This window comes from Paraburkholderia sp. Ac-20340, assembly GCF_017104965.1.
Lineage (GTDB): Bacteria > Pseudomonadota > Gammaproteobacteria > Burkholderiales > Burkholderiaceae > Paraburkholderia.
Genome location: NZ_JAAGPR010000004.1, coordinates 402,904 through 452,533, shown reverse-complemented (window position 1 = coordinate 452,533; position 49,630 = coordinate 402,904). Strand labels below are relative to the sequence as shown.

Below are 49,630 nucleotides of genomic sequence, written 5' to 3'. Positions count from 1 at the left end.
GCAGTAGACGAGCGTCTTGTTCGGGATGCTGCCGGCGTGCGCGAGCGGCGCGCCTGCAATCGATGCCGCTGCGAGCGCCACGAGCGAGGTCATTCGTGCTGCACGCAACAGGTTGTTTTCTTTCATGGTTATTCCGGGTCGATGCCAGTCAGGACAGCCGAGGTTCAATCGCGCAGAGCTTCTGTGCCGGAGTCATGCAAACATGACTCCGGCATCCTGCACTAGCGATTAGATTAGAAGGCGTGATACATGCCGATATTGGCTTGAATCTGGTTGCCACCCGATGCGGTGTTACCAAAGTCAGCAACCGATGCCTGAGCGCCCAATGCGTGAACATAGGCACCCATCACATAGACCGAGGTGCTCTTCGACAGCGCATACGTAGCGCCCAGCGACACCTGGTTGATCGAGGCCATCGTGCGGCCCTGGGTCGATTGATCAGGCGTGGCCGCCGAACCGTAGACGTACGTGTATTCGGTCGCCAGCGAAAGCGCCGGGGTGACCTGATACTGCAGAAGACCTGCGAACACGTTGAAGTGAATCGACGGTTGACCGTTGAAACCCTCGTACTGTGCGTTCGAGTAACGCAGGCCAGCCGTGTACGGACCGAACTGGTATTGACCCGCGACTTGCGCAATGCCCGCGCTCTTGAACGCATTGCCGCCGTAGTAGCCCGAGCTCGGATAGCCCAGCGCGCCGCCGAACGACGGCTGTGCCGTTGCGTTTTCCCAGCCGCTCTCGCCTTGATTCACGGCACGGAAGTAGCCGCCAGCCGCGGTCAGGCCGCCTTGAACGTAATCCGCTGCCACCGACCACGATTGGCCCGAGCCCATTGCGCCGGCAACGCCACCGAACGAGTACGCGCCTTCAACCTGCAAGCCGTGGAAAACCGGCGAAATGTACTTGACGGCGTTGTTCTGGTTCGTCGTGTTGTCGTTGTTGTCGACATCGCCCGGGGTCGAGAATGCCGCTGCCGAAATGCCGTCGCCCGTGAGGCCTTGAATCATTTCCGTCACAGCGTCGATCTGGCGACCCAGACGCACCGTACCGTATTCGTCCGATGCGAGGCCTACGTAAGCCTGACGGTTGAACAGCGAACGCGTGGAGCCAATAGGACCCTGGCCGTTAATTTTGCCGGTGCCGATGTTGAAACCATTTTCGAGCTTGAAGACTGCCTTGAGGCCGCCACCGAGATCTTCCTGTCCTTTGAGGCCCCACTTGTTCGAACCTGCCGCACCGCCGTCCTGGCTCACCTTGCTGTGACCGCCGACGTTCGAGGTATAGCCGATACCTGCGTCGAGCATGCCGTACAACGTGACCGACGACTGCGCCATGGCTGCCGAGGATGCTGCGAAAGCAGCCACAGCGATAACGCTGAGTTTGATGTTGTTGTTCTTCATCTGTGTTCCACTGCCTGATGTAATTATTTGATTGAAATGGTTTTTTAATGCAGATGACGGCGCACAGAGTGCACGTCGCCTCAAGTCGCAATGGCCAGCGTCATATTGACGACCGCAGCCGATGCAACTTATTCACTTCGCCATCCTTACAATTTTATGCAGGCAAGCGCCACGCGTCGCTACCTGTGTCTCCCAACTGGAACAGCCGCGTCATTCGCTGAATGACAACCGCTTGTTTACCCACGTTGTTACCGCACCGTGGACTGATCATGAGCCGGATCTTCTGCTCCCGGCGCACTCGCCCTGCCTGCCAGTTCCAGCGACATTTCACCGTCGATCACGTAGAAAAACGTCTCTTCTGCGTGCGTGGCGACCTGCCCCCTTCCCACGTAAAGAAACGATATCAGGAACAAAATTTGGCGTCAAAATTTGTTTGATAGAAGTAAATCTCGTTTGATGCAAGGACATTTTGGCGAAATTTCCGCTATAGGAGAAAACACCAAGAGAGAGCGTCAGCAAGATCTGCGCAGTCGGTCAAAGACACCCGATCGGGTCGGACCGCGATTGAAATGGGGCATCGACGAACAGGCAGGCCGCGCGTGGCGGCGTCGGTCGCTTTTCAGGCAGTCAACCGGCCATTTTGAGGGTGCTAGACTCGACCCAGCCGCGCGTGATGCGGCCCATTGGCCGGGACGATCCTGCGCCAGCAAGGTTGCGCACGACCGCGTTGAGCCCCTCAGCAGACTCGAAATAAAGGAACCACGCCCTGTATGAATATCCGCCCGGCAGTCGAATCCGATTTTGAAGCCATCTGGCCGATTTTCCAGCAAGTGATCAGCGCCGGGGACACGTATGTATTTGCCCCCGATACATCGTACGAGGACGCTTTTGCCTACTGGTTCGGACCCGGCGTTGTCTCTTATGTAGCGCAGGAGGATGGCCAGATCGTCGGCTTCTATAAGCTGATTCCCAATACGCGTGACCTGGGCAACCACGTCGCCAACGCGTCGTTCATGGTCTCGCCTGGTCACAGCGGCAAAGGCATTGGTCAGCGATTGGGATTGCACTGCCTGCAGGAGGCCCGCAAGGCCGGCTATGAGGCGATGCAATTCAACTTTGTGGTCAGCACCAATACGGCTGCGGTCGCTCTCTGGCAGAAACTGGGCTTTTCGATTGTGGGAACACTGCCCAGCGTTTTTCGCCACCCCAAATTGGGCTATGTCGACGCCTACGTCATGCATCGCTTCCTGGCTGATTAGACACAACGCGCGACGGCCCGCAGGCCGGCAGGAAAGACAAAGTAAGGAACGCCTCGATAAATACCGCTATATCGATCGATTTCGCAGCGGAAGAATCCCCGATCCTTTTATCTGGATGCGCTTCTCAAGATATTCCAGACGCTGAAGCGCTTTGGGTAGGTGGAATATCCGATCATCAGCGATAAGTCAGGTTTTCTGGGGCTGAATGAATGATTCTTCTTGTGTAGAATCGCGCGATTCGTTGCATGCTCAATTAATATTGCGCCGCTGCAGCCGGATTTCCGGCTGCATGCAACATTGAATCGTCATTGTTGACATCGACAATTCGAATATCGCGCGAAAAATAGCGTCGCGCCCATCGAAAGCCGGCATTCGCCGCAGCGATGAGCGCGCTAACAAAAATAGCGTATTTATCATCCCGTTTCCCGTTTGTCAGGAGAGATTCCCGTGAATCGCTTGCGTTGTGCGGCGGCTGTGTCAGCCGTCATGCCCGCCGTCCCTCATACGTCCGCGACCACGCGGGCCGCGGCGCAGATCGCCGTGCTGGTCGCCGTGCTGGTATCGGGCAGCGTGTTCTGCGCCGGCGCCCATGCCGCGCTCGGCGGTCAGCCGACATTGCCGATGACCAGCGTGCGGACCTCCGAAGCCGTCGCGCTGAAGGCCACGAGCAGCACGTCTACGGCCTCGTCCACCAGCACCTCCACCACGTACACGGTGCGCGAATCGACGCTCGACAACGGCGTGACCGAACGCGAATACCTGAATGTCGACGGCACGGTGTTCGCGCTGGCGTGGGACGGTCCCTTCATTCCCGATCTGCGCACCTTCATGGGTAGCACGATCTTCTCCGAATACGTGGCCGCGCTGCAAAGCCAGACCAACCGGCAGCGCAACGGTGGCGTGAATATCAGCACCGATGATTTCGTCGTGCAGGTGCAAGGCCATCAACGGCACTTCCACGGCCGCGCCTGGCTGCCGTCACTGTTGCCGACCGACCTCAGCACGTCGGTCATCCAGTAACTGACGCATCGGTAACGCGCTGCCTTTGCGCGGCCGGTGTCCTCTTCCGCTTTCGTTTTTCTCGCCATAGTCCAGTCATGACGACAATGTCTTTCCTCGCGGTATTCGCCTGCGCTATCGCGCTGCTGGCGAGTCCTTTTCCTGCCAGCCGCGCCTCGTTCCAACGCGCGTTCGTACTGGCGCCGCGTCGCACTGTCGCCCGGATCGCAGCGTGTGGTCTGGTGCTTGCACTGGCGGCCTGCGGCGGTGGCGGATCGTCGGACGGCTCAAGCAGTTCCTCCAGTTCGAGCGACTCGTCGAGTTCATCGAGTTCGTCAAGCTCATCGACCTCGACGGGGACGACGGCATCCGCGAGCGTGAGCAACTCGATGACGGTGACGGTGGAGAAAAGCCTCAGCAACTACCCGAACCTGCCCTTCGTCACGGTGACCGTCTGCGCGCCCGGCACCAGTACCTGCGACACGATCGATCACGTGCTGCTGGATACCGGTTCCACCGGCCTGCGCGTGCTGGCGTCGAAGCTGAGTTCGACGACGCTGGCCGGCATGAGCCGCGAGCAATTGTCGTCGTCGGGCTATTACATCGATGAATGCAGCCAGTTCGTCAGCGGCTATACCTGGGGCTCGGTGCGTCTGGCCGATGTGGAACTGGGCAGCGAGACGGCGTCGAGCGTGCCGATCGAGGTGATCGCCGATTCGGCGGCTGGTTCGGCGCCGTCGTCATGCGCGAGCGCCGGTACGAACATGGGCACCGTCAGCCAGTTGGGCGCGTACGGCATTCTGGGCGTGCAAGGGCAGATCCGCGACTGCGGGCAATCGTGCGCGAGCAGCGCGCTGCCGCTCTACTACGCCTGTTCGGGCGGCTCGGGTTGCTCGACGGAGAGCGCCGTGCCTTTGACCCAGCAGGTGACCAATCCGGTCAGCATGCTCACCAACGACAATAACGGCATCGTCCTTTCGATGCCGAGCGTGTCGGACAGCGGCCAGGCAAGCGCGACCGGAACGCTCTATCTCGGCGTCGGCACGCAGTCGGACAATACGCTGACGTCGCTGAGCACGATTGCGCTCGACGCGAACTTCGAGTTCACCGCAACCTACGGCGGCACCGCCAACCAGTACAGCTTCATCGACTCCGGCACGAACTTCCTGTACTTCCAGGACAGCTCGCTGACGCAGTGCACGGGCACCTATAGCGGCTATTACTGTCCGTCGTCGGTGCAGACCGAATCCGTGACGTTCGCGCCCAACAGCGGCGCCAGCAGTTCCAGCGGCTCCTATACCGGCACGTTCAAGGTCGGCAATGTGAATACGCTGCTGAGCAGCAGCGGCGTCTATGCGTTCAACGATATCGGCGTGTACGGTCTCGTCGAGGACGGCCTCGATTTCGGCATGCCGTTCTTTTATGGCCGCTATGTGGTGATCACGAATGAAAGTTCGTCGGGTGCCGGCGATGCATCCGCTGCTTTCGGATCGAACGGCGCGTAACGATGGATGGCGGTTGGGGTGCCAGGGTCCGGGACGTCGCGCCCTGGCGGCCTTACTGCCGGCGATTAGCCGGTTTTATGGGCGGATTTAATGGGCATGCTTTAAACGACGCCATGCCCGACTATGAAAAGCCGCGCTGGTTAAAGGATTTACTGCGCTTTCTGCCTTTGAAAAGTCAGTTCGTCCTGTCCAGGAATGTTCGCGATCTGCAGGCCTGCGAGGTGGCGCCGAGGGCGACAAGCTACTCATCGAACGCGCGATGGGGCGATGGGTATTGGCGAGGTGCCGCTCAAGGTGACAGGCGACTCACACGCTGAGTCCATTTCCACGCAGAATCGGCGTTCGCTGCACTGAACGCCTCTGCGCCTGGCACCTTGCCGGCTCCGGTTTTGCGGTCAGACCGCCCGATCTACATGCGGCACGACGATTGCCCCGTGAGGACCGGGACCATCACCGGGGCCGCCTGGACCTCCTCCACCGGGGCCACCCTGGCCGCCTCCGGGTCCGCCAGGACCGCCGGGTCCTCCGCCAGGTGGCGGGCCCCAGAAACACCCACTCAATGAACTGGCTACTGCGACCGTGATCGCAAGCGTCACAAGCTTCCTCATAGCCTCTCCTTCGCCGGTTGACTGGACGTCGTCGCGTGCGACCGCGCTCTGGTTTGCCGACGCGACACGTTTAACCTTAGCAGCATCAAACGCCTCGCGTCCGTGCCCTTGTTTCAGAACGAACGAGGTGGCCGGCGATTCCTTACTGACGCGGATAAGACCGCAGAATATCCCGCCAGCTCACAATGCCGATCGGAACGAATTCAGCGTTCACGATGGGAATACACGAAATCGAATTCTCGAGAAATAACTCGATCGCTTCTTCCACCCCGGCGTCCGCGCCGAGTGTCAGCGGCTTTCGGCTCATGATCTGATGAACGCGCCTCGCCAGTGTCCCCAGATCCCGCTTCGTCTCCACCACGCTGTCAATGAACGGGCTCAACGCGCGCAGGAGGTCTCGATCGGACACCACACCTTGCAGCTTTCTGTCCTCGACCACCAGCAGGTGATGAAACCCGGTCTGCTCAAAGATCTCCTTGACGGTTTCAAGCGTGTCGTCGAAACCCACCGTGACCAGGCGCGTGGTCATGAGGTCTGCCATTTTCATTGCCCGTCTTCTCCGCTGCTGTTTATCCGCTATAAATTGAACGTACCGCCGACGTCGGCCACCGGAACGCGGTGCCGGCGCGATCCCTGCCATCGAGGTTTTGGACCCATTTTAAGGCCCCGCACCCGCGCCGAACGCCACATCCGGTCGATTACTCCACGCGAAAGCAGCAACAATTGCTACACTTGCGGCGCTGCGAGGTGCAAGCACCAGCGTCTCTGCTGCTCACCACGATCCGCCTGATCGCTGCCAGTCAGGGAAAATGGCATCAACATCGCCCTTTTCCCTGCTGCCGGATCTCAACAAAGGAATGAGTTGACTACCGTAATTCTGAAACCCGACGAACCCGTGGACGTCGCACTGCGCCGCTTCCGTCGCGCAATCGAGCGCACTGGCCTGATTCAGGAACTGCGTTCCCGCACGGCCTATGAAAAGCCTACGACCGAACGCAAGCGCAAGAAGGCGGCTGCGGTCGCACGCGTGCGCAAGCTGGCCAAGCGGTCGATGCCGCCGAAAAAGCGCTACTGATCGAAGCGATGGAGCGCGGCCCTGATAAAGCGGCCGCCCATCGCGCAAGCAGGGTTGCACACATGCCGCGCCCGATGAGGCGCGCGGGCAATGGGGGCCGCATCGCTCATTGACCCGAACGAACGCTCGGCGGAACAGTTACAAGATAATTCTTGACGCTGATACGCTCATGCGGTTAGTGTGTCGTTCGAAGGTCAAGAAGTTCGATTGCTGTTCATCAATTGCTCGCTCCTCAGCGGTATTCGTGGTCACCTCCCTCCTTGTCGCTTCACACGCTCTCTTTTATTGAGCGAACTTTCGTATTTTTTACCTCAAGGATTTTCCATGGAAACCGGTACCGTTAAGTGGTTCAACGACAGCAAGGGCTTTGGCTTCATCACCCCGGACAAGGGTGGCGACGACCTGTTCGCTCATTTCTCGGAAATCAAGACCGACGGCTTCAAGACGCTCGCTGAAAACCAGAAAGTGAGCTTCGAAACGAAGCAAGGCCCGAAGGGTCTGCAAGCGGCTAACATCAAGCCGCTGTAAAGTTTGAAGGACCCGGCTTCCGACAACGGACGCCGGGTTGCAGCGACACCCTCGCGGAGCATAAGTCTCCCAAAGTTGGCGCGATCGCCCTCGGCTGCCATGTATCGAGCAGCTTGGCCCGACGCCATACGCCTCGTTGCACCTCATTCTCCCCTTCGGCTCTCACGCCTTTTTGTTTTCCGATTACTCCAGATTCGGCTCGCAGTGGCTTTGAATCGGCTCGCCTGTGCTCGTATCGCACGACACACGCGCATTCGGATACTAATAAAATTAAAATGCAAACCAATCAAATTCACCAATACAACGGCTATGCCGTTACACCGTCCGCGCATCGTTTGGCCGACGGATGCTTTTCATCCAACCTGATGCTCGAACGCACCAATAGTGCGCACGCCGACGGTTGCTATCAGTTCTATTCGCTCGACTACTTCGCAACGGAAGAACAGGCGCTGCAGCACTCGACACGCTGGGCGCGCAACTGGGTCGATACGCGCGGATAACGCGATTTCCGCCTGACTTCAAACTCACTCGCCATGTGTGGTGAAAATACCAAAGTCAGGTCATCGTATTTTTGAAACGGATTTTTCGCGAGCCATCATCAAGCAACGAACTTTAAATCAGGTTTGTCGCCGAATGGGGGCTCGTCATGGGCAGCGCGCTGGTTTGGGCTGCAATCCCTCACAACAGTGATGGGGTGGTGTTTCAGGTCCGCGTCATTCGCGGACTTCAGCGTTTTCATCTCTCACGCCGGGCGCTCGAGGAAGTTTTTGGCCTCGCGCCTCGCGCATCGGATGCGCGGCAACTCGAACTCTTCTATCAGCACGCGCCTTATATCCTGAGCCAGGCCATGCGAAAACGTCCGCTCGCGAGTGCCGATACCGCGGCACTGCAGGCAGCCGATTTCACGGCTTTCATCGAAGCGGAACAAAGCGAAACCCAGTACCTTCCGGAAACGCCTGGGTATCTCGCTGCCGACTGAAGCGCTTCCGGTGAGGCCTGCCTTGTCGCCGATAATCATGGCCAATAAGCACGACCAATAAACGCGGCCAAAACGGCCGTCAAGCGCAGGCGGCTCAGAAAAGAGACCGCCCCGCGCGCCCGGTCGGCTATCATGCCATTCCTCTCCGAAGTAGCTTCTTATGATTTCCGTCCGTAATGTCACGCTGCGCCGCGGCGTCAAGGTCGTGCTCGACAGCGCCTCCGTCACCTTTACCCCTGGCGAAAAGATCGGTCTGGTCGGCCGCAATGGCGCCGGCAAATCGTCATTCTTCGCGCTTCTCAACGGCACGCTGCACGAAGACAGCGGCGAGTTCTCGATCCCGGCTGCCTGGAAAATGGGCCAGGTCGCGCAGGATATGCCGGAGACCGAGCAAGGCGCGACGGACTTCGTGGTCGAGGGTGACACCGTCCTGCTGGCCGCGCAGGCCGAAGTCGCCGCCGCCGAGGCCAGCGACGACGGCATGCGCATGGCGCACGCCTACATGGCCCTGCACGACGCCGGCGCGCACGATGCGTCCGCACGCGCCCAGGCGCTGATTCAGGGACTCGGCTTTACGGCCGCGCAGCTTGACCAGCCGGTCAGCAGTTTCTCCGGCGGCTGGCGCATGCGACTGCAACTGGCGCGCGCGCTGATGTGCCCGTCCGACCTGCTGCTGCTCGACGAACCGACCAACCACCTGGACCTCGATGCACTGGTCTGGCTGGAAGCCTGGCTCAAACGCTATCAGGGCACGCTCGTGGTGATCAGCCACGACCGCGAATTCCTCGACGCGGTCACGCAGGTGACCGTGCACGTCGACAACGCCAAGCTCGTGCGCTACGGCGGCAACTACAGCAAGTTCGAAGACATGCGCGCCGAGCAGCTGGAGTTGCAGCAGGCCGCGCTCGCCAGACAGGCGGACAAGATCGCGCATCTGCAGAAGTTCATCGACCGTTTCAAGGCCAAGGCCTCGAAGGCGAAGCAGGCGCAGAGCCGCGTCAAGGCGCTCGAACGCATGGAGAAGATCGCGCCGGTGCTTGCGGAAGCCGAGTTCAACTTCGAGTTCAAGGAGCCGCTCAACGTCCCGAACCCGCTGTTGTCGATGCTCGACGCGAGTTTCGGTTATCCCGCGCCGGAAGACGCAGCGCCGGGCACGCCGCCTACGGTCATCGTGCGGGGCATCAATCGCTCCGTGCTGGCCGGGCAGCGCATCGGCATTCTCGGTGCCAACGGCCAGGGCAAGTCGACGCTGGTGAAAACGGTCGCGCATGCGCTGAAGCCGATTGCCGGTGAAATCAGCGAGGGCAAGGGCCTGAACATCGGCTATTTCGCGCAGCAGGAACTCGACGTCCTGCGCCCGCAAGACACGCCGATGGAGCACATGATCCGCCTTGCCAGGGACACGCCGCCGAGCATGCGCGCGCCGGGTCAGAGCGGCACGGAACAATCGCTGCGCACCTTCCTCGGCACCTTCAATTTCAGCGGCGACACGGTGCACCAGGCCGTTCACACGATGAGCGGCGGCGAAAAGGCGCGCCTCGTGCTGTGCATGATCGTGTGGCAGCGCCCCAACCTGCTGCTGCTCGACGAACCGACCAACCACCTCGACCTCGCTACGCGCGAAGCGCTCGCCATGGCGCTCAATGAATTCGAGGGCACGGTGATGCTGGTCAGTCACGACCGGGCGCTGCTGCGCGCGGTCTGCGACGAGTTCTGGCTGGTCACCAAGGGCGGCGTCGAACCCTTCGATGGCGATCTGGACGATTACCAGCAATTCCTGCGCGACGAAGCCCGTCGTATGCGCGAGCAGGCTGACGCGGCGTAAAGGGCGGTGTAAGCAGTTCAGCGCAGGATTTCGTCAGAGGCGTTCGATCGATTCGAACGCCCTCTCGCGTCTGTCTCAACGCCATTGGGCTGAGGGACCAGAAAGTCGTTATAGCTTTTGTTCCGTATCCACGACGGCGCGCGTCCGCGGCCGGTCCATGTCGCGCCGGTGACGGGGTCCTGATACTTCATCTGAAGCGGTCGGGTGTTATAGCGGCCGCGCCGGTCGACACGCAACTGATTCGGCACAAGGTTGAAGAAGTTCATGACCTGGCGGATGTGCTCGATCGCAGCTTTCTGCTCCTGTTGCCAGGCGACTGAAATTCGCTCATCGAGTCGCACGAGTTGCTGCTTCAACACGCTCACCTTGCTGTTCATGCTCGCTTTCCGTAATTCATGGCACTGGTTAGTGCATTGCACACCCTGCATCGCACACCCAGTCTTTTGCCGATACCCGCGCCCTGCCTCACAGGGACGCAACCCTTACATTCACGTATCAATTGATATGTGAATGTAATAATATCCATTTGAAATTTAAATATCAACTGATATCCTTGCGGCCATGAAAGCGGCGTCCTCCCCACCGCGGTTGAGCCGCGAAGCCAGTCGATTGCAGACTCGAACCCATTTGCTTGCTGCTGCAAAGCGCTTATTCGTCGAGCGAGGATTCGGCGCAACATCGCTCAGGGACATTGCGTCCGAGGCTGGTTATACGCAAGGTGCTTTCTATTCGAATTTCGCCAGCAAAGAAGAGCTGTTCGTGGAATTGATGCGAGAGCGCTCAACGACGCAAGTCACCGATATTGCGCGGGCGCTCAGTGACCCATCGGCCTCGGCAGAAGACATATTGAACGCGCTGGAGATCTGGGCGCAGACGCTTGACGCTGAACCCGAGTGGTCGGTGCTGGGCGTGGAGTTCAAGCTTCAAGGCCGGCGCAGCCCCGTGTTTGCTGCGGCCTCGGAAGAACTCCTGAACGCTCACCGCGATGGCCTTGCCTGGTGCATCACGCAGATTTTCGCCAGAATGAAAAAGGTGCCGCCAGAATCGCCCGCTGTGCTGGCTGCGTCCTTCATGGGGCTCTCGCAAGGACTCGCATTGCAGCGAACGCTGCTCGCCGAAGCGCCCATTGGACGCATGATCATGATGTTCTTGCGCGGCCTGCTGGCTGCTGCGCCGCCGGTGCGCTGAGTTCGATTTTTATTGCGTATCTTCCAGATAGTCCTCGAGTATCTTGACTCGGGCAGTCGTCAATTCCGTCAGGCACTCTTTACGATTGACCGCGAGCCACTGAGGCGCCGCGTCACTCAGGCTCGCGCGGAAATCGCATTCCGTATTCCTGTAAACAAGCCATGCGTGTTGCGCCGCCAGCAATGAGTCTGTCATGGACGTCTGCGCTTCCCGATTATTGTTTAGTTGTGCACGCAATTTTTTATACGTGTCGTTAAGTGCACGGTCGGCTATTGCACGATCCTGTTCCGCACATTGCAGACCGGCTTGCGCGGCGTCGGGCCCGATTCCCCCGGGCAAGTTGTGACAGTCGATCGCAAATACCGTGGTCGAAAAACACAACGACGAAAACAATCTGCTTCACAGGCTCTGGAATCCGACGAAGGCGATAATCGCAGCGGGCAGCTGATTCCCCCTCACTCCAGCAAACTCACTGCCAGCATGCGTTGATCGACACGCCCATGATCGTCGATTGCCCGCACGGTGTAGCTGCCCGCCGTGCGCGGCTGCCAGTACAGCGCGGCGCCGGGGTCGCTGCGGCCCACATAGGCGTCGTTGACGAACCAGTACAGCGTGTGCGCGTCGGCATCGGTGATGGCGCTAAACGCAATGCGCTGCTGACCGATCTGTTTCAGGCGCAACGCATACGTGCTGCCGCGCACCGGTGAGGTGATCTGCGGCGGCGCGCCGTCGGGTGTGCCCGCATCGCGGCACTGCGGATTTTGCGGCGGTTTGCGGCGCGGAATACCCGCTTGCGCAAACACCTGCTGCAGATCGGAAGACCAGTATTCGAACACTTCCTCATGCACATGCTTGTCCGTATAAGGCGGACAGGCCGGCAGTCCCGTCGCATCGTCGATCACCACCGGACGATGCACGTTGCTCACGCGTATCGGCGATTTGCCCGGAATGAACCAGGTCCAGCCACGTTGCGGGCACCACTGGTTGGGCAGATCGCCGCTCGCCAGACAGATCTGCACGCGTTTGAGATTGGCCGGCCTGGGGCGAAACGGTTCAGCCAGTTGCGGCCGCTCGGCTTCCAGACCATCGACGATCTGGAAAAACAGCGGCGCAGCCGCATCCACGCCGACGAACGCCGGATTGCCGGTGCTATCGAAATTACCCACCCAGACCACCAGCACATAGGGGCCGAAGATGCCCGCAGTCCACGCGTCGCGAAACGCCCATGACGTGCCGGTTTTCCAGTAGACCGGCAGATGCGACGGTTGCGCCCCAGTGGTCTCGTCAGGCCGCAGATGCTGGCGCAGCATGTCCATGACCATGAAGCTCGCCTCGTCGCTGAGCATGCGCGTGCCGGCCACCTGAGGATCGCCGGCGCGCAGTCGCAAGGGCTTCAGTTCGCCGCGATTGGCGAGCATCGCGTACAGGCCGGCCAGTTCCTGCATCGTCACTTCGCCGCCGCCGAGCACCAGTGCAAGCCCGTAGTGCTGCTCGCTCGCCATGTGGCCAATGCCCGCTTGCTGCAGGAACTGATACAGATCGGGCTGATGCAATTGCGAGGCCACCCACACGGCCGGAATATTGCGGCTGCGGTTCAGTGCGTCGGTGGCCGTGATCGGTCCGAGAAAATGGCCGTCGAAATTCTCCGGCGTGTACGGGCCGAACGAAGTCGGCACATCGCGCAACACGGTCTGCGGATGCAGCACGCCCTGATCGAATCCCAATGCGTAAATAAACGGTTTGAGCGCCGAACCCGGCGAGCGCCGCGCCTGCGTGCCGTTGACCTGCCCCTGGATCGAGCGGTTGAAGAAGTCCGCCGAGCCGACCAGTGCCTTGATGCCCATATCGCGCGTATCGACCAGCATCGCCGACGCATTGCGAATCCCGATACCGTTATTGCGCGCCACGTAGCGGGTGATCTGCCGTTCGAGAATATGCTGCAGATCCAGATCGAGCGTCGTCCGCACACGCGATTCGCGGTCGTCGCCGTCCATGCGGCGAGCCGCCAGCACCTGCTCTACCGCATGCGGCGCTTCGAACGGCAAACGTGACAACGGCCGGATATTCAGCGGCAGATCGAACAGCGGCTTGAGCGCCGCGTCCTGCGGATGCCCCTTGAGCCAGCGGGCGTAAAGACGATTGCGCGATGTCGCGAGTTGCCGGTTGATCACTTGCGCGCCGCCGTCGGCCGTCTGCGTCGGCACGCTCGGCAGACGACGGGCGGGGTCCTGCGGAATCACCGCAAGCGTCAAGGCCTCCGGCAAGCTCAAATCGCCTACCGGTTTGTTGAAGTACGCGATGCTCGCGGCCCCCGCGCCTTCGACATTGCGCCCATAGGGCGCATCGTTCAGATAAGCCTCGAGAATCTGCGCTTTCGAATAGAACAGTTCGAGCTCGATCGCACGTCCCACCTGCCCGAGTTTGCCCCAGGGCGTGCGCGTGTTGAGTTGCCAGAGCGAACGCGCCAGTTGCATGGTGACGGTCGAGCCACCCTGGCGGTTGCCGTGCCGCACGTAGGTGACCCACGCCCCGCGCGCGAGACCATACAGATTGAAGCCGGGATGCCAGCGGAACCAGCGGTCCTCATGCAGCAGCACGCCGTCCACCAGTTGCGGCGACATGTCCTTGAGCGGCACCCACAGGCGAAAACGGTCATCGCTTGCCAGCGTCAGGCGCAGCAAGCGGCCGCGATCGTCGTAGACCGCGGTGGAACTGGGCTTCCAGCCCTGCAACGAAGGATGCGGCCACAACCGGCAACCCAGCAGCACGCCCGCGACAAGCAGCACAGCAACCAGCCAGTTCTGCCAGCGATCAATCCAGCGGCCGCACGCACGCAACGAGGAACGAAGCAAAGACACAATGGGGAAATTCAAGGAAAACAGGAATGACTTCAGCGCGGCTGCCACACGTCGTCAGCTTTCGCTTCGGACGTGTGGCAGCACGGTTCAGGGTTGGCGCACGACCGTGAGCACAGCGCCGCCCGGCGAGCGCGCCTGAATCCGGCGATCGTACATCGACTCACCGAATGCCGGCGGCACGATGAACTTGCCGGCGTTGCTGGCCTTGATGCGATAGACGAATTCCTTGACGTCCTTCGTCGCCGTGCCGTAGATCACGACGCGGTCTTCGCGGATATCGGCGTACTCGGGTTGCCACGTCGAACTCGCGAGGCCGATCGGCGAGCGCCACGGTGCGGGTTGCGAACCATCGGCGTCGGCGTTGCCGTTGTTGCCTGTATCGCCGCCTTGATCGCCTTGCTCCGCCTGAGCGCTATTGCTGTCGTCCTGCGGCGCGGGCGCGGGCGGCGGCTCGATCACCGGGTCGAAGCCGCCCGGCAGCAAATCGACGATCGCCACGTTATCGACTTCATCGTCTTCGGTCGCACGGATCTTCACGTGGACTTCGATCTCCTGCCCAGGCTTGATGCTGTCGAGCGGTTTGCCATTGGCATCGGTGTAGTCGCGCACGATTTCGAGCCCGTCCTTGATCGCCTTGTCCGGTGCGCCGCGGTCGTAACCGGCCTGACTGGTCACACGCCACGCCGGCATGCCGCTGCCGTTGATGAAGCGCAGCCGGGTTGCGCCCGCGCTCCAGCTACCGGCCTGCAAGACGTTGGCCTGCAAGCTCGAAAACGCTTTGAGCGTGCCGTCGGCGCGTACTTCGTCGATGGCGAGTTTATCCAGCCCGGCGGCATTGACGCTCGCATAGGCATCGAGCGCGAGCACCGTCATGGCCGCCGATAGCGTGTTGAACTCGTTGCGCGCCAGCGGCCCGGCGATGTTCTCCATGACCTGCGGCGAAAGCGCCTTCGCCCTGTCGGGGAAGTACTTCGACAACAGATAGAGCGTGCTCGCGTCGCGCGTGAGCGGATCGGTGTAGTAGCCGTAGGCGAACTTCGACGCATCCGCCTTGCCCTCGAGTTCGCGCTGCGGCCCCGCGATCAGCTTGCTGGCCTCCTTGTCCTGCTTGAGCAGTTCGTACGAAGCCGCCAGCCACGCCGCCGCCAGATCGTTCTTCCAGTCGTTCGGGAACGCTTCCTGGAGGCGCTTTTGCACGGCGGCCAGATCGTTGGTCGTCACATTACCCTGACGCGTCAGCAGATAGACGGCATAGGCACGCTGACGCAGCAAATCGAGCGAATCCAGGCTGTCGTCGCTGGCGAGCTTGTGCAGATACTGATTGCCCGCGTCCAGCATGTCGCCCGGCACCGCTACGCCGCGCTCGCGCGCTTCCAGCAGGAAATGCATCGTATAGGCCGAAACAAAAGGCTCGGCATCCGGCGTGGCCGACCACAGGCCGAAACCGCCCTGGCTGTTCTGCCGCGAACGCAGCACATCGAGCGTTTGCGCCAGCGCCTGGTCGCTGGTCTGCGGCGTGCCGCCATTGATCGCATTGGCTGGCTGCAGCGCGCGGGTCAGCGCAGGCACCGTCGGCCATTTCGATGCGATCAGGCGCGGCATGGTCGCACTGACGATCTGCTCGCTGCAGTAGTTCTGCACGTTCACGAGCCAGGACGTCAAGCCTTGCGAGAGCACCAGCGGCAAGGTCGAAATACTCGCGTCGCGCGAAGCGTACGCGTCGTACATCTTGCGCAGGCCGGACACGTCCGCCTTGCTGTTCGGATCGACTCGCGCAATATCGACCTGGGCCCGATACGCAGCGGCTGGCCGCACCGAAAGATCGAGACTCTGCGCCGCCGACTTCGCGCCGTAACTCGCGCTGAAGGTCAGATTGCCCGAGCCGAGCGTCTGCGTTGCCTTGACGCGGAAAATCGCGACGCCTTCATGCATGGATGCGAGATTTACACTCTGCGCCGCATTGCCGAGCACCTGAAGCTGCGGCCCGGTCTTGAGCGCCACGGTCACCGGCACCGGTTTGTCGCCGACACCGGTGAGATTGTTGGCGACACCCACGCTGACTTCGGCTTCGTCGCCGGGCGCGAGCGTGGTCGGCACATTCGGCGACAGCACGAAGTCGCCGCGCACCGTGGTGGCCGACTCGACCGTGCCCACCAGATCGGGCGATACCGACACCGCCATGACCCGCAGCTTGCCGTTGAAATAATCGGGCACGGTGTAGCTCACGTCCTTCTCGCCGTCCACATCGACAATGCCGGACCAATACACCACGGGCTTGTCGCGCTTGCGCCTGAACGGATTGAGCTGGCTGCCGATGGCGTCGTCCGCATCGCCGCCGGGCGCCGCCATGGCCATCAGCTTTTCGAAGTCGGGCAAGATCAGATCGAGAATCTGCGACGTGCCCACTTCCAGCATGCGCTTGCGGAAGAAGAACTTGAGCGGATCGCCCAGCTTGTAGCGGCCGACCTGCAGGATGCCTTCGTCCACCGCGAACACGACGGCTTTGGTCGGGCGTCCCGCATGCAGTTTGAACGTGACCGTCTGTCCCGGCTTGACCAGCGGCGGCGCGTCGAGCGTCAGGCGATTGCGGCGCGCATCCATATTGACCGAGAACGGCACGACGCCATAGCTCAGCGGGCTCATGAACACTTCGTCCGACGACGGATCACGCACGTACTGTACGTTGATATAGCCGTTGCCTTCGAAATCCGGCGGCACGGTGATGTGCTGGACCGAACTGGTGGTATCGGAATGAAACCATGCGTGTGCGTAGACCTTGTCTCGCTCGATGGTGATCAGGCCGCTGCCCGCATACGGCGCGCGAATTGCGATTTCGACGGGTTCGCCCTGGGCGTAATCGTGCTTGCTCAGATTGATCTGCAATTCGGCATTGCGGTCGAGCGAACGGGACACGTTGGCATCGCCTGCTACGGAATACTCGACCCGATTGACTTCAGTATTATCTGCACTCCGAATGATCAGCGCATAGTTACCCGGCTTGTCGGTCGGCAGCTTGAAGTCCAGACCGGCGGCCGGAATCGTCAGCGGGTTTTCGCTCACCGGCACTTCCTTCAGGCGCGAATCGTACTTGTAGACGCCCGAATCCTGTTTGGTCAGCACCGACACATAGCGTCGCTCCACCAGTTGCGCCTTCAGGTCTTTCAGTTCGATGGCTTTCGCCTGCGGATTGATCGCGACCAGACGCACGGCGCGCGGACTGCCACGCTTCACGTAGTCGAGATCGTCAACCGATTTATAGCCCACCAGCCAGTCGTCGCTGGAAACCAGCGTCTGCGCATTGGCGGCCACATTGCGGCCGCCCTCGGCCTCGTACGCCTTGCTCAGGAAATAGAGCTGATAGGTAGCGTCCGCATATTTCTTGAGGTCGAGATCGAATTCGGCATGGCCCTTGTCGTCGGTCTTGCCGTCCTGCAGGTTGGTCGTGTAGCCCTCTTTCGCGCGCCGCACGTCGAAAAAGTGATAGTCCTGCCAGCTACGGAATTGCGGCCAGACCGGTCGCAGCGTCAAGGACGCTTCGACGCGCCGGTTCGCCGCCGGCGTGCCGAACAGATTCTGCGCATCCACTACGCCCTTGAGCTGATCGGGCTTGACCCAGCCTTCGGCCACCTGCTGCGAGAGCTTTGCCTGCACTTTCATGCGGTCCGGCAGAAACTCTTTTACCTGCACGGTCGTCGAGCCGATCGGTTCATCCGTCTTGCCGTTCTTCACGATGTAGAGATTCACCGCCCACGTGCCCGTGGGTGCGGTTTCCGACGGCGTGTATGACAGTTCGCTAAAGCCGGAATTATCGACGGCAAGCGGCATGCGTTTGACCGTCATGCCACGCGGATCGACGATTTCCGCCTGCAGCGGCACGCCGGACGGGCTATGCGTCCAGTTCGACGCGCGCACGATCACGCCGATATGAAACAGATCGCCGGGCCGGTAAATGCCGCGATCCGAAAACAGATACGCCGACAACTGGCCTTCGCTGACCGGATTGCGCTCGCCGCCCACATCGAAACGCGAAAAATCGAGCTGGCGATCCTGGCCGCCCACCGGCAGGAACGACAGGTCGTCGGCCTTTTTCACGACGTACAGCATCGGCCGCTTGTCGCGGTCGAGACCCTTGAAGGTGGGGAAATGCACGACGCCGTCTGCCGTGGTGTCCTGCGTGTACAGGGTCTGGCCATTGAGCGCGAGGACCGATACCGTCGCGCCGCCAACCGGCTGGCCGGTGCGGATCGACTGCACGAACACGTCCTGGCTGCCGTCGAGCGCACGCTTGACCAGCATGCCCAGATCCGTGATGACGATCATGCGGGTGTCGGTGGGCGAGGCTTCGTCGCCGCCGTTATCGCCGCTGTCATCCGTGCTGTTATCGTCGCTGGAGCCGCCGTCGCTGTTGCCATTGCCCGAGCCTTGATCCGCGGCTTGCGCGGCCTTTTCGGCCTTCTTCTTTTCGGCTACCGGGTCGTAAGCCGACAGATGCAGCAGGAACACGCCGCGCTTGCCGCTCGTCAGATACTGGCCAAGATCGATACCCTCGTAATGCGCCTGACCGGGGCCTGCCTTCGGAAACACCCGCTTCTGCTCGAAGCGCTCGACGATGTGGTCCTCACTGAAGCTATAGCCAAGGTCAGGATGCGTATAGCTGCCTTGATTGAAACTCACCAGATGCTGCAATTGATCCGGCAATACGCGGCCAATCTCCAGTCGCATACCCGGCAGATTGCGCGACACCACCGAGATACGCTTGCTGCCACTCAAGGAAAGCAGCGAGCCATCGGCCATGAAGTGCAGGAGCTTCGGATAGTCGGGCACGGTAAACGTCTGCAGCGCAGACTGGCCGAGCATATAGCCGCCAAACGATTTCAGCCCGGGAGCTATGCGCACGTAGACACGTTGCCCCGGTTCCGCGTGAAATTTGAAACTCTGCAGTTCTGCGTAGTCGCTTTCGGTGGGAACGAGTTCGAGCGGCAGCGCCTGCGAATGCTGCAAGACGTCTTCGCTCACATCTTCTGCGTTCCATTCATACGGCGGGTCGTCGTCTTTCTGGTCGACGCCTTTCCTGCGTTTTGGCAACACCCACGCCTTGATCAGGCCATTGAGATCAGTGCCGCGCACCGCCCCGCTGATTTCGGTGACGAGCACCTGCTCCGGCTCATACCGGTCGTTATCGACCAGAGTCGGGCTCACGCTATTTACCGCGAGGCTATACAGACCCGGTACGCGCACAATCGACGTCAGCGGATCTTTGATGCCGGCGCCGCCACGCGAGCTTCGTGCGCCGCTATCCACGGTCAGCTTCACCGCGCCGTCGTCACGCGGCAGATCGAGCGGCTGCGAGTGAACCCATGCATTCAGCTTGTAGGCGTCGTAGGTCACCGTGAATTTAAGCGGCGTATTGAATTTGCCGTCGCTGCCCGCCAGGGCGAGCGAGATGCGCTTTTCGAATTGCGCGGTATCGACCGGGTAATTGAAGCTCACCGGCATGATGGTCTTCTTCGCCGTGGCGTTCTGCGGGTCCTGATAGAACTCCGCATTACCGGCTTTGGCGACGAACGGCGCGAGATCGAAAGCCAGATGATCGTCAGCCATGAGTACGTGCGGAGCAAACGCCTGGCGCACATCGAAGTCGAGTTCGATATGGCCGCCTACCGGCCAGTCGGCGGCTGGCACGAAACGCAGCGTGTGATCGTCCGTCCAGCTCCACTCGCCCTTCAGGGCGGGTTTCATGGCGATGCCTTTGGTAACGGTCTTGCCCACGAGTTCGATCGGCGCGGCCGAACCGGAAAAGACCACTTCGAGCGGATGAACGGTGATCTTCGGCGTGCCGTCCGCTGAAACGTAATCCGTCACCGCCGGCACCCGGGCCTGGAACGTAATGCGCTGCGGCTCGGCGGGCTTTGGGCGATGCACATACCAGTGCCACGCGCCCCAGGCCGCAATGGCCAACGCAACGGCGCCAAACGCACGAACCGCAAAGTATCGGGGGCGCTCGCGAAGCGCCGCGCTCGTGCTAATCGCCCAGCCCGGTGCCGACCATGAGACGCTGCCGAACACCGGCCGCAATATCTTCACGATCAAATGGAACAGGCCACGCAGCACACGCAGGGGCAGTACGAAGAGCAATCGCAGGATATCCATGCTTACCTTTTTCGGGGGCAAGCACGAATTCTTATCCCCGTTTCATTGACTTTTACTACTATTGAATCGCCGCTCCAGATATCGAACGTGAGTCATTCCACATCGATTCAGGCGCGCGCTCTGTTGTATAGGCGATATGCGACCGCTTATGCGATTCATTGCATAAGCGGCCTGTTTTACGAAGACGCGAACGCCACGTGCATCTTTTCACATCATTGGCACAGTGACATGACAGTCAATCAAGCTTTCTTGATCGACAATAATATTATGCAAAATGGGAGATTGCGGATGATTCACATCGCGCAGATATTCAATACGAATAACAGCGCGCATCATCCTGATTTGCAACAAATCGCCATTCTAACTTTTCGGCGGAATTTTACGACACTTTAAATCCTGACGTGGCGCGCAGAGTTATTGTTTTCATTACCGCGCCTTGACGAAAAGTCATGCGATGTACAGCACATAAACATCGTGCTATTGCCGCTGGAATCACGCAACAACTCACGCCCGCGCGCTCTCGCAGGACGACACAGCATTCCATTGTTGCTGGTGCTGCCGAAAAGCCTGAGGCGCCATCTGATGCCGGCTGCGGAAGAACCGCGTGAAAGCGCTCTGCGAAGAAAAGCCCAGCATTTCGCTGATCTCCGAAAGGCTGCGCTGGGTCTCGCCTAGCAGACGACAGGCTTGATCGAGTTTGACGCGCGCCTCCAGATCGCCGAAATTCAATCCTTCGATTCTTAAACGCCTGTGCAGCGTCCAGCGCGACGTCTCGAGCCGTTCGCACACTCTCGCCAGCAACGAGGCTGTGCCGGGCATATCGTTATCCGGGTCGGTCACGAGCGCGGTAATGAGTTGCTCCACACTCGCGGAAAAACGATACCCGCGCTGCGATTGCTGCAATTTCTGCTGGGCCTGCTGGAGCAGATGAGGCGCGAGCGGCGCGTTGTAATGCGAAAAAGGTCGATCGAGCAGCGAAGCCGCGAAACGCATGCAATTCGCACTCGCTTCGAATTGAATGGGCGCACCGAAATAATCGGCAAGCAGCCGTGCGTTGCGAGGCGCGCGACCGGTCAGAGACACGTGAAACAGCGTGGTGCCCGTCATATCGTATGCGCGTATCAGCGTTGCCAGCACCTGAAAATTGGCGAGCGCCTGCAGGCAATGTTGCGGCATGAATTCCGCCACATATTCGATCTGAACCCAGTCCGCGGTTTCCCTGAAAAATAGAAAATCGAATTCGCCGACGATCGGCCTGAATCGCATGAAAGCATCGATGGCATCACGCAATGTCCGCGCGTTGAAACACAGATTGCCGAGCGCGGGAAAATGCGGAAAGAGCGCACAGCGCCGCTCGACCAGCCACTCTATCGACGGTGACAGCGAACACATGAATTCGACGAACCGTGCATGTCTGACGCCATCGATACGGCCATCGACATCCGTGAGATCGCGCGCCGAAATGCCGGTACGTTGCGCAAACAGATCAGGCCCGACGCCAGCGGCGACTGCCGCATCCAGTACATCGGCGGCAAGGCGATTCGATACGGTACGGGAGCGCAGTGCGGCGCCCGACAAAGGTTGCGCAGACATCGATCGCATCGATCACAGTGAATAGTTCCTGAATGGCCGATCATGCTTGCGCGTGCTGGCCTGCACCATAGGGTCTTGCCATGACGCCTTACATTGCGTTACATCTGCTGCTCCACGCGGTCAAATCCTGCACCCTGCGGTCAAACCCGCCAGGGCGGCTGACGCTAGCATTCCTCCTGCTTCTCGCAACAATAAAACGAGCGTATTTCGCTCGATATATGGAGGAAACAATGCGTATCGCTTCACGACCCGTACTGCGCCTGTCTGTACCGGTCACTATCGCTTCGGCACTGATTGGCGGCCTGTATGCTTGCGGGGGCAACCATCTGGATTCGACCGTTACCCAGCGCGATCTCGGCTACACCACCTTACCGCTCATCAAAGCCGAGGGCTTTCAGTTCAAGGACATGAATCGCAATGGCCAGCTCGATCCCTATGAAGACTGGCGATTGCCCGCCGAAACGCGCGCGCGGGATTTGACGAACCGCCTGACGATAGCCGAAAAGGCGGGCTTGATGCTGCACGGCACGGCCCCGGTGCTCGACGACACGACCGGCGCCGGCACCGGCTCCGCCTACGATCTCGCCAGCCTGAAAACGCAGATCAACGATCTGGCGATCAACACCTTCATCACGCGGATGAGCGCCGACGCACACACCATGGCGCAACAATACAACCAGATCCAGACGCTGGCCGAGCAGTCGCGATTGGCAATTCCGGTCTCGATCAGCTCAGACCCGCGCAGTCATTTCCAGTATGTACTCGGGGCCAGCGCGGGCGGCGGCGGCTTCTCCCAATGGCCTGAAACGCTAGGCTTTGCCGCCATCGGCGATGCGACGCTGACACGCACATTCGGCGATATCGTCCGCCAGGAGTATCGCGCGGTGGGTATCACCGAAGCGCTGTCCCCGCAGGCCGATCTGGCGACGGAGCCGCGCTGGGCGCGTATCAACGGCACCTTCGGCGAAGATGCCGATCTCGCCAAAGCCCAGGTGCAGGCCTATATCGAAGGCTTTCAGGGCGGCGCGACCGGCATCAACGATCGCAGCGTGATTGCGGTGGTCAAGCATTGGGCCGGTTATGGCGCGCAAAAGGACGGCTACGACAGCCACAATTACTACGGGCGCTATGCAACCTATCCCGGCAATAACTTTGCGTATCATCTGAAACCGTTCGAAGGCGCCTTCGCGGCTCAGGTCGGCTCGGTCATGCCAACTTATTCCGAACCCGATTCAGCGGTGACGATCGACGGCATCACACTAGAACAGGTGGGCGGCGCCTTCGACAAACCGTTGCTGACCGATCTGCTGCGCGGCAAATATGGCTTTCAGGGCGTGATCGTCTCGGACTGGGGCATCGCCTCGGATTGCGATTCGAACTGCCTCAATGGGGTTTCCTCCGGTGCGCCTTCGTTCGTCGGATTCGGGACGCCGTGGGGTATGGAAACCGCCACGCGGCTGCAACGTTTCGTGAGAGCCACGAATGCCGGCATCGACCAGTTCGGCGGCGAAGGCGATCCGTCATTTCTCATCGAGGCCGTCAAAGAAGGCTTGCTTAGCGAAAGCCGTTTGAGCGAATCGGCTTATCGCGTGCTGCTGCAGAAGTTCCAGCAAGGACTATTCGATCATCCTTATGTGGATGCAGACGCCGCCAGCTCGATCGTGGGCAATGCTTCGTTCCAGGCGCAGGCACTCGACGCGCAACGGCGCTCGCTGGTGCTGCTGCAAAACACCGGCAATTATCTGCCGATGAGCGCAACCGGCAAAAAGGTCTGGTTATACGGCATCGATTCGACTGTCGCGCAGCAATACGGCTACACCGTGGTCAGTAATCCGCAGGACGCCGATGTCGCAATTGTCCGCGTGAGTACGCCTTATGAAACGCTGCATCCGACCTATCTGTTCGGCTCGATGCAGCACGAAGGCAGTCTCGCGTTCAAGGACGGCAGCGCCGATTACGAAGCCATCAAACAGGCCGCGCTGGCGCCGAAGTCCATCGTCAGCGTGTATATGGATCGACCGGCGATTCTCACGAACGTGCAGGACAAGGCGACCGCCATTCTCGCCAACTTCGGTATTAGCGATACGGCATTGTTCGATGTACTAACCGGCAAGGCGAAACCCGAAGGGCATTTGCCATTCGAACTGCCTTCGTCGATGGATGAAGTCGTCGCGCAACGCGAGGATGTTCCTCACGATACGCAGCATCCTTTGTACGCGTTCGGGTACGGATTGTCGTACTGATCGCAGTGTTACCTTCGCCCGTTCCCGCGCAGTGCACGGCAACGGGCTTTCGACAGGCGCTGGCGACGGACGGCACCGCCGTGACCAGCGCCGCCACTCAAAACGTGTGCACCATGCCGATACGAACCAGTCCCTGCGAAGTCGTCGAAGAGCGCCCGATCTGATAGATCGAAGCCACAGCGCCCTGCCCGCTGGCTTTCTGGAAAGCAAGGTCGGTATAAACGCGCGTGCGCTTCGAAAGCAGATACGTCGCGCTGGCATACGAGGAATACCAGCGATCGTCGTCGAGGCGATCGAAGGTTTCCATCACCGAAAACAACACGTCGGGCCGCGCGAGCCACGTCACGCCCGCCCGCACGACCTGGTCCGTTGCATGCTGGGACTGCAAGGTGAAGTGCGTGTTGGTGTACATCGCCATTGCAGTCAACGCGCCGAATCGATACGAAGCGCCCGCGCCAAAAATACGGCGTTGATCGGCATAGATCGTGGACGTTTTCGTGGTGTCCACGCCCAGAAATTCCGCAGCGCCAATCGTTGCGGTCGACACCGGCGAGCCGTTAATGTTGGTGGTGATCAGCGCGCTGCTGAACGGACCGTTTTCGTACTGCGCGAGCAGACTGTACGAGCGGCCGAGATTGCTCGACCCCGTCGCGTTCTGGCCGAATCCATACATTGCGCCCAACGTAAAGCCCGCAAAATTCGGGCTCTTGTACTGGATCGTGTTGCTCAGATGATCGCCGGCAGCGCGATCGAGATCCGCGTTCTGCACGCTATACACGCCGCACTCGAGACAGGCAATATAGCGCACGAGATTCGAGCCGAAATCATATTGCCGGCCAAAACTCAATTGTCCGAGGCGTTTGTCGCGCAAACCCACATAGGTATCGGTGAAGAACGCGCTGCCCGCAATTGCGCCTGTATTCAGCGCGAAATAATTCTCCAGCCGGAAAATCGCCTGTGTGCCGCCGCCCAGATCTTCCGCTCCCTGAATGCCCCAGAAATTGTTGCGCTGAATGCCGTCCGTCGCCGCGACTTTCGAATGACCGCCAACATTCGTCACGTAGGTCAATCCAGAATCGATAATGCCAAACATCTGTATCGACGATTGTGCGAATGCGGCATGACACCCGGACGATGCCAGCACACCTGCCGTTGCCAGCCTGAAGAGTTGCTTTTTGTCCACGATTCGATCTCCATTGCCTCTTTAATTTTTATTCGCAATCCTTAGTTAAAGATTGGCGATTGATTGGACTTCGGGCTGGAGGTGCATCTGCACCGCCAGCTTTTACAGCATTTAGAGGAAATTGCCGATCATGTTTTCTGCGCAGAGAAAACGTAGTGCATCGAGACGCGGAATCGAATCCATGTGGGGTACAGCGCCAAGGCGCATCGTGGCGTCCCCATCCGCATCGAAACACGGCCATGCGGGCAGGCCATCGACATGCGGATGGCCGCTTCGCGCGAAACTGACCCAGTAGCGCTGCATCACGTCGCGCACCACCTCATCAGCCGGCGTCCACGCCCGCGTGAGCTCTTTGAGCGTTCCGAATACATAGGGATAATCGGCACTGTGAAAGACCCCGAGCGCCGCTGCAGGGTCGCTCTCCGCATAGGCCTGACCGCCGTGGAACGGCTGCTCGTGTTCGAAGTGATAGAGCCAAACCGGATTGCCGCCCTGCGCGTGCGCGCACGCGGCCTTCCATACGCCCGCACCCGCGAGCGCATCGCCATTGATGCGCTTTGCGGAATCGCGCGCCTGCGTAGCGTCGGCGGCGGGGTAATGGTGCAAGGCTTCGGCCAGCCGCGAACCAAAGCGTGCACGCAACGCCTCGCGCAATGCGCCCGCTTCCTCGTAGGCGGGAAACACCGTGCCTTCGTCACGCGTCCAGCCAGTCAGCACGGGCATGCGCATCTGCCGCTGGGCCGCGAAAGAAGCTTCGGCGGATTCAGGCATCACGTATCCGTCGACCGAAGGCCAGATCAACGGCAATGTCGCCTTCGCAAGTCCGACGATCTGACTGGCGGGCCGGGCGCGCAATTCGGCAATCGACGCGGCGCCCGCGCGCTTCATGAAGTCGACGCCCTGCTGCTCGGCCTGCGCAAGCGGCATCATCGGCATGAAGGCGACGCTTTGAATAATCGCCCGATGAAACAGACCGTTTGCCAGCGGCGACGCCATCAGATTCGCAATACTCGCGCCTCCTGCCGACTGACCAAAAACCGTCACCGCGTCTGCATCGCCGCCGAATGCTGCGATAGTCCTGCGTACCCACGCAAGCGCCGCGATCTGATCCATCAGTCCGTAATTGCCCGAGGCTTTATGCTCCGATTCGGCGGTCAATTCGGGATGTGAGAGAAAGCCAAAGGCATTCACGCGGTAATTGACCGTGACGAGGATCACGCCATGCCGCGTAAGATCGCCGCGCACGAAGGTGGCATTCGTACTCGAGCCCACCTGAAACGCACCGCCGTGAATCCAGACCATCACGGGCAATTTTTCTGCGGGCCGGTCGAGCGGCGCAAACACGTTGAGGTAAAGACAATCCTCGCTGGTTCGCTGCTCGCCTGCGTATTCGAGGAAGACCGAGCGCGCGGGGCGTTCGGGCTGCGCGCACATCGGCGCAAAGCGATCGCACACGCGCACACCGTCCCACGGCACGACCGGTTGCGGGGCGCGCCAGCGCAATTCACCGACGGGCGGCGCAGCAAAAGGAATGGCGCGATATTCGATCAGCGAGCGATCCTTATCGACGATTCCCGCAATCGTGCCGCCATCGACCGTAATGGGATACGCGCCGCTCGATTGCGCACACATGGAGTCAGGCATGGAGAGAGTCAATTGGCAATGTCCTCGTTTGAATAGATTTAAAAGGCGGCCAGAAGCCTGCGCTGGTCCGGTTCAGGAAGCGCATCTCGCGTACTGCAATGGGTTGTGTGCCGCTGGGAAAGAGGTATTTGCAACTCGGCGCGACTAAGCGCGCTGCGTCGGTCAGGTCGGTGCGGAATGCACCTGCGTGCTGCGGTTTTCTCCCAGCCGATCGAGCGGAACGTCGAAGGTTTCGCGCGCACTCCATGCGGCGGCCGCGGCAATCAGGCCCGCGACGCTCACCAGTGTCGCCACGGGCATCCAGCCGTCCGGGCCATCCTTCAGCAACGCAGCGCTGAGCGCGGGAGCTGCGCCGCCAAGCGTGATGCCAATCTGCGAGCCGATCGCGACACCCGAAAGCCGCACGCGCGTCGCAAACATTTCGCCTGAAAAAGAAGGCCACACGGCGTTCGACGCGCTATAAAACACGCTGAGCACGATAAAGCCGAATACGCAGATCAGCGTCACATCGGCGCGCGAAATCGCCCATAAGGTGGGCCAGATAAAGATCGCGCCGCCTACCGCGCCCGTGATGAACACCGGCCGCCGGCCAATGCGATCGGAGAGCCAGCCCCACATGGGTACGAGCGCGAGGCTGACGACATTGATCGCCACGAGCAGCGTCAGCATGCGGGTGCGCGGCACGTGCATCGTGTTGACCGCATACGAGAGCACGAAGATGCTGAAAATGCTCGCCGTCACCGAATAGAGCGCGGCCAGCACGAGGCGAAATACATCCGTGCCCTGGGTTCGGAAGAGTTCGGCCACCGGCGCACCGGCAGTTCCGCCGTGGCTCGTTTCCTCGGTGAATACCGGTGTTTCCGGCAAGCCACGGCGCACCCACAGACCCACGCCGATGACCACCACGCTCAGCAGAAACGGAATGCGCCAGCCCCATGCGTAAAGCTGCTCGTCGGGCAATGCGGCGATCGGCAGAAACACGAGCGTGGCCAGCACGAAGCCCATCGATGCTCCGCTCAAGGCGAAGCTGCTTACGAAACCACGGCGGTTGGCGGGCGCATGTTCGAGCGTGAGCGACGCGGCGCCGGCCTGCTCGCCCGACGCCGAAAGTCCCTGCAACAGTCGCAGGCACACGAGCAGGACCGGCGCGACGATGCCAGCCTGTGCGTAAGTCGGCAGCACGCCGATCAGGAAAGTCGACACGCCCATCATGAGCAGCGTCAGCATGAGGATCTGCTTGCGGCCGAAGCGGTCGCCGATATGGCCCATGAAGAACGCCCCGACGGGCCGCGCGATATAGCCGACGCCGAAGGTCGCGAACGCCGCGACAGCCGATACTTTCGGGTCGGCGACCGGAAAGAACAGCTTGCCGAAAACCAGCGCCGCCGCCGTGCCGTAGATAAAGAAATCGTAGTATTCGAGCGCGCTGCCCAGCCAGCTTGAAAAAGCCGCGATCCTTGGTGTTCGTCCCACTGCATCCGCGTTCCGGCGCTCATCCCGATGATGGTCCACGTGCTGTCTCCATGATGTCCTGATTGGGTTCAGCGAAATGTACTATCTAGTACGTTTACTTTCCATTGAGGGTTTACGCTCAGCGTTTCTCCTGCGTCCTGTCCCGTTTATTAACCCGATGGACCAAACCAGTCGACCCGATCGTGCCCTTGTACAATGGGGCCCATCGCCTTCTTCGATCCATTTGTCAGAACTGATGAAGCCACGCACCAAAACATCGCCCGCAACGCCTGAAGTCCAATCGACAACACAGGCAACGCAGGCAATAAAGGCCAGAGAGTCCAAAACGGAAACGCGCCCCTACGATGCGGCGCAGTCGCTTGCCGACATTCTGGAAGTGGCCACGGTGGAGTTTGCGGAGAAGGGACTGAGCGGCGCGCGCGTGGATGAGATTGCCCGGCTCACGCGCGCGAGCAAGCGGATGATTTACTACCACTTCGACAGCAAGGAAGCGCTCTATCTGGCAGTGCTCGAACGCGCCTTCCAGTCGCAGGCGCGCAGCGAAGCGCAATTGCAGCTCGACGAACTGAAGCCCGACGAAGCTTTACGCAAGCTCGTGGGCTTCAGCTTCGATTATCACCAGCGCAATGCGATGTTCGTGCGCCTGATCATGAATGAAAACGCACGCAATGGAGAGGTTTTCGCGCAGAGCGACTTTATCCGCCGCATGAATCTGTCCGTGAAGGACCGCGTGCGCGGCATTTACGACGACGGTGTCAAAGCGGGGCTGTTTCGCCCCGGCATCAATCCCGTCGATTTGCGTATGTCGATCGCGGCGCTCTGTTTTTATCCTGTCTCGAACCGCCATACCTTTTCGTTGCTGTTCGAAAACGATATGGAATCGCCCGCGGCTATCGATGCACGGCGCGAATTTGTGATCGAGATGATCATGCGCTTTGTCGCGAAGTAACGCGCACGCGCTGAACCCGCGCTGAAACTATCGCATCTATTGCATCAACGCATCGGCGCGAAGATTCGTTGCACCGGCCGCCCCTTCTCGCTGCCGGTCGCGGTCCTCAAGAATCAGTTCCGCCGCCCGATAACCCAGCATCATGGCGGGACCGTTCGTATTGCCCGACGGCAGCGTGGGCATGGACGAACAATCCACCACACGCAAGCCGCTTAGCCCATGCACGCGCAGCCGCGAGTCGAGCACGGAATCGGCGGGCGAACCCATCCGGCACGTACCCGTGGCGTGAACGCCGGGACTCACAAGCCACTTGAGCGCCTCGAAGATTTCATCGTCGCTCTGATGTTGCGCGCCTGGCACCACCTCGCGAACGATATAAGGCGCAAGCGCGGGCTGCGCCGCAAACTCGCGCATGAGTCGCAGCATGTCGACAAGCAGCTTGCGATCTTCAGGATCGCCCCACCAGTTTGCATCGACGAGAACCGGCTGCGTAACGTCGGCCGACAGGATCGCGACGCTGCCGCGACTCTTCGGCCGCAGATAGTAGCCGTTGAGCGTGAGGCCCGGTTGATCTTCGAGCGCGCCGCGCCCCGGATCGGCCTTGATTTCCTCGCTGGAACGCATCGAGAACGGTCCCACGCCAAACTGCACGTCGGGCCAATTCGGCGCGGAACGCATCGATACCAGCGCCGTCAATTCCGGCGACGTATAGGCCATCAGACCGGTGCGCGTCGTGTAGTACTGAAGCACGTGACGCATGAGGCGCCAGCCGTGGAATTCGCGATTGAAACCCGCATCGTTGCGCATGCGAAACGAAATCGAGAACATCGCGTGATCGGCGAGATGGCGGCCCACTGCGGGTAAATCTTTGACCACCGCCACGCCCGCTTGCGTCAGCACATCGGCGGGCCCCACGCCTGAGAGTTGCAGGAGCTTGGGGCTTTGCAGCACGCCCGCGCACAGAATGACTTCGTGCCGCGCGCGGGCGACGCGCGTTGCGCCGTTCACGCGATAACGCACGCCCGCAGCACGCGTGCCTTCAAATACGATGCGCTCCACGAGCGCGCCGGTCATTACCGTGAGATTGCTTCGGCGCATCGCCGGTTTAAGAAACGCGCGATACGCCGAAGCACGGCGGCCGCGTCGATCCACCGTGGCCTGCGTATAGCCGATCCCCTGCGTATCCGGTGTATTGATGTCGTCGAGCACGGGCAAGCCCATCTGCCTGCCCGCCTCGCGCGCCGCGCGAATCACGGGCGAGCGAAACGGCAGTTCCGTCACCTGCAGCGGTCCGTTACGCCCGCGCGAACGATGCGCGTGACGATAGCGATAGCTTTCCATTTCGTTGAAGCAGCGCTCGACTTCGCGCCACGACCATTCGTGCAAACCCATATCGCGCCAGGCGTCGTAATCCGCGGGCATCCCGCGCAGATACCACGTGCCGTTGGTCGAACTCGATCCGCCCAGACCCCGGCCATAGACCCACGTTTCATTGGCCGGGCGATCCTTTTGCGCCTTCACGGGAAACTGCCAGAAATACTGCGGATTGCCCCACATTTTCATGAAGGCGCGCGGCATGCGCACCAGCTCGGATTCATTGTCGCCGCCCGCTTCGAGCAGCAACACGCGGCTCTTGCCATCGCGCGTGAGCCGGTCGGCCAGCACGCTGCCCGACGAACCCGCGCCCACAATCACATAGTCAAACGTATCGTCCAGATTGCTCATTAAACTCCCCTGCTAATCGATATTCGTGAATTCGTCGCCGCGCACGTCAAGGGCGCAACGGCAGCCATACGCCGCCTTCTCGCGACGAAGCCAGTGCCGTGTGAACGAAGCGCATGCCGTCCAGGCCGTCTTCGATGGTCGGAAACGTGCTCGCTCCCGCACCATTCGCACCGCGCTCGCCTGCGCGATACGCATGAACGGCCGCGGCGAAATCGGCGTATAGATTCGCGAACGCTTCCAGATAGCCTTCGGGATGTCCCATCGGCACGCGCGTTGCTTTCACGGCCGCAGGACTGAGGCTTTTATCGCCGCGCCGGATCACGCGCGTGTTGTCGCCGAGCGGCGCGAACCAGAGTTCATCGGGCGTTTCCTGGCGCCAGCTCAAACCGCCGCGCGAGCCGTATATCGCCAGTTCCAGATTGTTAGCATTACCAGGCGATGTCTGGCTCGCCCACAGCATGCCGCGTGCGCCGTTGGCGTAACGCAGCAGCACGTGAGCGTTGTCGTCGACGCGGCGGCCGGGCACAGCGTTCGTGAGATCCGCCAGCAAAGCTTGCGCGTCCAGCCCGCTCACATAGCGCGCAAGGTGATACGCGTGCGTGCCGATATCGGCGATCGCACCGCCCTCGCCCGCGAGCGCCGGGTCGCTACGCCACGCCGCCTGCTTGTTGCCCGATGTCTCGATCGCTTCGCTCAGCCAATCCTGCGCGTAGCGCACCTGCACCGAGCGGATCTCGCCAATCTCGCCCGCCGCCACCAGCGCGCGCGCGTGGCGCACGAGCGGGTAACCGCTATACGTGTACGTCACGCCGAACAAACATGCCGATGCGCGGGCGATACGCGCGAGTTCGCGGGCTTCGTCGAGCGTCGTCGCCAGCGGTTTGTCGCAGAGCACATGCACGCCAGCGGCCAGGCAATCGCGCGCGACCCGCGCATGCAGATGATTGGGCGTGACGATGACGACGGCTTCGATGCCATCGGCGCGCTGCGCTTCGGCTGAGAGCATGGCTTGCCAGTCCGCATAGGCGCGTGCGGGCTCGATACCCAACGCGGCGCCCGATGCCCGCGAGCGTTCTGCATCGGCGGAAAAGGCGCCCGCCACCAGCTGAAATTCGCCGTCGAGCCGTGCCGCCATGCGATGAACCGCGCCGATAAACGCCCCGTCGCCGCCGCCCACCATGCCGATCCGTATACGGTCTTTCATCATTCGCTATCCTGAGTACATTGACTTACGCGAGACCGAGCAGCCGCCGGTTGGCCGCTTCGTCTACGCCCGACGCCGCGAAGTCGTCGAATGCGCGCGCAGTGACTTCGATGATGTGATCGGCGATAAAGCGCGCCCCTTCGCGTGCGCCCACTGCTGCGTCCTTGAGCGCGCATTCCCATTCGAGCACCGCCCAGCCTTCGAAGTCGTACTGCGCGAGCTTCGAAAAAATCGCGCGAAAATCGATCTGGCCGTCGCCCAGCGAGCGGAAGCGCCCCGCGCGTTCGAGCCACGATCCATAGCCGCCATACACGCCGCTGCGTCCATCGGGACGGAATTCGGCATCCTTGATATGCACGGCCTTGATGCGCTCGTGATAGAGATCGATAAACGCGAGGTAATCCATCTGTTGAAGATGCAGATGGCTCGGGTCATACAGAATGTTGGCGCGCGCGTGGCCGCCAAGCGCATCGAGAAAGCGCTCGAAACTCGCGCCGTCGTGCAGATCCTCGCCGGGATGGATTTCGAAACACACATCCACGCCCGCTTCGTCGAATGCGTCGAGAATCGGCCGCCAGCGGCGCGCCAGTTCCTCGAACGCCATCTCCACGAGCCCGGCCGGGCGCTGCGGCCACGGATACAGAAACGGCCACGCCAGCGCACCCGAAAACGTTGCGTGCGCACGCAGTCCTAGACGGCGGCTCGCCTGCGCGGCCAGCATCAATTGCTCGACCGCCCACTGCTGGCGCGCCTGCGGATTGCCGCGCAGCGCGGGCGGACAAAAACCGTCGAACGCTGCGTCATAGGCCGGATGCACGGCAACCAGCTGCCCCTGCAGATGCGTGGACAACTCGGTCACAGCCATGCCGTGCTCATCCAGCGTGCCGCGAACTTCGTCCGCATAAGTCTGGCTTCTCGCGGCGAGCGACAGGTCGATCAGGCGTGCGTCCCAGGCCGGAATCTGCACGCCCCGATAGCCAAGGCCAGCCGCCCAGCGTGCGATCGCCGCGAGCGAATTAAATGGCGCTTCGTCGCTGGCGAACTGCGCGAGAAAAATGGCGGGACCCGCTATCGTTTTCATGAAGTGCGTTTCTCCTGATGAATTCAATTCGACGCCGGGCGCTTCACGCTCACGGGCTGCACGTCCTTCGGCTCTTTCGGTTGATGCGGATGCTTGAGCGGGCCGCTTTGCGGGCCGTCTTTCTTCGAATTGGGCGGCGGCGGCGGTGCGTCGATGCGTGGCGCGGGCGGCGGCGCGCGCCGGACCGTGTGACACTTTTCTTCGTAGTGGTCGTGTTTCCAGACGTTGCGGCAGACTCGCCTGACTTCCTCGGCTGCGCTCGCGCGGCCCATCGCCGCGACGATCAGCAGCAGCGCGAGCAGAATGCGTGTGGTCATGATGTTCCCCTGTTGGCGTTGAATTGAGCGGTGCAGCACGTCGCGTCAAAAGCGATGCGTGATGCCGATACGCGCCACGGTCTGCGAAGCCGTGGACGAGCGCGCCATCGTGTAATCCACCATCGCGGTGGCGCCGTTACCGCTCGCGCGTTGAAAAGTCACCGTGGCATAGACATCGGTGCGCCGCGAAAAACCGTAGAACAGCCCTGCCGAAATCTGATGCGCGTGATAGCTGTCCGCCGCTGCATTCGCCCAGTCGTAGTGATAGTTCAGCGACATCACCGTATTGCGCGTCACCGGGAACTGCCCGCCCGCGCTGACCACCTGCACGCCGGTGCCAAGGCTGGTATTGCGCGTGTTCGTATAGAGCGCGTCGAGCCATGCGCCGCCCACCGCAAGCCGCCCGCCGAAGCCCCAATTGCGCAGCGCGGCGCCGTTCTCGACCATATCGGTGGAACGCGAGAGCGTGTAGGCAGCGTCCAGTTGCACGGGCCCGATGCTGTAATCGACGCCATAACTCTGCGTATCGCCTCGCCCGACATGACCGGCTACATTGCCGAACGCATACATCGCGCCGACGGTGAAACCGTCGATCGTCGGCGAGCGATAACTCACGGCGTTGTTGAACACGTACCAGCCCGCCGTGCCGTTGAAGTCGGTCGAGCCGGAGCTCAGGCCGAGCGACGTGAACGGCCCCGCCGAGGTGTTGTACGGCGGCATCGAATAGAGTTCGGGGCCCCAACGCTGCACGGTCAGCGAAAGAAACATGAAGTCGTTGAGCTGACCCATCGTGAGCGTGCCCCAGCGGTCGTCGCTCAGGCCCATCGAAGGGCCGAAACCATAATCCGCGCCGGTGGACGTATTGAATGTCTTGCTGACATCGAAGAACGCCTTGGTGCCGCCGCCGAGATCCTCGCTGCCGCGCATGCCGAAGGCGCTTTTCCACATGATGTTCGGCTGCATTTCGATGAGCTTGCTGCCGCCGCTGTTCGAAATGTAGGTGAAGCCCGTGTCCATCGTGCCGTACAGCGTGACCTGCTGTGCGCTCGCGGCGTTGCCGCCCAGACACAGCCCGAGCGGGATGCCCACACGGCACAGCATGCTCCATCGGCGTGGGCGCGCGCGCCCGTCGCATTGGCGATTCATCGTTGTCGTCTCCTGACCGTTCCTGCGGCTTTGTTTTTTGCGTAACGTCTTTTTTGTTCGCGCTGTCTGCGGCGCGTGGAATGGATTATTTCCGGGCGCTGGCATGCCGAAAAATGAAAAATATCGCCTGCCATGTATTGATTTTCATGATGGCTGGCGAAATCGTTGCGAGGCGCTGGAATACGGGCTTTTCGTGCGTGCCCGGGCTTTGCGTGCCTGGGGAAATCACTAGCAGCGCAAGCAAACTATTGTTTCGGACAATCCCTCTCATCGCGCGTGCACGCCGTCGTGGCCCAAGCGCTTTACGTCCGCACAACGTCCCCACAAACACCGCCCATGCGCCTCAAAGGTCTCGATCTGAATCTGCTCGTCGTGCTCGACGCCCTGCTCACCGAGCGCAGCGTCTCGCGCGCGGCGCTGCGCATTGGCCTGAAACAGTCGGCGGTCAGCTCGGCGCTCGGGCGTCTGCGCGAGCATTTCGACGATGTGCTGCTCGAATGGCGCAACCGGCAGATGACGCCCACCACGCTCGGCTACGAATTGCAGCCGGTTCTGCGCACGCTGCTGCAACGCGCCGATGTGATCGCCAACGCCAATCACGCCTTCGTGCCCGAAGAAGCGCAGCAGGAATTCGTCGTGCTTTGCTCGGACTATGTGGCGCAGGTGTTCATGCCGCGCGTGATTGCGCGGCTGATGCAGGAAGCGCCGGGAGTGTCGCTATCCATGAGGCCGCTGATCAGCCTGCTGCCGCGTTCGCGCAATCTGATGGGCGACGAACTGGAGCGGCGCGGCGCGCATCTGGCGATTGCGCCCAAGGAATTCACGTCCGCCGATCAACCCTCGGTCGATCTCTTTCACGAGACCTTTACCTGCATCGTCGCGGACGATAATCCGCAGGTGGGCGAGCGGCTCAGCACGAAACTCTATTCGGCGCTGCCGCATGTGATCGCCACGTTTATGGATTCGGCGGCCAATACCGTCGAAGGACGTCGCCTCGATCGGGCAGGCGTCGCGCGCAAGGTCGAAGTCATCGTGCCGAACTTTCTGCTCGTGCCGGAATTCGTGGTGGGCACCGAGCGGATCGGCACGGTGCCCGCACGGCTCGCGCAGGCCTCGGCGCGCTCGATGCCGCTGCGCGTCGTGCCCGCGCCGTTCGCGGCTATCGACGTATGGGAAACGCTGCAGGTCAGCGCCGCGCACGCGGGCGACCCGGCGGTCGAATGGCTCGCACGCGTGATCGTTGATTGCGCGCGCAACTTTTAATGGAGCATTCGCCATGCGCTATCGCTCGATCGATCTGAATCTGCTCGTGGTGCTGGACGCGCTGCTCGACGACCCCAGCGTCACGCGCGTGGCCGACCGTCTCAACGTAGGGCAACCCGCTATCAGCGCGATGCTGGCGCGTCTGCGCGAGCATTTTGGCGATCCGCTGCTGATTCAGGCGGGCCGCAAACTGGTCCTGAGCCCCGTCGCGCTCGAATTGAAACCGGCCGTGCAGGCATGGCTCGAACGCGCGCGCGTGCTGACATCGGCGAAACCGGGATTCGATCCGTCGCGCGCCGAACGGCGGTTTGCGATTGCCTGCTCGGAGATCGTGGCGGGCTTTCTGCTACCGCTCGTGAGCGCGCGCCTCGCGAAAGAAGCGCCGGGCATCAGCCTCAATGTGCGCACATTCAGCGCGTTTCGCGAAGCACGCGCGCCGGCCGTCGAAGCGCTGGAGCGGCAAGGACTGGATTTCGTGGTGCTGCCGGGGCTGTTCACGTCGGCGGATCATCCGCGCCGGCAGTTGCTGAGCGCGCCGTATCAATGTCTGGTGTGGCGCGGCAATCGCGCTGTGTCCGGCACGCGCGCGAAGCAAAAGCCGCTCGACGAAGCCGCTTTCTACGCGCTGCCGCATATCGTGCCGACCTTGCTGGACGGCAGCGTCATGACGATCGAATCCGACGATGCCTTGATTCATCGCGCGCAACGCGAGCGCGCCGTGCGCACCGAACATCTGCTGGCGATTCCCTTCGCCATCGTAGGCACGCCGTTGATTGCAACGCTGCCGTCTTTTGTTGCCGCGCGCTTCGCGGCGCGCGAACCGGAATTGCGCGTGATCGATTGCCCGATTGCCTTGCCGCCGCTCACCGAAGTCGTGCAATGGCAGCAGACGCGCGAAAACGACCCGGCGTATGCGTGGTTTCGCGACGTGCTGCTCGATTGCGCGAGTGAAATCGCGCCGGACGTCGTCGCCTGACATCACGATTCTCACGCTACGTACCGCACAAAACAAAACGCCATGCCGGCATAAGCGGCATGGCGTTTTCGTATCGGCGAATCGTTATTGACCAGGCGTCGTATTCGGCAATACGCCCCAGCCTTCGCGGCGCGCACGCGGCACAGCAGCCACCACGAGCACCGCGCACACGACAAGACTCATGACGCCCAGCCAGCCCAGCGATACACCGATGCTACCCGCCGCTTTCATCGCCCCAATCGCCACGGGCGCGCTGATGAACTGACCGAGAAAGAACGCGCACATCCAGATGCCGGTGCCGCGTCCGCGCAATTCGAACGGCAGACGTTGCAGCGCCATCGTCAGCAATACCGGCAGGACGAAACCGCCGCCGAGTTGATGGACCGAAGCGGCGATCACGTCCATCGTCGCGTCGCCGGTGCGGCCAAGCGCGATGAGACCCGCGCCCATCAGCAGAAACGGCAGACACACGATCGCATCGAGACGAATCCGCAGCGCCGCGCGGCGAAACAGAAACGCGCCGATCGGAATAAGAATGCTGGCGATCGAAATCAGAATGCCGATGGTGGCGGGCGAAGTGACGCCGTGCCCGGCCAGCACCGCGCCCATCTGCACGGGAATCAGATAGAACAGCAGCGAGCCGATCACCGTCAGCACGCCGTTGCTCAACAGGTTGCCCCAGGGAAAGCGCTGCGCCTGCGTGGTCTCGCGTGCGCGCGGCGCGGGCTCCCAGGTCAGCAGCAGCGTGAAGGCAAACAGCACGAGGCTCAGTGCGTACATGGCGAACGGAATGCGCCAGTTGTCGCGCCCGAGCACGCCGCCAAGCATGATGAAAGCGATACCCGATACCGACGCAATACCGGATTGCGCCGAAAGCCATTTCACACGCTCCGGGCCGGTGAAATAATCGCCCAGCAGCGTCGTGCTGCAGACCATGATGACGGCCTCGGCGAAACCCACGCCCACGCGGCTGGCGAGAATCTGCGGCAAGGTCTGGAGATAAAGCGGCGCGGTGCCAAAGAGCACGTACAGCAGCAGCGCGAAGAGATACGCGCGGCGACGGCCGATGCGGTCGGCCGCCACGCCAATCACGGGCGCGAGCAAAGCCACACACAACGAAGGCGCGGTAAGCGCCATCGGCACGAGGAAATCGACGCCGGGTGTGGTGGCGAATTGCGCGTGAAGGCTCGGCAGCAACGGGGCCATGACCACCGCGCCCATCACCGACATCGTCGATGCCACGCTCAGCACGAGGCCTTGCGCCGCGCCTGCAGTTCTGTTCGTCATACGTGTCTCCTTGAGGCCGCCTCGCGGCCTCTGACTTTTCTCATGAGTCTTTTCACGACTCTTTTCATGATCGATTCAAATCGACCGGACGGGCGAGTGTTCTTCGCACCCTTGCCCGCTCACCATCCTGTTCCAGCTTGCGCTTGCGTTCGCATGCGCGCGAATGCTACCAGCTTTGCATGTCGCGCCAAATCACGCCAGCGCCGCCTCCAGCGCAAGGCATTTTCGATCCTTGCCGACCAGCGTGAACGGCAGATAGCTGATACGCAGATGCTGTTCGACCTGGACGTCGTGACCGCCCTCGGGCGTCGCCTTGAGCGTCACGCCCGCCACATCGAGACGCGCGACTTCGCCGAAACCCCAGCGCGCGTCGTCCACCTTGCCGAGATCGGCGACGGCGAACGCGCCGTCCTCGACGTTCAGCGTCATGCGCTCGACCGGCACGGTTTCGCCGTCGATCGTCAGCGCGATCTTTTCCACCATCGAAAGACCGAGCGCGCGGTAATACGGCAAACGTAATTCCAGCGAAAAACCCGCTGCGGCTTCGTTTCCAGCGCGCGGACGCAAGCCGTTTTCGCAGATGATGTATTTGTCGAACATAATGAGTTGTCTCCTTACCTGAATGCCGAAGCCGGCCAAAACGGTTTAAGCCGCGACCGCAGCGATTGCAGCGTGCTGATCGAGCAGCGTTTCGAACATGCGATGCTGCCTGCGCACCTGTTCGATGCTGTCCACGTCGAACGCGTCCTGCACGTGGCGATTGCCTTCGTATTCGCTCGACAGATAGCCGTTGTAGCCGCCTTCGATCAGCACCGGAAGGATTTCGTCATAGGGAATGCTCGGCTCGATGCACTCGGGCGTCATCTCGTAGAACTTCGCGTGAATATGATGAATGCGCGGCATGAATTCGAGCAGGCGCCGCGGGTTCGACCAGATCGTGTGGCGCACGGTTTCGGCCATGGCCAGTTCAACCGGCGTACCGCCCATCTGGCGCACATCCTGCACGAGGTATTCGGAGAGAATGCGATCGTCGTAAGCGGCGCAGATGAAATCGGCGATCGTTGCGCGCGCACCCATCCGCACGAATCGGTCGCGCATGACACGCGGGTAACGCTTGACGAAGATCCCCATGTCGGGCATGAAGCCGATGTGCTGCGTGCCCAGACGCTCCATCGATTCCGCGTGACGCATGATCCACGGATGATCGAAATGCAGCGGCGAGTGCACTTCCAGCAGCATTTTCACGTCGTAGCGTTCGGCGGCGCTCACGCAGCGCGCGAGAATATGCGGTGAGACGCTCACGAGCACGCGCACGAAACGGCAACCCAGACGATGCGCATGGCGCAGGTCGGCTTCGATCGATGCCACGCATTCGTCATCGCTCAGGCGGCGATCGGGATAGCGTTTCGTGTCGAGAAAGAGATCGTGGCACACGGGCGTGAGGCCGTATTGCGCCATCCACTCGTGCCATTGCGCGTAGAACGCGTCGGCGGCGTGCGGTGCACGCGGAATCATCTGTTCACTGACGATCTCGATTCCATGAGCGCCGATTTTCGCCGCTTCGGCGAGGCAGCCTTCGAGGTCGAGCTTGAGCAGGAAAAACTCTTCCTGATAGCTGTAAAGGCTGATGCCGCGCTTGATCTGTGCGGGTGATGACATGCTGTCTCCGTCATTGTGTGAGCTGGTGACGGATTATTTAGTCATCGGCACGGCATTGAAAAATGATAATTTTCGCGCGTGAACTATTGAATTTCGTGATCGGTTTTGGGGACGCGATCCATGGCCGCGCGAGGCGGCGGCCATGCGGTTCTGCAATCAGTGCCAGCATGGAAAGCTGCGCGCCAATCCTTTCTGATCCGTTGCGGAAAGAAACCTTCCGTAAGGTTCAGTGAGGACTTCAGGCGCGCCATTCGCCGACTTTCCGCCCCGGTTCCCGCACCTCAGGGATGCGGCACGCCCGGCTTTTGCCCGCCTTCTGCGCGCGGCGGCTTGTTGGCGCGATCGAGATCTTCTTCGAGGCTGGCGTGGATCGTTGCGATGGCCGCTGCGGGGTCCGCCGGCTTCAGCTGTTCGCGAGCCAGGGCGTCATAGGCGAAGCGGCGCACCGCCGGATTGTGCGACTTGTCCAGCACCTCGTGATAGACCGCCACGATGTCGCCAGGACGCCCAGACAGGCTATACAGGCGGCGCAATTGCTCGAGATCGTTGATGACGTCGAAATCCGGGCCATGGAACGGAGGGACCTGCCCCATATCGCCGGCGAACATGGGCGCGTGATGGTCGGGCATCGGCGGAACCGGTTCGTCGGCGCGAACTTGCAGCGAGACGGCAGCCGAAGCGGCAATAGCGGCGATAACGATCTGTATTTTCTTCATGGCTGAATTCTCCTTGGCAAAGCACTGAAGCTCGTCGAGCGCTCGTACGATAAGCCCCGGTACTCACTCAAATCCAGCCTTGAAAATCCCGTCGCGTTACGGCCCGTTTCACAGGAAAGAATTAGCGGATGGCCTGCACCCGCCCCTTTTTTGCCAATTTACCGATTTGCCGCCCTTAAAACCCACGCGCAGTGAATTCATCTTCCTTTGGCACACCACGCCAGCGCATGACGTAACTCCAGAGTCCGCACGACCACGTTGCCGACAGCAGATAAAGCAGTTTCCACGCTAATGTGAATTAGTTCGTCACTGCCCGCATAGAAACGGCGCGTGACGGGAGAATCGTAGTGAATCCACGTGAGCATGCCCGGGCGATTCGCCGTAGAAACCCGGCTTAACCAAGGCAAGAAAACGAATCGTTCGAATCCAGACTGGCCGAATGCTCGAAGAACGACCAGGCAGTGACTTTTGCAGACGCGCCAGGCTTCGGTGCATCCCACATCACTTCGGTTCCGGCGGGCCAGGTCTTGTTTTTCCACTTGAGCGGATTCACCAGCAGCCCGGTATTCATATCCTGGGGCATGCGGCTGTTGCGGTCGATCACCAGACAATTGGTTTTCAACAGCGCACCGCCCGGCCCAATCGGCAAGGGATCGGCCACTTTGACGTTGAAAAACTCCGCGTGCAGCGTGCCTTCAGCGATCGTAGCGTTCGCGGGCAGCAAAAGACGGCCCGCAATCCTGTTGCCGTGCCCCAGCGTGCAACCGCTAAAGTGAAAAGGCGATTTCATGTCCAGATCGAAATGCTTGTCGGTGCTTCGGCTGAATTCGATTTCGTCCGTTGCATCGCAGGTCCAGCCCGCGATCGTCTGTTCGCCCGTCCCCGTGAAGGCAACCGAATAAGGCAAGACCGAATTCATTCCGGTCGCTGTCACGTCGAGCATGTTGACTGGATGGGGAAAACGGGCGTGCTTGAATGAATCGATTTCATAAGCCTCGATCAGATCCAGATGCGTACCGGCGGGCAACGTAAAGCCGTCGATTGTCTGATCGTGCTCCAGCGTAATATGACGCTCCGATTCCGGCGCGGTGACCGAGCGCCACGCACCGAACGCCGCCATGGCCATCACCAGTGTGGGCAGCGAGGCCAGCAACAGCAATGGCGTCGATACCAGCAGGCCGATGCGCAGTTTAGGCCTCAGCCCTACCCAGCGACGCACAGGCGGAATCACCGCGAGCAGCAGGCCGCCGACGATGAGTGCAAAAGTCGATAAAACCGAAAGCAGGATAATCGTGAACTGCGCGTTCGACCACACCGGAACTGCAATCAATTCATTCCCCTGCGTTCTGATTATCGATTGGGGAAGTGTATACCGGCGACCTTCAAGAGGAAGCGCTGTTTGAATTGAATGGCGCTCCCTTTGCGAAAACTATTCGCCGTGAATCAAGATTATTTATTTTGAATCGAATAGCGCCATTCTTTTTCGAGCGCGAGCCCGCCCGATCACTCAGGTTTTTTGCCGCGCAACTCAAGGCATCCTGTCACGAATCGCCAGCAACAGGTCGATATGCTTTTCGACCAGCAAGGGCACAGGTGACTCGCCATTCATCCAGCGTCCGACTGTGCGGCGGTCGTATCCGGCGTATTCGGCGAACGTCACCTGGGTCCAGCCAAGGCGTGCCAGTGCATAAGAAAGGTCTGCAGTCTTCATAGATTTGCGCAAAATGTCTCGTTGACTCCTTATAAGTCGGGACATTTTGTCATAACAGCAGAAAACACGCGATCACCGATCGAAACCGCAGCGCGCCAGCCGCTCAACCCGGTAGCACCGCAAGATCCAGCACCGATCCGCCATCCTTCACCGTCGCCAGCACGATATTCGAGTTGATGGCCATGACGCCGGGCGCGCGATGCAGGCGGTGAATCACGAAATCGGAATAGTGATCGAGGTCGCGCGCGCGCACGCGCAACACGTAATTGGACGTGCCCGTGACGATCTGCGCCGACACCACTTCGGGCCACGCCTGAATCGCCTCCGAAAAGCGCGCGTGCCAGTCGTCCTCCTCCGGCCGCATCGACACCTGCACCAGCGCCTCGAAACCCACGCCGATCGCCTTGGGCGCAATCACCGACCGATAGCCGACGATCACGCCCCGCTCCTCCAGGATCTTCACGCGCCGCAAACAGGCCGAAGGCGAGAGTTTCACCGCGTCTGCGAGATCCTGATTGCTGATGCGGCCATCCTTCTCCAAAACGCGCAAAATGCGCATGTCTGTACGGTCCATAGGTGGTCAGCAGACTCATTCAAGAATTGTGGAAATATTCGCAGACTCTACCACGCCACAAGCAAAAGACGCACGATAAACGAAGCATATTTTATTTCCTCCTCTATAACATGCTCGCAATAATTCGACGAAAACCACAAGGATTCGAGCATGTTTCACCACGTCAACGCCTACCCCGGCGACCCGATCCTGTCCCTGTTCCAGGACTTCCAGCGCGACCCGCAAGCGCGCAAGGTCAATCTGAGCATCGGCCTGTTCTACGACGAAAACGGCGCCATTCCCGTGCTGGAAAGCGTGCGCAACGCCGCCGCGCGCATCGCCGCGCAGGGCGCGCCCCACACCTACTTGCCGATGGAAGGCTCGGCGCCGTTTCGCGAGGCCGTGCAGCGCGTGGTGTTCGGCGAGGCCTGCGCGGCCGTGCGCGAGCGCCGCGTCGCGACCTTGCAGACGCTTGGCGGTTCGGGCGCGCTGCGTCTGGGCGCGGAGTTCATCAAGCGCTATTTCCCCGATAGCGCGATCTGGATCAGCGATCCGAGCTGGGACAATCACCGCGTCCTGTTCGCGGGCGCGCAGATCGAGGTGCACAGCTATCCGTATTACGACGCGGCCAGCAACGGCATCCGTTTCGACGCCATGCTCGCCACGCTCGAAACACTGCCGGCGCGCAGTTTCGTGCTGCTGCAACCGTGTTGCCACAATCCCACCGGCCTCGATCTCACGCGCGAACAATGGCGCGCCGTGATCGCCTGCGTGCAGGCGCGCGGCCTGATTCCGTTCATCGACATGGCGTATCAAGGTTTCGGCGACGGCCTCGACGACGATGCCTGGGCGATCCGCGCCATGAGCGATGCGGGCGTGGCCTTTCTCGTCAGCAATTCGTTCTCGAAGAATTTTTCGCTCTATGGCGAGCGTTGCGGCGGGCTCTCGGTCGTCTGTTCGAGCGAGCAGGAAGCCACCCGCGTGCTCACGCAGATGCAGGCGGGCGTGCGCCGCGCCTATTCGAGCCCGCCGCTGTTCGGCGCGCAACTCGTCGCTCAGGTGCTGGGCGACGCGCAGCTTTACGCGCAATGGGACGCCGAAGTGGCGGCCATGCGCGCGCGTATCAAGTCGATGCGCACGGGCCTGCGCGACCGCCTGCGCGATGCGCTGCCGGGCCGCGCCTTCGACTACCTCGTCGAGCAGCGCGGCATGTTCAGTTACACCGGTCTGCGCGCGCACGAAGTGGATGCGTTGCGCGAACGTTTTGGCGTCTATCTGTTGCGCTCGGGGCGCCTGTGCGTCGCCGGACTGAACGCCAGCAATCTCGACTACGTGGCCGAAGCGATGGCCAGCGTGCTCGCACCGCAATAACGCGCACCACGCGACACCCCAAAAAACACAAGGAGGAGAACCCATGCCCGATACGATCGAGACCGGCTTGCCCAATCCCGGCCAGCCGTTTTCGTGGGCCACGCGTGCCGGCGGCCTGATGTTCACCGCGCACGGCCCGATGGATTCCAGCGGCGCCATTGCCGGCGAGGACATCGTCGCGCAGACGCGCCTCACGCTCGCCAATCTGGAACAGGCCGTGAAGGCCGCGGGCGCGCAATTGAGCGATGTCGCCCAGGTGCTGATCTATATGGCCAATGCCGCCGACATGCCAGCCATCGACGCCGAATACCGCCGCTTTTTCAGCGCGCCGTGGCCCAATCGCACCAGCGTGGCCGTCAAGGGCTTCGCGCATCCGGCCATGCTGATCGAACTGGTGGCCTATGTCGGGCTGCCGTCTGCGGCGACACCCACGCGCTAGCAATCGCACCACGCAGCGCTTGTTCTACAAAAACTAAACGACCACCCATCGGAGTTCCCAGTTGAAGACTTTCATCAAGTTAGCAGTCCCTGGCGTACTGAGCGCCGCCACGCTCGCGGCCTCGGGGAGCGCGCAGGCGCAGAGTTCGGTGACGCTCTACGGCATCGTCGATCAAAGCCTGCGTTACACCACGCACGCCAACGCGAACAACGACAGCAGCGTGCAGCTCACCAACGGCGCGATCACCAATAGCCGCTTCGGCTTCAAGGGCGCCGAAGATCTCGGCGGCGGCCTGAAGGCGATCTTCCAGCTCGAAAACGGCTTCGAGCCGCAAAACGGCAAGACCGATTCGAGCCTGCTGTTCGGCCGCTATGCGTACGTCGGGCTCGAATCGCAGCTGGGCACCATCAAGCTCGGCCGCCAGGCGACCGAAGGCTTCAACCTGTTCGGCGATCTCGATCCGCTCACGGTCGCCAATTACAGCGCCAATATGTGGCCGTATTTCCTGACCCAGGCGCGCGCGAGCAACGTGGTCAGCTACAGCGGCAACTTCGACGGCCTCGCCGTGGGCGCGAGCTACGGCTTCGGCGGCCAGGCCGGCGACATGAGCGCGGATTCGTACTGGGGCGTGCGCACCGCCTACACGCGCGGCGCGCTGATGGTGGGCGCGGTCTACCAGAACGTGCGCGACGCCAACGCGCGCTCGCAGCAGATGTGGGGCGCGGCGGCCCGTTATGCGATCGGCCCGGCCACGGTGTTCCTCGGCTATATCGGCGGCAACGACGCCACCGGCGTGGTCGACAGCGAGTTCCTCAACGACAGCAGCCGCAGCGTGCAATACGGCTCGTTCGCCGATCATCCGCGCAAGGACACCATCGGCTTCTCGGGCGTGGCGTGGCAGGTCTCGCCAGCGGTGAGCGTCACCGGCGCGTTCTACTACGACACGATCCGCGACGTGAACGGCATCGCCGGCAACAGCGGCAAGCGCTACACCGGCGTGCTGGAATCGGAGTACGCGCTGTCGAAATCGACCCAGGTGTACGGGAGCGTCGATTACAACAAGGTCTCGGGCGGCGCCGTCACCGAGTTGCCGGGCAGCAACAATCAGTTGGGCGCAGCGGTCGGCCTGCGTCACATGTTCTAATCATCCATCGCGCAGGGCATGCGTAAAATGCGGCGCGGCGCTGCATGACAGCCGCCGTGCCGCTCACGATTTCGTTTGTTTCAGACACGCAGGGAGCGTCCCTAGATGACCACGCAAGACCCGTTTCAGAAGATCGTCCAGCGCGAGCACGGCTTGCGCCGCACGCTGCGCGCTTCCCAGCTTTCGATGATCGCCATCGGCGGCGCAATCGGCACCGGCCTGTTTCTCGGCAGCGGCTTCGCCATCAGTTTCGCGGGGCCGAGCGTGCTGCTCAGCTACGCGATCGGCGCACTCATCTCGCTGTTGCTGATGGGCTGCCTCGCCGAGATGACGGTGGCCCATCCCACTTCGGGTTCGTTCGGCGCCTATGCCGAGCACTACGTCAGCCCGTGGATGGGCTTTCTCGTGCGCTACAGCTACTGGGCCTGCATCGTGCTGGCGGTCGGCACCGAAGTCACGGCCATCGCGCTCTACATGAAATACTGGTTGCCGGCGATGCCAGGCTGGGTCTGGATTCTCGCGTTCTCCAGCGTGCTCGTGCTCGTCAACGCGCGCAGCGTGAACCTGTTCGGCTCGGTGGAATACGTGTTTTCGGTGGTGAAGGTGTGCGCCATCATCGGCTTTATCGTGCTGGGCGTGTACGTGGTATTTTTCAATCCGCAGCTGGTGGCGGGCACGCATGACGGCCAGGTCACCGGGCCGGCGAGCTTCGCGCACTACACGGCCGATGGCGGCTTCTTCCCGAAAGGCCTGTGGGGCACGTGGGTTGCGGTGATCGTGGCGATCTTCAGCTACCTGAGTATCGAAATGATCGCGGTGGCCGCCGGCGAAGCCGAAGATCCGCAGCGCGCCGTCACCCAGGCGTTCCGTCTGACCGTGGGCCGTCTCGTGCTGTTCTATATCGTGACGCTCGCGCTGATGCTCGCCATCGTGCCGTGGACCGCGGCGGGCAAAGACCAGAGCCCCTTCGTCAAGGTGATGGAAGCCGTGCACGTGCCGGGCGCCGCGGGCGTGATCAACTTCGTGGTGCTGATCGCGGCGCTTTCGGCGATGAACAGCCAGCTCTATATCACCACGCGCATGATGTTCAGCCTCGCGCGCGCCGGCCACGCGCCGCGCCGTCTCGGCGAACTCAGCGCGCGCGGCGTGCCGGTGGCGGCGCTGCTGCTGTCCTGCGCGGGCATCGCCATCGCGACGGTGCTGAGCGTGCTCTATCCCGACGCGTCGTTCACGATCATGATGGCGATTTCGATGTTCGGCGCGCTCTTCACCTGGGCGATGATCTTCGTCACGCATCTGTTCTTCCGCCGTCACTGGAAGCGCTCGGGCCGCGCGCTGCCGTCGTTCCGCATGCGCGGCTTTCCGGTGCTCACGCTGCTGGGCGCAGCGCTGACGATCGGCGCGGCGCTCACCACGCTATTCACGCCGGAATTCCGTATGACGATGATTTTCGGCGTGCCCTTTCTTGCCTTGCTGAGCCTCGTGTATTTCGTGTTTTATCGGGGCGCGGCGCAGGTGGGCAGCGTTGGCGAAGCGGCAACCGAATAGTGCGCGAATAGATGGCGGGCATGGACATCGTCCGCTATTGCGCATGAACTGCACGCGCCGTGACCGGCGCGTGCATGAAGGGAAGCGGAGAACAACAGAAAGGAACGCCGGGCGACGTTCCGTTTACTGGCTGAAAAGGCCCATCACCTCGTCATACAGCGCTCGCGCGCTTCGAAACGGCGCTGCGAAGGCAGCCTTGCACCTTGATCGACGATCGCGTCGAACAGGCTTTCGGCGCGCGCCTGGCCAGCGGCATGGTCGCTGCCCAGAAAGCGCTGCGGGTCGATGGCGATCACCAGTTCGCCGTGACAGGGGCTCGCGCCCGCGCCATCGTCGAAGGCCTGCGACTCCATGCTGGTGAGATCGCCGATCAGCGCGCCCGCGAGCAATTCCACCATCGCCGCCAGCGCAGAGCCCTTGTGGCCGCCGAAGGTCTGCATCGCGCCGTCCAGCGCGGCGCGCGCATCCGTGGTGGGCTGGCCGTCGCGGTCGATGGCCCAATGCGGCGGAATCGGCTTGCCTTCGCGCGCATGCAATTCGATATCGCCGCGCGCAATCGCGCTGGTGGCGAAATCGAATACGAACGGATGACCTTGCGCGCGCGGCCACGCGAACGCGATCGGGTTGGTGCCGAACACGCCGCGCGTGCCGCCTGCAGGCGCGACCCAGCTATGACTGGGATTCATCGCGAGACCCACGAGACCTTGCGCAGCGATCGTTTCCACCTCGGGCCAGAGCGCCGAAAAATGGAAGCAGCGATTGATCGCCATCGCCGCGATGCCTTGCGTGCGCGCTTTTTCGGCGAGCCTGGGCAGCCCCGTTTCGAACGCCAGCAGCGAAAAACCGTAGTGCGCGTCCACGGCCAGCACGCCTGGCGAGACATCGCGCACAGTCGGCTCCGCACGCGGATCGACCTTGCCGGAGCGCACCGAACGCACGCAACCGAGCAATCGATACAGACCGTGCGAATGGCATTCGTCGCGCTGCCCCTGCGTGATGACGCGCGCGATCGCTTCCGCGTGCGCCGCCGACACGCCATGCAGCACGAGCGCGCGGCGCGCCAGGTCGAAGAGTTCGCTCAGCGAGAGCGCGACGTCCTCAGCAGGTTCAGCCATGCCGCCTGGCCTCGCTCTCGGGCGCGCCGTTCACGCGTCGCGCCAGATGCTGCGGATTGTCGTCACGCAGCGCGCCCGGCAACAGTGCGTCCGGCCAGTCCTGATACGACACCGGGCGCAGGAAACGCTCGATGGCGCGACTGCCCACCGACGTCGTGCGCGCATCCGACGTCGCCGGGAACGGGCCGCCATGCACCATCGCATGCCCGACTTCCACGCCCGTGCCAAAGCCATTCGCCAGAATGCGCCCGGCCTTGCGTTCGAGCGTGGGGATCAGCGTGGCGCAGGCATCGCGATCGGCGGCGTGCGCCGTGTCCAGATGCACGGCAATGGTCAACTGACCTTCGATCGACTTGAGGACTTCGTGCAGTTCGTTCAGGTCCGCGCAACGCACGATCAGCGATGCCGGACCGAAGACCTCTTCGTGCAGCGCCGCGTTCGCAAGGAAGTTTTGCGCGGACGTTGCGAACAGCGCGGCCTGAGCGTCATATGGTCCGCCCGTCGCACCGCTCGCCAGTTTTTCGACCTGCGGCGCGGCTTCCAGACGCTGCACGCCACGGCAATAGTTTGCGTGGATGCCGGGCGTAAGCATCGTTTGCGCGGCGGTGTCGGCCAGCGCCGCACTCGCGGCCTGTTCGAACGCGCGCAGCGCGTCGCCTTGCACCGCCAGCACCAGACCCGGATTCGTGCAGAACTGCCCCGCGCCCAGCGTGAGCGACGCGGCGAATTGCTTGCCGATCTGCGCGCCGCCAGCGCCTGCGGCAGCAACACAACGGGATTGATCGCGCTCATTTCGGCATAGACCGGAACCGGTTCGGCGCGCGCGTTGGCGATCTTCATCAGCGCTACGCCCGCCGCGCGCGAGCCCGTGAAGCCCACCGCCTTGATCCGCCGATCCGCAACCAGCGCCTGCCCG

At 61.5% G+C, this 49,630-nt stretch carries 40 protein-coding genes and 1 pseudogene (1 of these 41 cut by a window edge); 17 read left to right on the top strand and 24 right to left on the bottom strand.

The genetic code is table 11. From position 1 onward, the window contains the following. Positions 1-233: 233 nt before the first annotated feature. The gene (locus G3N59_RS09170; RefSeq protein ID WP_205982244.1) at positions 234-1,400 is read right to left on the bottom strand and encodes a porin; all 1,167 of its coding nucleotides are present in this window, start codon (positions 1,398-1,400) and stop codon (positions 234-236) included. 770 nt (positions 1,401-2,170) lie between these two features. On the opposite strand from G3N59_RS09170, the gene G3N59_RS09165 reads away from it, so the two are divergent. Both G3N59_RS09165 and G3N59_RS09160 read left to right on the top strand, forming a co-directional pair. Continuing rightward, entirely contained in the window at positions 2,171-2,659 is a 489-nt protein-coding gene (locus tag G3N59_RS09165; protein WP_205982243.1) for a GNAT family N-acetyltransferase, read from the top strand. A gap of 447 nt (positions 2,660-3,106) precedes the next feature. Beyond that, entirely contained in the window at positions 3,107-3,679 is a 573-nt protein-coding gene (locus G3N59_RS09160; protein ID WP_205982242.1) for a DUF2844 domain-containing protein, read from the top strand. Here G3N59_RS09160 and G3N59_RS09155 read toward each other — a convergent pair. Continuing rightward, entirely contained in the window at positions 3,669-4,079 is a 411-nt protein-coding gene (locus G3N59_RS09155; protein WP_205982241.1) for a hypothetical protein, read from the bottom strand. The genes G3N59_RS09160 and G3N59_RS09155 overlap by 11 nt on opposite strands. On the opposite strand from G3N59_RS09155, the gene G3N59_RS09150 reads away from it, so the two are divergent. Continuing rightward, entirely contained in the window at positions 4,036-5,163 is a 1,128-nt protein-coding gene (locus G3N59_RS09150) for a DUF3443 family protein (RefSeq protein ID WP_205982240.1), read from the top strand. The genes G3N59_RS09155 and G3N59_RS09150 overlap by 44 nt on opposite strands. Positions 5,164-5,913: 750 nt before the next feature. On the opposite strand, the gene G3N59_RS09145 is transcribed toward G3N59_RS09150, so the two are convergent. Next, positions 5,914-6,318 carry a CBS domain-containing protein gene (locus tag G3N59_RS09145; RefSeq protein ID WP_205982239.1) on the bottom strand — a complete coding sequence of 135 codons (405 nt, stop codon included), beginning with the start codon at positions 6,316-6,318 and terminating at the stop codon, positions 5,914-5,916. Positions 6,319-6,633: 315 nt separating this feature from the next. On the opposite strand from G3N59_RS09145, the gene rpsU reads away from it, so the two are divergent. The 5 genes from rpsU (at position 6,634) to G3N59_RS09120 (ending at position 10,178) form a co-directional block, all read left to right on the top strand. Beyond that, positions 6,634-6,846: a 30S ribosomal protein S21 gene (gene rpsU / locus G3N59_RS09140; protein WP_205982238.1), complete on the top strand. Its 213-nt coding sequence runs from the start codon at positions 6,634-6,636 to the stop codon at positions 6,844-6,846. Positions 6,847-7,170: 324 nt separating this feature from the next. Further along, positions 7,171-7,374 carry a cold-shock protein gene (locus G3N59_RS09135; protein ID WP_065065051.1) on the top strand — a complete coding sequence of 68 codons (204 nt, stop codon included), beginning with the start codon at positions 7,171-7,173 and terminating at the stop codon, positions 7,372-7,374. Positions 7,375-7,649: 275 nt separating this feature from the next. Further along, positions 7,650-7,874 carry a hypothetical protein gene (locus tag G3N59_RS09130; protein ID WP_205982237.1) on the top strand — a complete coding sequence of 75 codons (225 nt, stop codon included), beginning with the start codon at positions 7,650-7,652 and terminating at the stop codon, positions 7,872-7,874. 146 nt (positions 7,875-8,020) lie between these two features. Beyond that, positions 8,021-8,353: a hypothetical protein gene (locus G3N59_RS09125; RefSeq protein WP_205982236.1), complete on the top strand. Its 333-nt coding sequence runs from the start codon at positions 8,021-8,023 to the stop codon at positions 8,351-8,353. A 160-nt stretch (positions 8,354-8,513) separates the two neighbouring features. Then, entirely contained in the window at positions 8,514-10,178 is a 1,665-nt protein-coding gene (locus G3N59_RS09120; RefSeq protein WP_205982235.1) for an ATP-binding cassette domain-containing protein, read from the top strand. Positions 10,179-10,195: 17 nt separating this feature from the next. On the opposite strand, the gene G3N59_RS09115 is transcribed toward G3N59_RS09120, so the two are convergent. After that, complete coding sequence (locus G3N59_RS09115; RefSeq protein ID WP_205982234.1) at positions 10,196-10,555, bottom strand: H-NS histone family protein; 360 nt, start codon at positions 10,553-10,555, stop codon at positions 10,196-10,198. A gap of 184 nt (positions 10,556-10,739) precedes the next feature. Between G3N59_RS09115 and G3N59_RS09110 the strand changes: the two genes are divergently transcribed. Continuing rightward, positions 10,740-11,366 (top strand): TetR/AcrR family transcriptional regulator, encoded by a 627-nt coding sequence (locus tag G3N59_RS09110; protein ID WP_205982233.1) that lies wholly within the window; start codon positions 10,740-10,742, stop codon positions 11,364-11,366. A gap of 455 nt (positions 11,367-11,821) precedes the next feature. Here the strand turns inward: G3N59_RS09110 and pbpC are convergent, their stop codons facing one another. From pbpC to G3N59_RS09090, 3 genes are all read right to left on the bottom strand, one after another. Continuing rightward, positions 11,822-14,224, bottom strand: a complete 2,403-nt coding sequence (pbpC, locus tag G3N59_RS09100; protein ID WP_346777867.1) for a penicillin-binding protein 1C — start codon at positions 14,222-14,224, stop codon at positions 11,822-11,824. 87 nt (positions 14,225-14,311) lie between these two features. Beyond that, positions 14,312-20,374, bottom strand: a complete 6,063-nt coding sequence (locus G3N59_RS09095; RefSeq protein ID WP_205982231.1) for an alpha-2-macroglobulin — start codon at positions 20,372-20,374, stop codon at positions 14,312-14,314. 504 nt (positions 20,375-20,878) lie between these two features. Beyond that, positions 20,879-21,967 carry an AraC family transcriptional regulator gene (locus tag G3N59_RS09090; protein ID WP_205982230.1) on the bottom strand — a complete coding sequence of 363 codons (1,089 nt, stop codon included), beginning with the start codon at positions 21,965-21,967 and terminating at the stop codon, positions 20,879-20,881. A 230-nt stretch (positions 21,968-22,197) separates the two neighbouring features. Between G3N59_RS09090 and G3N59_RS09085 the strand changes: the two genes are divergently transcribed. Further along, positions 22,198-24,210 (top strand): glycoside hydrolase family 3 N-terminal domain-containing protein, encoded by a 2,013-nt coding sequence (locus G3N59_RS09085; protein WP_205982225.1) that lies wholly within the window; start codon positions 22,198-22,200, stop codon positions 24,208-24,210. 97 nt (positions 24,211-24,307) lie between these two features. Here the strand turns inward: G3N59_RS09085 and G3N59_RS09080 are convergent, their stop codons facing one another. From G3N59_RS09080 to G3N59_RS09070, 3 genes are all read right to left on the bottom strand, one after another. After that, the gene (locus G3N59_RS09080; RefSeq protein WP_205982224.1) at positions 24,308-25,393 is read right to left on the bottom strand and encodes a porin; all 1,086 of its coding nucleotides are present in this window, start codon (positions 25,391-25,393) and stop codon (positions 24,308-24,310) included. 111 nt (positions 25,394-25,504) lie between these two features. Further along, positions 25,505-27,037 (bottom strand): carboxylesterase family protein, encoded by a 1,533-nt coding sequence (locus G3N59_RS09075; protein ID WP_205982223.1) that lies wholly within the window; start codon positions 27,035-27,037, stop codon positions 25,505-25,507. Positions 27,038-27,199: 162 nt separating this feature from the next. Further along, positions 27,200-28,510 carry an MFS transporter gene (locus G3N59_RS09070; protein WP_346777866.1) on the bottom strand — a complete coding sequence of 437 codons (1,311 nt, stop codon included), beginning with the start codon at positions 28,508-28,510 and terminating at the stop codon, positions 27,200-27,202. Between the two features lie 76 nt (positions 28,511-28,586). On the opposite strand from G3N59_RS09070, the gene G3N59_RS09065 reads away from it, so the two are divergent. Continuing rightward, positions 28,587-29,459, top strand: coding sequence for a TetR/AcrR family transcriptional regulator (locus G3N59_RS09065; RefSeq protein ID WP_205982222.1), 873 nt, complete (start codon positions 28,587-28,589; stop codon positions 29,457-29,459). A gap of 36 nt (positions 29,460-29,495) precedes the next feature. Here G3N59_RS09065 and G3N59_RS09060 read toward each other — a convergent pair whose 3' ends face one another. From G3N59_RS09060 to G3N59_RS09040, 5 genes are read right to left on the bottom strand one after another with little or no spacing between them, the layout of a single operon-like run. Continuing rightward, positions 29,496-31,184, bottom strand: coding sequence for a GMC family oxidoreductase N-terminal domain-containing protein (locus G3N59_RS09060; RefSeq protein WP_205982221.1), 1,689 nt, complete (start codon positions 31,182-31,184; stop codon positions 29,496-29,498). Between the two features lie 46 nt (positions 31,185-31,230). Beyond that, complete coding sequence (locus G3N59_RS09055; protein WP_205982220.1) at positions 31,231-32,391, bottom strand: Gfo/Idh/MocA family oxidoreductase; 1,161 nt, start codon at positions 32,389-32,391, stop codon at positions 31,231-31,233. A 22-nt stretch (positions 32,392-32,413) separates the two neighbouring features. Further along, complete coding sequence (locus tag G3N59_RS09050; RefSeq protein ID WP_205982219.1) at positions 32,414-33,469, bottom strand: sugar phosphate isomerase/epimerase family protein; 1,056 nt, start codon at positions 33,467-33,469, stop codon at positions 32,414-32,416. A gap of 23 nt (positions 33,470-33,492) precedes the next feature. Then, positions 33,493-33,786, bottom strand: a complete 294-nt coding sequence (locus tag G3N59_RS09045) for a hypothetical protein (protein ID WP_205982218.1) — start codon at positions 33,784-33,786, stop codon at positions 33,493-33,495. A gap of 45 nt (positions 33,787-33,831) precedes the next feature. Continuing rightward, a complete protein-coding gene (locus G3N59_RS09040) occupies positions 33,832-34,932 on the bottom strand; it encodes a porin (RefSeq protein ID WP_205982214.1) in 1,101 nt (366 codons plus the stop codon). A 336-nt stretch (positions 34,933-35,268) separates the two neighbouring features. Between G3N59_RS09040 and G3N59_RS09035 the strand changes: the two genes are divergently transcribed. Beyond that, the gene (locus G3N59_RS09035) at positions 35,269-36,195 is read left to right on the top strand and encodes a LysR family transcriptional regulator (protein ID WP_205982213.1); all 927 of its coding nucleotides are present in this window, start codon (positions 35,269-35,271) and stop codon (positions 36,193-36,195) included. A 13-nt stretch (positions 36,196-36,208) separates the two neighbouring features. Beyond that, the gene (locus G3N59_RS09030; protein ID WP_205982212.1) at positions 36,209-37,171 is read left to right on the top strand and encodes a LysR family transcriptional regulator; all 963 of its coding nucleotides are present in this window, start codon (positions 36,209-36,211) and stop codon (positions 37,169-37,171) included. 84 nt (positions 37,172-37,255) lie between these two features. On the opposite strand, the gene G3N59_RS09025 is transcribed toward G3N59_RS09030, so the two are convergent. The 7 genes from G3N59_RS09025 to G3N59_RS08995 all read right to left on the bottom strand — a co-directional run bounded on the left by G3N59_RS09025 (position 37,256) and on the right by G3N59_RS08995 (position 43,118). Next, positions 37,256-38,458, bottom strand: coding sequence for an MFS transporter (locus G3N59_RS09025; protein ID WP_205982210.1), 1,203 nt, complete (start codon positions 38,456-38,458; stop codon positions 37,256-37,258). A 192-nt stretch (positions 38,459-38,650) separates the two neighbouring features. Beyond that, positions 38,651-39,058 carry a DUF6379 domain-containing protein gene (locus G3N59_RS09020; protein WP_205982208.1) on the bottom strand — a complete coding sequence of 136 codons (408 nt, stop codon included), beginning with the start codon at positions 39,056-39,058 and terminating at the stop codon, positions 38,651-38,653. Positions 39,059-39,103: 45 nt separating this feature from the next. Then, entirely contained in the window at positions 39,104-40,117 is a 1,014-nt protein-coding gene (locus G3N59_RS09015) for a TIM barrel protein (RefSeq protein ID WP_205982206.1), read from the bottom strand. A gap of 281 nt (positions 40,118-40,398) precedes the next feature. After that, positions 40,399-40,833 carry a hypothetical protein gene (locus G3N59_RS09010; RefSeq protein WP_205982205.1) on the bottom strand — a complete coding sequence of 145 codons (435 nt, stop codon included), beginning with the start codon at positions 40,831-40,833 and terminating at the stop codon, positions 40,399-40,401. 394 nt (positions 40,834-41,227) lie between these two features. Next, positions 41,228-42,163, bottom strand: a complete 936-nt coding sequence (locus tag G3N59_RS09005) for a hypothetical protein (RefSeq protein WP_205982204.1) — start codon at positions 42,161-42,163, stop codon at positions 41,228-41,230. 198 nt (positions 42,164-42,361) lie between these two features. Then, positions 42,362-42,544, bottom strand: coding sequence for a helix-turn-helix domain-containing protein (locus tag G3N59_RS09000; protein ID WP_205982203.1), 183 nt, complete (start codon positions 42,542-42,544; stop codon positions 42,362-42,364). 103 nt (positions 42,545-42,647) lie between these two features. After that, entirely contained in the window at positions 42,648-43,118 is a 471-nt protein-coding gene (locus tag G3N59_RS08995; RefSeq protein WP_205982202.1) for an Lrp/AsnC family transcriptional regulator, read from the bottom strand. 150 nt (positions 43,119-43,268) lie between these two features. Between G3N59_RS08995 and G3N59_RS08990 the strand changes: the two genes are divergently transcribed. From G3N59_RS08990 to G3N59_RS08975, 4 genes are all read left to right on the top strand, one after another. Further along, the gene (locus G3N59_RS08990; RefSeq protein ID WP_205982201.1) at positions 43,269-44,468 is read left to right on the top strand and encodes an amino acid aminotransferase; all 1,200 of its coding nucleotides are present in this window, start codon (positions 43,269-43,271) and stop codon (positions 44,466-44,468) included. 43 nt (positions 44,469-44,511) lie between these two features. Next, the gene (locus G3N59_RS08985; RefSeq protein ID WP_205982200.1) at positions 44,512-44,907 is read left to right on the top strand and encodes a RidA family protein; all 396 of its coding nucleotides are present in this window, start codon (positions 44,512-44,514) and stop codon (positions 44,905-44,907) included. A 61-nt stretch (positions 44,908-44,968) separates the two neighbouring features. Further along, positions 44,969-46,051 (top strand): porin, encoded by a 1,083-nt coding sequence (locus G3N59_RS08980; RefSeq protein ID WP_205982199.1) that lies wholly within the window; start codon positions 44,969-44,971, stop codon positions 46,049-46,051. A gap of 105 nt (positions 46,052-46,156) precedes the next feature. Further along, a complete protein-coding gene (locus tag G3N59_RS08975; protein ID WP_205982198.1) occupies positions 46,157-47,599 on the top strand; it encodes an amino acid permease in 1,443 nt (480 codons plus the stop codon). A gap of 143 nt (positions 47,600-47,742) precedes the next feature. Here G3N59_RS08975 and G3N59_RS08970 read toward each other — a convergent pair whose 3' ends face one another. After that, entirely contained in the window at positions 47,743-48,714 is a 972-nt protein-coding gene (locus G3N59_RS08970; RefSeq protein WP_205982197.1) for an Ldh family oxidoreductase, read from the bottom strand. Next, a pseudogene (locus G3N59_RS08965) lies at positions 48,707-49,630 on the bottom strand (aldehyde dehydrogenase (NADP(+))); it runs 671 nt beyond the window's last position. The gene G3N59_RS08970 and the pseudogene G3N59_RS08965 overlap by 8 nt, the downstream one beginning before the upstream one ends.

What these genes read in the sequence shown, in the direction of transcription:
- G3N59_RS09035 (WP_205982213.1), top strand. Translation starts at nt 35,269, where the DNA reads ATGCGCCTCAAAGGTCTCGATCTGAATCTGCTCGTCGTGCTCGACGCC.
- G3N59_RS09000 (WP_205982203.1), bottom strand. Translation starts at nt 42,544, where the DNA reads ATGAAGACTGCAGACCTTTCTTATGCACTGGCACGCCTTGGCTGGACC.
- G3N59_RS08985 (WP_205982200.1), top strand. Translation starts at nt 44,512, where the DNA reads ATGCCCGATACGATCGAGACCGGCTTGCCCAATCCCGGCCAGCCGTTT.
- G3N59_RS09045 (WP_205982218.1), bottom strand. Translation starts at nt 33,786, where the DNA reads ATGACCACACGCATTCTGCTCGCGCTGCTGCTGATCGTCGCGGCGATG.
- G3N59_RS08975 (WP_205982198.1), top strand. Translation starts at nt 46,157, where the DNA reads ATGACCACGCAAGACCCGTTTCAGAAGATCGTCCAGCGCGAGCACGGC.
- G3N59_RS09085 (WP_205982225.1), top strand. Translation starts at nt 22,198, where the DNA reads ATGCGTATCGCTTCACGACCCGTACTGCGCCTGTCTGTACCGGTCACT.
- G3N59_RS09120 (WP_205982235.1), top strand. Translation starts at nt 8,514, where the DNA reads ATGATTTCCGTCCGTAATGTCACGCTGCGCCGCGGCGTCAAGGTCGTG.
- G3N59_RS09055 (WP_205982220.1), bottom strand. Translation starts at nt 32,391, where the DNA reads ATGATGAAAGACCGTATACGGATCGGCATGGTGGGCGGCGGCGACGGG.
- G3N59_RS09090 (WP_205982230.1), bottom strand. Translation starts at nt 21,967, where the DNA reads ATGTCTGCGCAACCTTTGTCGGGCGCCGCACTGCGCTCCCGTACCGTA.
- G3N59_RS09115 (WP_205982234.1), bottom strand. Translation starts at nt 10,555, where the DNA reads ATGAACAGCAAGGTGAGCGTGTTGAAGCAGCAACTCGTGCGACTCGAT.
- G3N59_RS09170 (WP_205982244.1), bottom strand. Translation starts at nt 1,400, where the DNA reads ATGAAGAACAACAACATCAAACTCAGCGTTATCGCTGTGGCTGCTTTC.
- G3N59_RS09020 (WP_205982208.1), bottom strand. Translation starts at nt 39,058, where the DNA reads ATGTTCGACAAATACATCATCTGCGAAAACGGCTTGCGTCCGCGCGCT.
- G3N59_RS09010 (WP_205982205.1), bottom strand. Translation starts at nt 40,833, where the DNA reads ATGAAGAAAATACAGATCGTTATCGCCGCTATTGCCGCTTCGGCTGCC.
- G3N59_RS09030 (WP_205982212.1), top strand. Translation starts at nt 36,209, where the DNA reads ATGCGCTATCGCTCGATCGATCTGAATCTGCTCGTGGTGCTGGACGCG.
- G3N59_RS08970 (WP_205982197.1), bottom strand. Translation starts at nt 48,714, where the DNA reads ATGGCTGAACCTGCTGAGGACGTCGCGCTCTCGCTGAGCGAACTCTTC.
- G3N59_RS09110 (WP_205982233.1), top strand. Translation starts at nt 10,740, where the DNA reads ATGAAAGCGGCGTCCTCCCCACCGCGGTTGAGCCGCGAAGCCAGTCGA.
- G3N59_RS09060 (WP_205982221.1), bottom strand. Translation starts at nt 31,184, where the DNA reads ATGAGCAATCTGGACGATACGTTTGACTATGTGATTGTGGGCGCGGGT.
- G3N59_RS08995 (WP_205982202.1), bottom strand. Translation starts at nt 43,118, where the DNA reads ATGGACCGTACAGACATGCGCATTTTGCGCGTTTTGGAGAAGGATGGC.
- G3N59_RS09075 (WP_205982223.1), bottom strand. Translation starts at nt 27,037, where the DNA reads ATGCCTGACTCCATGTGTGCGCAATCGAGCGGCGCGTATCCCATTACG.
- G3N59_RS09050 (WP_205982219.1), bottom strand. Translation starts at nt 33,469, where the DNA reads ATGAAAACGATAGCGGGTCCCGCCATTTTTCTCGCGCAGTTCGCCAGC.
- G3N59_RS09135 (WP_065065051.1), top strand. Translation starts at nt 7,171, where the DNA reads ATGGAAACCGGTACCGTTAAGTGGTTCAACGACAGCAAGGGCTTTGGC.
- G3N59_RS09040 (WP_205982214.1), bottom strand. Translation starts at nt 34,932, where the DNA reads ATGAATCGCCAATGCGACGGGCGCGCGCGCCCACGCCGATGGAGCATG.
- G3N59_RS09065 (WP_205982222.1), top strand. Translation starts at nt 28,587, where the DNA reads ATGTACTATCTAGTACGTTTACTTTCCATTGAGGGTTTACGCTCAGCG.
- G3N59_RS09095 (WP_205982231.1), bottom strand. Translation starts at nt 20,374, where the DNA reads ATGGATATCCTGCGATTGCTCTTCGTACTGCCCCTGCGTGTGCTGCGT.
- G3N59_RS09145 (WP_205982239.1), bottom strand. Translation starts at nt 6,318, where the DNA reads ATGAAAATGGCAGACCTCATGACCACGCGCCTGGTCACGGTGGGTTTC.
- G3N59_RS09025 (WP_205982210.1), bottom strand. Translation starts at nt 38,458, where the DNA reads ATGACGAACAGAACTGCAGGCGCGGCGCAAGGCCTCGTGCTGAGCGTG.
- G3N59_RS08990 (WP_205982201.1), top strand. Translation starts at nt 43,269, where the DNA reads ATGTTTCACCACGTCAACGCCTACCCCGGCGACCCGATCCTGTCCCTG.
- G3N59_RS09015 (WP_205982206.1), bottom strand. Translation starts at nt 40,117, where the DNA reads ATGTCATCACCCGCACAGATCAAGCGCGGCATCAGCCTTTACAGCTAT.
- G3N59_RS09125 (WP_205982236.1), top strand. Translation starts at nt 8,021, where the DNA reads ATGGGCAGCGCGCTGGTTTGGGCTGCAATCCCTCACAACAGTGATGGG.
- G3N59_RS09130 (WP_205982237.1), top strand. Translation starts at nt 7,650, where the DNA reads ATGCAAACCAATCAAATTCACCAATACAACGGCTATGCCGTTACACCG.
- G3N59_RS09165 (WP_205982243.1), top strand. Translation starts at nt 2,171, where the DNA reads ATGAATATCCGCCCGGCAGTCGAATCCGATTTTGAAGCCATCTGGCCG.